General features: G+C 66.5%; 53 protein-coding genes, 1 tRNA gene and 3 pseudogenes (1 of these 57 running past the window's edge). 30 read left to right on the forward strand and 27 right to left on the reverse strand.

All coding sequences use genetic code 11. The features are described 5' to 3' along the window. The first annotated feature begins 242 nt into the window (after positions 1-242). The 5 genes from V5F74_RS15135 (at position 243) to V5F74_RS15155 (ending at position 6849) form a co-directional block, all read left to right on the forward strand. Entirely contained in the window at positions 243-1457 is a 1215-nt protein-coding gene (locus V5F74_RS15135) for an ABC transporter substrate-binding protein (RefSeq protein ID WP_394008948.1), read from the forward strand. A 16-nt stretch (positions 1458-1473) separates the two neighbouring features. Continuing rightward, positions 1474-2349: a branched-chain amino acid ABC transporter permease gene (locus tag V5F74_RS15140; RefSeq protein ID WP_394008950.1), complete on the forward strand. Its 876-nt coding sequence runs from the start codon at positions 1474-1476 to the stop codon at positions 2347-2349. After that, the gene (locus V5F74_RS15145; protein WP_394008952.1) at positions 2346-4154 is read left to right on the forward strand and encodes a branched-chain amino acid ABC transporter ATP-binding protein/permease; all 1809 of its coding nucleotides are present in this window, start codon (positions 2346-2348) and stop codon (positions 4152-4154) included. The genes V5F74_RS15140 and V5F74_RS15145 overlap by 4 nt, the downstream gene beginning before the upstream one ends. 2 nt (positions 4155-4156) lie before the next feature. After that, positions 4157-4861 (forward strand): ABC transporter ATP-binding protein, encoded by a 705-nt coding sequence (locus V5F74_RS15150; protein ID WP_374254533.1) that lies wholly within the window; start codon positions 4157-4159, stop codon positions 4859-4861. 551 nt (positions 4862-5412) lie between these two features. Then, positions 5413-6849: a FadR/GntR family transcriptional regulator gene (locus V5F74_RS15155; RefSeq protein WP_394008954.1), complete on the forward strand. Its 1437-nt coding sequence runs from the start codon at positions 5413-5415 to the stop codon at positions 6847-6849. A 73-nt stretch (positions 6850-6922) separates the two neighbouring features. Here V5F74_RS15155 and V5F74_RS15160 read toward each other — a convergent pair whose 3' ends face one another. The 5 genes from V5F74_RS15160 to V5F74_RS15180 form a co-directional block, all read right to left on the reverse strand. Continuing rightward, the gene (locus tag V5F74_RS15160) at positions 6923-7729 is read right to left on the reverse strand and encodes an enoyl-CoA hydratase/isomerase family protein (RefSeq protein ID WP_374254374.1); all 807 of its coding nucleotides are present in this window, start codon (positions 7727-7729) and stop codon (positions 6923-6925) included. Beyond that, entirely contained in the window at positions 7726-8820 is a 1095-nt protein-coding gene (locus V5F74_RS15165; RefSeq protein WP_374254376.1) for an acyl-CoA dehydrogenase family protein, read from the reverse strand. Before V5F74_RS15165 ends, V5F74_RS15160 begins: the two co-directional genes overlap by 4 nt. Next, positions 8817-9986: an acyl-CoA dehydrogenase family protein gene (locus tag V5F74_RS15170; RefSeq protein WP_374254377.1), complete on the reverse strand. Its 1170-nt coding sequence runs from the start codon at positions 9984-9986 to the stop codon at positions 8817-8819. Before V5F74_RS15170 ends, V5F74_RS15165 begins: the two co-directional genes overlap by 4 nt. Before the next feature lie 74 nt (positions 9987-10060). After that, positions 10061-10531 carry an acyl-CoA thioesterase gene (locus V5F74_RS15175; protein WP_374254379.1) on the reverse strand — a complete coding sequence of 157 codons (471 nt, stop codon included), beginning with the start codon at positions 10529-10531 and terminating at the stop codon, positions 10061-10063. Next, positions 10528-11673: a quinone oxidoreductase family protein gene (locus tag V5F74_RS15180; protein ID WP_374254381.1), complete on the reverse strand. Its 1146-nt coding sequence runs from the start codon at positions 11671-11673 to the stop codon at positions 10528-10530. Before V5F74_RS15180 ends, V5F74_RS15175 begins: the two co-directional genes overlap by 4 nt. A gap of 9 nt (positions 11674-11682) precedes the next feature. Here V5F74_RS15180 and V5F74_RS15185 point away from each other — a divergent pair, with 9 nt between their 5' ends. The 15 genes from V5F74_RS15185 to V5F74_RS15255 all read left to right on the forward strand — a co-directional run bounded on the left by V5F74_RS15185 (position 11683) and on the right by V5F74_RS15255 (position 25508). Further along, positions 11683-13254, forward strand: a complete 1572-nt coding sequence (locus V5F74_RS15185; protein WP_394008958.1) for a class I adenylate-forming enzyme family protein — start codon at positions 11683-11685, stop codon at positions 13252-13254. A gap of 121 nt (positions 13255-13375) precedes the next feature. Next, positions 13376-14632, forward strand: a complete 1257-nt coding sequence (locus tag V5F74_RS15190) for an ABC transporter substrate-binding protein (protein ID WP_394008960.1) — start codon at positions 13376-13378, stop codon at positions 14630-14632. A gap of 148 nt (positions 14633-14780) precedes the next feature. Next, positions 14781-15665, forward strand: coding sequence for a branched-chain amino acid ABC transporter permease (locus V5F74_RS15195; protein ID WP_394008962.1), 885 nt, complete (start codon positions 14781-14783; stop codon positions 15663-15665). Further along, positions 15665-16708 (forward strand): branched-chain amino acid ABC transporter permease, encoded by a 1044-nt coding sequence (locus tag V5F74_RS15200; protein ID WP_394008964.1) that lies wholly within the window; start codon positions 15665-15667, stop codon positions 16706-16708. Before V5F74_RS15195 ends, V5F74_RS15200 begins: the two co-directional genes overlap by 1 nt. Continuing rightward, on the forward strand, positions 16705-17448 hold the full coding sequence (locus V5F74_RS15205) for an ABC transporter ATP-binding protein (protein ID WP_394008966.1): 744 nt from the start codon (positions 16705-16707) through the stop codon (positions 17446-17448). The genes V5F74_RS15200 and V5F74_RS15205 overlap by 4 nt, the downstream gene beginning before the upstream one ends. Continuing rightward, the gene (locus V5F74_RS15210; RefSeq protein WP_394008968.1) at positions 17432-18145 is read left to right on the forward strand and encodes an ABC transporter ATP-binding protein; all 714 of its coding nucleotides are present in this window, start codon (positions 17432-17434) and stop codon (positions 18143-18145) included. Before V5F74_RS15205 ends, V5F74_RS15210 begins: the two co-directional genes overlap by 17 nt. Positions 18146-18268: 123 nt before the next feature. Next, positions 18269-19048 (forward strand): transketolase, encoded by a 780-nt coding sequence (locus V5F74_RS15215; RefSeq protein ID WP_394008970.1) that lies wholly within the window; start codon positions 18269-18271, stop codon positions 19046-19048. Further along, a complete protein-coding gene (locus V5F74_RS15220; protein ID WP_394008972.1) occupies positions 19041-20021 on the forward strand; it encodes a transketolase family protein in 981 nt (326 codons plus the stop codon). Before V5F74_RS15215 ends, V5F74_RS15220 begins: the two co-directional genes overlap by 8 nt. A 6-nt stretch (positions 20022-20027) precedes the next feature. After that, positions 20028-20822: an SDR family NAD(P)-dependent oxidoreductase gene (locus tag V5F74_RS15225; RefSeq protein ID WP_394008974.1), complete on the forward strand. Its 795-nt coding sequence runs from the start codon at positions 20028-20030 to the stop codon at positions 20820-20822. 17 nt (positions 20823-20839) lie between these two features. After that, a complete protein-coding gene (locus V5F74_RS15230) occupies positions 20840-21919 on the forward strand; it encodes a glycerol dehydrogenase (RefSeq protein ID WP_394008976.1) in 1080 nt (359 codons plus the stop codon). 14 nt (positions 21920-21933) lie between these two features. Next, the gene (locus tag V5F74_RS15235; RefSeq protein ID WP_394008978.1) at positions 21934-23085 is read left to right on the forward strand and encodes an epoxide hydrolase family protein; all 1152 of its coding nucleotides are present in this window, start codon (positions 21934-21936) and stop codon (positions 23083-23085) included. Next, positions 23082-24461, forward strand: a complete 1380-nt coding sequence (locus V5F74_RS15240; protein ID WP_051679051.1) for an MmgE/PrpD family protein — start codon at positions 23082-23084, stop codon at positions 24459-24461. Before V5F74_RS15235 ends, V5F74_RS15240 begins: the two co-directional genes overlap by 4 nt. An 89-nt stretch (positions 24462-24550) precedes the next feature. Continuing rightward, positions 24551-24757, forward strand: coding sequence for a tautomerase family protein (locus tag V5F74_RS15245; protein ID WP_029557323.1), 207 nt, complete (start codon positions 24551-24553; stop codon positions 24755-24757). 34 nt (positions 24758-24791) lie between these two features. After that, positions 24792-25028 carry a Clp protease/crotonase-like domain-containing protein gene (locus V5F74_RS15250; RefSeq protein ID WP_029557322.1) on the forward strand — a complete coding sequence of 79 codons (237 nt, stop codon included), beginning with the start codon at positions 24792-24794 and terminating at the stop codon, positions 25026-25028. Between the two features lie 45 nt (positions 25029-25073). Continuing rightward, positions 25074-25508, forward strand: a complete 435-nt coding sequence (locus V5F74_RS15255) for a helix-turn-helix domain-containing protein (protein ID WP_245279338.1) — start codon at positions 25074-25076, stop codon at positions 25506-25508. Between the two features lie 68 nt (positions 25509-25576). Here the strand turns inward: V5F74_RS15255 and V5F74_RS15260 are convergent. Beyond that, a pseudogene (locus V5F74_RS15260) lies at positions 25577-25672 on the reverse strand (hypothetical protein); the annotation flags it as partial. A gap of 413 nt (positions 25673-26085) precedes the next feature. Between V5F74_RS15260 and V5F74_RS15265 the strand changes: the two are divergent. Next, positions 26086-27321: an ABC transporter substrate-binding protein gene (locus V5F74_RS15265; protein ID WP_029557320.1), complete on the forward strand. Its 1236-nt coding sequence runs from the start codon at positions 26086-26088 to the stop codon at positions 27319-27321. Positions 27322-27377: 56 nt separating this feature from the next. Next, entirely contained in the window at positions 27378-28148 is a 771-nt protein-coding gene (locus tag V5F74_RS15270) for an MOSC domain-containing protein (RefSeq protein ID WP_029557319.1), read from the forward strand. A gap of 34 nt (positions 28149-28182) precedes the next feature. On the opposite strand, the gene V5F74_RS15275 is transcribed toward V5F74_RS15270, so the two are convergent. From V5F74_RS15275 to V5F74_RS15325, 11 genes and pseudogenes are all read right to left on the reverse strand, one after another. After that, the gene (locus V5F74_RS15275) at positions 28183-29112 is read right to left on the reverse strand and encodes a LysR substrate-binding domain-containing protein (RefSeq protein ID WP_394008982.1); all 930 of its coding nucleotides are present in this window, start codon (positions 29110-29112) and stop codon (positions 28183-28185) included. Between the two features lie 68 nt (positions 29113-29180). Beyond that, positions 29181-30236: a CobW family GTP-binding protein gene (locus V5F74_RS15280; protein WP_029557317.1), complete on the reverse strand. Its 1056-nt coding sequence runs from the start codon at positions 30234-30236 to the stop codon at positions 29181-29183. Between the two features lie 29 nt (positions 30237-30265). After that, positions 30266-30493 (reverse strand): hypothetical protein, encoded by a 228-nt coding sequence (locus V5F74_RS15285; RefSeq protein ID WP_051679049.1) that lies wholly within the window; start codon positions 30491-30493, stop codon positions 30266-30268. Positions 30494-30599: 106 nt separating this feature from the next. Then, on the reverse strand, positions 30600-31481 hold the full coding sequence (locus V5F74_RS15290) for a polysaccharide deacetylase family protein (protein ID WP_394008984.1): 882 nt from the start codon (positions 31479-31481) through the stop codon (positions 30600-30602). 20 nt (positions 31482-31501) lie between these two features. Then, positions 31502-32470, reverse strand: coding sequence for a PDR/VanB family oxidoreductase (locus V5F74_RS15295; protein WP_197022981.1), 969 nt, complete (start codon positions 32468-32470; stop codon positions 31502-31504). 477 nt (positions 32471-32947) lie between these two features. Beyond that, a pseudogene (locus V5F74_RS15300) lies at positions 32948-33211 on the reverse strand (MFS transporter); the annotation flags it as partial. Further along, complete coding sequence (locus tag V5F74_RS15305) at positions 33208-34617, reverse strand: NAD(P)-binding protein (RefSeq protein WP_394008986.1); 1410 nt, start codon at positions 34615-34617, stop codon at positions 33208-33210. The gene V5F74_RS15305 and the pseudogene V5F74_RS15300, both read right to left, overlap by 4 nt. Positions 34618-34671: 54 nt before the next feature. Continuing rightward, on the reverse strand, positions 34672-34992 hold the full coding sequence (locus V5F74_RS15310) for an ArsR/SmtB family transcription factor (protein WP_394008988.1): 321 nt from the start codon (positions 34990-34992) through the stop codon (positions 34672-34674). A gap of 58 nt (positions 34993-35050) precedes the next feature. Beyond that, the gene (gene arsB, locus V5F74_RS15315) at positions 35051-36103 is read right to left on the reverse strand and encodes an ACR3 family arsenite efflux transporter (RefSeq protein ID WP_394008990.1); all 1053 of its coding nucleotides are present in this window, start codon (positions 36101-36103) and stop codon (positions 35051-35053) included. A gap of 24 nt (positions 36104-36127) precedes the next feature. Next, positions 36128-36667 (reverse strand): arsenate reductase ArsC, encoded by a 540-nt coding sequence (locus V5F74_RS15320; RefSeq protein WP_029557309.1) that lies wholly within the window; start codon positions 36665-36667, stop codon positions 36128-36130. After that, a complete protein-coding gene (locus V5F74_RS15325; RefSeq protein ID WP_029557308.1) occupies positions 36660-37022 on the reverse strand; it encodes an ArsR/SmtB family transcription factor in 363 nt (120 codons plus the stop codon). Before V5F74_RS15325 ends, V5F74_RS15320 begins: the two co-directional genes overlap by 8 nt. Positions 37023-37291: 269 nt before the next feature. On the opposite strand from V5F74_RS15325, the gene V5F74_RS15330 reads away from it, so the two are divergent. From V5F74_RS15330 to V5F74_RS15355, 6 genes are all read left to right on the forward strand, one after another. Continuing rightward, the gene (locus tag V5F74_RS15330; protein WP_029557307.1) at positions 37292-38005 is read left to right on the forward strand and encodes a response regulator; all 714 of its coding nucleotides are present in this window, start codon (positions 37292-37294) and stop codon (positions 38003-38005) included. Further along, positions 38002-39324, forward strand: coding sequence for an ATP-binding protein (locus tag V5F74_RS15335; RefSeq protein WP_394008992.1), 1323 nt, complete (start codon positions 38002-38004; stop codon positions 39322-39324). Before V5F74_RS15330 ends, V5F74_RS15335 begins: the two co-directional genes overlap by 4 nt. 78 nt (positions 39325-39402) lie before the next feature. Then, a complete protein-coding gene (locus V5F74_RS15340) occupies positions 39403-41046 on the forward strand; it encodes an efflux RND transporter periplasmic adaptor subunit (RefSeq protein WP_394008994.1) in 1644 nt (547 codons plus the stop codon). Positions 41047-41055: 9 nt separating this feature from the next. Continuing rightward, positions 41056-44187: an efflux RND transporter permease subunit gene (locus V5F74_RS15345; RefSeq protein ID WP_394008996.1), complete on the forward strand. Its 3132-nt coding sequence runs from the start codon at positions 41056-41058 to the stop codon at positions 44185-44187. 11 nt (positions 44188-44198) lie between these two features. Continuing rightward, positions 44199-44588 (forward strand): hypothetical protein, encoded by a 390-nt coding sequence (locus tag V5F74_RS15350; RefSeq protein WP_394008998.1) that lies wholly within the window; start codon positions 44199-44201, stop codon positions 44586-44588. 70 nt (positions 44589-44658) lie between these two features. After that, positions 44659-46212 carry a multicopper oxidase family protein gene (locus V5F74_RS15355; RefSeq protein ID WP_394009000.1) on the forward strand — a complete coding sequence of 518 codons (1554 nt, stop codon included), beginning with the start codon at positions 44659-44661 and terminating at the stop codon, positions 46210-46212. A 212-nt stretch (positions 46213-46424) separates the two neighbouring features. On the opposite strand, the gene tnpC is transcribed toward V5F74_RS15355, so the two are convergent. From tnpC to tnpA, 3 genes are read right to left on the reverse strand one after another with little or no spacing between them, the layout of a single operon-like run. After that, the gene (gene tnpC, locus V5F74_RS15360) at positions 46425-47957 is read right to left on the reverse strand and encodes an IS66 family transposase (RefSeq protein WP_029557301.1); all 1533 of its coding nucleotides are present in this window, start codon (positions 47955-47957) and stop codon (positions 46425-46427) included. Positions 47958-47999: 42 nt separating this feature from the next. Then, positions 48000-48356: an IS66 family insertion sequence element accessory protein TnpB gene (gene tnpB, locus V5F74_RS15365; RefSeq protein ID WP_029557300.1), complete on the reverse strand. Its 357-nt coding sequence runs from the start codon at positions 48354-48356 to the stop codon at positions 48000-48002. Then, positions 48353-48793, reverse strand: coding sequence for an IS66-like element accessory protein TnpA (gene tnpA / locus V5F74_RS15370; protein ID WP_029557299.1), 441 nt, complete (start codon positions 48791-48793; stop codon positions 48353-48355). The genes tnpB and tnpA overlap by 4 nt, the downstream gene beginning before the upstream one ends. A 54-nt stretch (positions 48794-48847) precedes the next feature. Here tnpA and V5F74_RS15375 point away from each other — a divergent pair. Further along, a pseudogene (locus V5F74_RS15375) lies at positions 48848-49246 on the forward strand (EamA family transporter); the annotation flags it as partial. Positions 49247-49699: 453 nt separating this feature from the next. Here the strand turns inward: V5F74_RS15375 and V5F74_RS15380 are convergent. The 7 genes from V5F74_RS15380 to V5F74_RS15410 all read right to left on the reverse strand — a co-directional run bounded on the left by V5F74_RS15380 (position 49700) and on the right by V5F74_RS15410 (position 55433). After that, a tRNA-Arg gene (locus V5F74_RS15380) sits at positions 49700-49776 on the reverse strand. Positions 49777-49953: 177 nt separating this feature from the next. Further along, positions 49954-51438: an ATP-binding protein gene (locus tag V5F74_RS15385; RefSeq protein WP_081837602.1), complete on the reverse strand. Its 1485-nt coding sequence runs from the start codon at positions 51436-51438 to the stop codon at positions 49954-49956. A gap of 183 nt (positions 51439-51621) precedes the next feature. Next, positions 51622-52005, reverse strand: coding sequence for an HPr family phosphocarrier protein (locus V5F74_RS15390; RefSeq protein ID WP_024277704.1), 384 nt, complete (start codon positions 52003-52005; stop codon positions 51622-51624). Further along, positions 51974-52375: a PTS sugar transporter subunit IIA gene (locus V5F74_RS15395; protein WP_024277703.1), complete on the reverse strand. Its 402-nt coding sequence runs from the start codon at positions 52373-52375 to the stop codon at positions 51974-51976. Before V5F74_RS15395 ends, V5F74_RS15390 begins: the two co-directional genes overlap by 32 nt. Before the next feature lie 109 nt (positions 52376-52484). Next, positions 52485-52940 (reverse strand): HPr kinase/phosphorylase, encoded by a 456-nt coding sequence (locus V5F74_RS15400; protein ID WP_029557295.1) that lies wholly within the window; start codon positions 52938-52940, stop codon positions 52485-52487. 2 nt (positions 52941-52942) lie between these two features. Continuing rightward, positions 52943-54703 (reverse strand): sensor histidine kinase, encoded by a 1761-nt coding sequence (locus tag V5F74_RS15405; RefSeq protein WP_051679044.1) that lies wholly within the window; start codon positions 54701-54703, stop codon positions 52943-52945. A gap of 31 nt (positions 54704-54734) precedes the next feature. After that, positions 54735-55433, reverse strand: a complete 699-nt coding sequence (locus V5F74_RS15410) for a response regulator transcription factor (protein WP_029557293.1) — start codon at positions 55431-55433, stop codon at positions 54735-54737. A 304-nt stretch (positions 55434-55737) separates the two neighbouring features. Between V5F74_RS15410 and V5F74_RS15415 the strand changes: the two genes are divergently transcribed. Beyond that, positions 55738-56375, forward strand: the 5' portion of a protein-coding gene (locus tag V5F74_RS15415) for a HugZ family pyridoxamine 5'-phosphate oxidase (protein WP_394009005.1). It continues 79 nt past the right edge of the window; the window shows 638 of its 717 coding nt (coding positions 1-638); its start codon is at positions 55738-55740; its stop codon lies beyond the right edge, outside the window.

Consider the following 56375-nt stretch of genomic DNA (forward strand, 5'->3'; position numbering starts at 1 on the left):
CGAGATCGCCGGGCGAGAGGCTTGTTCCGTCCGGCGCTCGGCAGGCGCCGAAGGAGCGGGAGGTCAGCCCGCTCTCTCCGGGGACTGGAACACCTCAGGCGCGCGGTCGGCCGCCTCGTCCCTGCTCCACCGCCCCCGCAAGGGAAAATCGCACGCTGGTGTTGATGCCCCCCATCGGCTTGTCCCAGGGCGCATCTCCCGTGAACACTGACACCAACGCCAAACAGAACCAGGGGAAGACGATGAGATTGCGCCATTGCCTCTATGCAGGCCTCGCTCTTGCGGCGTCGACGCTCCTCATCCACGAAACGCAGGCTCAGGAAGCCATCCGCGTGCCGATGATGACGCCGCTCACCGGATCGATCGCGGTGCTGGGACAGGATTCCAAGAAGGCCGCGGAGGTTGCCCAGGAAACCATCAATGCGGCAGGCGGCATCGGCGGCCGGCCTCTCCAGCTCGAAATCGTGGACACGCAGGGCCGGCCCGAGATCGCGCGGCGTGAAATGGAGCGGCTGACGCGCGAGGGGCGGGCACCGGTCGTGCTCGCCTGCGACATCAGTGCCGGCACCTCGGGCGCCGCGCAGTATGCAGAATCCGCGCAGGTTCCCCTGCTCAACGGTTCGGCGGTCTCGGCCGACATCCTGGCCCGCGGCTACAAATGGTATTTCTCCCACCAGATGAGCAGCGACGACGAGGCAGCCACCGCGTTCGCCTACATGAAGACCGCCACCGGCACAAAGCCTCTCGCCGATCGCCGGATCGCCCTGCTCTATGAGGACAGCCCCCGCGGCGCTGGCACCGGCGAGCGCCTTCGCAAGCTCATGGATGCCAATGGCGTGAAGGTCGTCAGCGAGACCACCTACAACCGTGCCGACCGCAACCTGCTGCCTGTGATGCGCAAGGTTCAGGACAGCACGCCCGAGCTCGTCGTCTGGATCGGCTATACCGAGGATGTGGTGGCCGGGATGAAGGCGGCCCGCCAGCTCGACTTCAAACCCTACGTGCTCGGCATCGGCGGCGGCATGGGCGACCCGCGCCTCCCGGAACTCGTTGACCCCGCCATCATCGAGCAGCTTCACGTCGCGAACGTCGACTACTTCAATCCCGACATCAAGCGCGCCGCCGCATTCCGCGAGGCCTATTTGAAGAAGTTCGGTGCCGAGCCGTCGAGCTATGCCGGCACCTGCTACGCCGCCATCTTCACGCTGAAGGCCGCGCTCGAATCCGCTCTCAAGGCCTCCCCGGACCTGACCACTACCTCGATGCGCGACGCTTTCCGCAAGCTCGACATTCCCGGCGACCAAACAGTGACGTCCTTCCGCTCCATCCGCTTCGATCCGGCGAACGGCCGGAACCTCGGCGCCGAGGATCTCGTGGCGGCCTGGGTCGACGGCAAGCGCAAGGTCACCGTCTTCCCTCCGAGCATTGCCGTCGGCAAGCCCGTCATGTTGCCCTGAACGAGCAAGCCAGCGCATGTCTTTCGCAACCCTCCTCCAGGCCGTCGTTTCCGGCCTGCTGCTCGGCGGCATCTATGCACTCGTCGCAATGTCGCTGGCGCTCGTCTTCGGCGTGATGCGAGTGCTGAATTTCGCCCACGGCGACCTCCTGATGGCCGGCATGTACGGCATCGTCGTCCTCAACCAGGCGTTCGGGATCAACCCGTACGCCGCCATCGTCCTCGTGGCCCCCATTCTCGCCCTGATTGGCATCGCCGTTTATTTCGTGCTGATCCGGCGGGTGCTCGGCGCCGGTCCCCTGATGCAGGCGCAGGTGACGCTCGGACTGTCCTTTGCCATCCAGAGCACCGCGCTTCTGGTGTTCGGCGCAGACCTTCTGAATGTGCGCACGTCGCTTGACGGCGCGGCGTTCCGGGTTGCGGGTGTGGTGATCGGGACGCCGGAGCTGATCGGGTTCCTCATCTCGATCGTCGTTTGTGCCGCGCTCACCTGGTTCATCCTCAGCACGGAATTCGGCCGCCGCCTGAGGGCGGTGGCTCAGGACCCAACGATGGCCATTCTCTGCGGCATTCCTGTCCGCTCGGTCCAGATGATGGTGTTCGTCGGGTGCACGGCGCTTCTCGCCGTGCCGGCAGGCTGCCTCATGGCCTTCTCACAGCTCACGCCGACGGCCGGCATCCAGTACAGCCTGCTGTCGCTGATGGTCGTGGTGCTCGGCGGCCTCGGCGACTTGCGGGGGGCGTTCGTCGGCGGCCTCCTGATCGGCATCGTCGAAGCCGTGACCAGCGCGCTCTTCAACAATCCCGCGGCGCCCGGCATCATCTACCTGGTGTTCGGCCTTGCTCTCCTGGCCCGTCCCCGTGGCCTGTTCGGACGCGGGAGCGAAGCATGAACAGTCTCTCCCGCTTCACCCGCAGCCAGACCGCGGCGGCCCTCGTCGCCATGTGGCTCGCCATCGCCGCGGCCGCGCTGTTCCTGGACGGCTACTGGATCGGCATCATGGTCGGCCTGCTCGGCTGGATCCTGCTGGCGGCATCCTGGAACATGGTCGGCGGCCTGCTCGGCCAAGTCTCGTTCGGACATTCGGCCTTCTTCGGGCTGGGCGCCTACACCGCCGTGTATCTCGCAACCGCCCATGGCGTGAGCCCCTGGCTTGGCATGCTGGTCGGGGGCCTGCTCGCGGCCGGGTTTTCGATGATCGTGGGGTATCTGCCATTCCGCCGCGGGCTCAGCCCCCTCGTCTTCTCGCTCTTGACGCTGGCGTCGTCCTACGTCCTGCTCTTCGCCGTCAGCGGCATCCCGGCGCTTGGGGGGACCAACGGCCTGTTTCCCCCGGCGGTGGGGCAGTCCGTGTGGGACATGCGCTTCAACAGCCCGGTGAGCTATCTCCTCCTTGCCGGCGCCCTGACGACCTTCGCCCTGGCCACCATCCAGATCCTCTATTCGGGTCGGCTCGGCTTCTACTGGCGTGCCATCCATGACAGCGAAGCCGCCGCCGGCGCCATCGGCATCAACACGATGGCGGTCAAGCTGTTCACGTTCGCGGTCAGCGCCTTCTTCGCGGCGATGGCCGGCACCTTCAGTGCCCAGCACACTGGGTTCATCGATCCCCAATCGGTCTTTGGCGTCGAGATCACCATCTATCTTCTTCTCTTCGCTGTTGTCGGCGGCGCAGGCAGCTTGCTCGGGCCAGTGCTTGGCCCGCTGGTGCTGGTGCCGGCGGGCGAGTATCTGCGGACGGCTCTTGCAAGTGCAGGGGGATCGAGCGCGCATCATCTCATCTATGGTGTCGCGCTGATGCTCGCCATTCTGAGCTTCCCCGGCGGCCTCGTCTCCGGCCTCAGACGCTTCGGCCTGACGCGTGGCGCGCTCTCGGTACCAGACCTCGCACCTCCGGCGGGTTCCGCTCCGGACGCGAACCGCACCAAGACCGCCGACGGCCGCGTGATCCTGACGGCAAGCAGCGTGTCGAAGAATTTCGGTGGCGTCTTTGCGGTGCGGGACGTGTCCATCGAAGTGCGGTCGGGTGAGATCCTGGGCATCATCGGACCGAACGGCGCGGGCAAGACAACCCTGTTCTCGCTGCTCGCCGGGTCCCTCAAGCCCACGAATGGCAGCATCACCTTCGACGGGCGGGAAATCGCCGGCCTGCCACCACACGAGATCTGCCGCGCCGGCATCGGGCGCACGTTCCAGATCACCCGCGCCTTTCCCACGCTGACCGTTGCCGAAACGGTCTATGCGGCGGCCTTGGTCGGACGGTCGGAGGCGGATGCAGCGGCCATCGCGGGCTCCGTCCTGTCGCTGACGCGCCTCGACCAGTATCGCGACATGGCAAGCGCGGATGTTACGCTCGCGGTACAGCGTCGCCTCGAGATCGCGCGCGCGCTCGCCACCTCCCCCCGCCTCATCCTCCTCGACGAGATCATGGCCGGGCTGACCCCGCGCGAGATCAACGACGCCATCGAGTTGATCCGCAGCATCCGGGACTTGGGCGTGACGGTCATTTTCATCGAACATCACATCCGCGCGGTGATGGCCCTGTCGGACCGGATCATCGTGCTGGATGCGGGAGAGCTCATAGCCGAAGGGGTGCCGAGCGACGTGGCCCGCAATCCCCGCGTCGTGGAAGCCTACCTTGGCAGTCCGGCCGAGGAGCCGGCTTCTCCCCCGCTCGATAAGGTCAAGGCACGATGACGCTGCTCTCCGTCGAAGGTGTTCGCTCCGGCTATGGAACGCTCCAGGTGCTCAGCGACGTCTCCCTTGAGGTCGCTGCCGGCGAGGCGGTCGCGATCCTCGGCCCGAACGGCGCCGGCAAATCAACCCTCCTGCGCACGATTTCCGGCCTGATCGCACCCACGGCGGGGGCGATATCGTTTGATGGCCGGGATCTTGTCGCGATGCCCGCGCACCGCATTCCCCATGCGGGCCTCGTGCAGGTCCCGGAAGCCCGTCACATCTTTCCCTCCCTCACGGTCCGCGAGAACCTGTTGGTCGGAGGCACCCCCCTGCCCGGCAAGGCAGCGCGGGAGGCCGCGCTGGAAGAGATCTGGCAGATCTTTCCCATGCTGGTGACAAAGCGCGATGCCCCGGCCGGAACACTCTCGGGTGGACAGCAGCAGATGGTCGCCATCGGCCGCGCCCTCATGTCGAAGCCGCGACTGGTGATGCTGGACGAACCCTCCCTGGGGTTGGCGCCGATGGTCGTTCGTGAACTCTACGAGGTCCTGCGGGGTCTTGTTCGATCTGGACTGACCTTGCTTCTGGTGGAGCAGGACGTGCCCGTCGCCCTGGGCCTGGTTTCGCGCGCTTATGTTATCGAGAACGGCGCAATCGTATTGTCAGGGACAGCGGACGAGTTGCGAGAGAGCGATCACGTTCGCCATGCCTATCTTGGCATATGAATTCAGCGGCCCAGCTTCAATTTCAGGCCGCCGGGAATGGACGTCTTCCTCTCCCTGCGCACGGCGTCAACGAACGCATGGCCGCGGCCATCATCGGGGCCTCCTTGCCTCACATTCAGGGAAGAAGGCGTCTAGGATTCTAGACTCAGGACCTATTAATTTCGCTGCGGATGTGATTCACAGTCTCCATTCAGGACGCCGTGCCGCCAAAGCAAGAAAAACGCCCCCCAAGGGCGGCCCGTTCTTCTTGCGGCACGTGAGGCGTGTTTCGGGAGCGGACTGAGACCACGCCCCGGTGCCGGCGGGAGCCGCTTCGGGCGCCAGGCGAAAAGCCGCCAGACGTCCGATTGATGTCTTGCAGGCCGGTTCAATCCTCGCAAGTTTGCAAGGCCGCAACTTCATCCCGCATCTTCCATTGAACGCGCAGCCGAAGGCGGTACACTCCCCAACAAGGTCAACGTCCGGAAATAGAGGCGAGACCGGAGGAACGCTGCATGGCCGGTGGACTGGAAATCGGATTGTCCCTCCTGCGGGGGGATACGGCTTGTCCGATGATGATCGACGACTTCGGCAAGCTGTCAGCCATCGATCTTCACATGCAGACCAATCCTGCCCTGTCGGACCGTCTCGCCGTCGCCGTGCTGGGGATGATCGCGTCCGGCAACCTGCCCCCCGGCGCGAGGTTGCCGGCCGAGCGCCGGATCGCAATGGCCGTTCCGGCAAGCAGGGTCTGCGTCCGGACAGCCCTCGCCCGGCTCAAGTCCGAAGGTTACATCGAAGCCGTCCAGGGGTCCGGCACGCGAGTGGTGCCGATGAACCAGAACGCCAAGCTTGACGCGCTGATCAAGGCGAACGCAGAGAACCTCGAGGACCTGCGCGGTCTTATCGGGTTTCTCGACCGCTGCCTCATCGAGCGTCTGCTGACGCGATCAGGACCGGAAACCCTTAACGAGGTGTCGGCCGCCATTATGGCGCTTCCGCCCCCCGCCCATGCGCAAGACGTGGCCGAGCAGGAAACGCAACTGCGCGTCCTCATCGCGAACGCAACCGGCAATCCGGTCTACCGCCTCGTCACGGAACAGCTCCGCCGCGGCATGCACTGCCTGTTCGACCATTCGCACCGGATGGCACGGGGCGGCTTGAGCGATTTCGTGCTGTCGCGCCGGCACGCGCTCTCGGCCGGCATTTGCCATGCCGATATGGAGGTTGCGAAAGCGGCCCTGTCCGCCGCGATCGCAGGCGTCGGTCACGGCTCCGTCGTCGATGCCGACCACCCCACGCACCAGGATACGATCCTGCGCGGCTTCGCAGTAGCCGGCCATGAGGAACTGAAGCGCCGCATCGCGCGCGAGATCGTCGGCATGATCGCGACGGGCCGAGCCAGCGAGGGAGGCCATCTCATCAGCGAGCGGCGGCTCGCCCAGCTCTTCGGCGTAAGCCGCACATCGATCCGAAAGGCTCTCGCCGCGCTAAGGGAAGAAGGTGTTGTCGCTTCAGACGAACGCACGGGCTCACGGGTGATGGACATGAAGTCCGAGCTCGCAACCTATGCGGCAGCCGATCTCGACCACTTGCGGACCATGGCGCGGCTTCGCGGCTACCTCGAAGTCTGGGCGGCCTCCCGGGCGGCGGCGCGCGCCACCGAGGCCGATCTGGAAGATATGCGACGGATACTCTCTGAGATGGGCCGCTCGCATCTGACCCCCAGGCGGCGAATCGACCTTGATATGCGCCTCCATCTCACGATCACACGCGCGGCTGGATCGGCCGTACATCTCTACGTCACGGAGATCTTGCGCGACCTGATGATGGCCTATTTCGACATCTCGCTGGGCGTCGCGGATTTCGGCCCCGCCTGCGATGCCATGTTGCTCAACCATCACACAAAAATCGTCACCGCGATCACCGCGGGCGATGTCGCCGCGGCTGCGCGCGCCATGTCAGAGCATGTCGGCGCTTTCAGCAACCGGTATGAGGAAATCGGCTGACTTCCGACCACGGAGCCGACGCTGGGCGGACTTCCAACGTGCCTCGTCGGCCCCGGTTCGGTGACGCTAGGGTTCAGCCGCCGGTGAAGTTCGGCTTGCGCTTGGCCCTGAAGGCGTTGACCGCCTCCTGGTGGTCCGACGTCAGGTTGGACATGGCCTCATAGGCGACGCTGGTGTCCATGATTGCGTGGAAGATGCGCTTCAGCTCCAGATTGGTTGCAACCTTGCTCCAGCGGATCGCCTTGGTCGCGCCGCCGAGCAGCTTGCCCACATAGGATGCAACCGCCGCGTCGAGTTCCTCGGCCGGTACGGCGTGGTTGATAAGTCCGATTTCCGCGGCCTTCGTCGCCGGCATCAGGTCGCCGCTCAGCAGATATTCCTTGGCGCGCGCATAGCCAATAAGCTGCGGCCAGATGGCCGCGCCGCCGTCGCCTGCGACGAGCCCAATCGAGACGTGCGGATCACCGATCTTCGCATTCTCGGCGGCGAAGATCACGTCGCAGACAAGCGCGAGCGTCGAGCCCAGCCCCGTGGCGTGCCCGTTCACCTTCGCGATCAGCGGCTTTTCGAGATCGAGCATGGAGAAGACGATGCGCTTGGCTTCGCGGATGGTCTTCTCAAAGGTGTGGGGCCGGTCGATCGCCGACTGCATCCAGTCGATGTCGCCGCCGGCCGAGAAGGCACGCCCAGCGCCGGTGAGGACGACAACGTCCGATCCCTCGTCATTCGCCACGTCGTAGAAGACGTCGGCGAGTTCCTCGTGCAGAAGCTCGTCTGCGGCGTTCAGGGCGTCCGGCCGGTTCATCGTGATCGTAAGCAGGCGCCCTTCGCGTGTGATCACAAGATTTTCGTAACGCTCCTCGATCGGCGGACGTTTCATCCCTCGTTCCTCCCTGTCGGCGGCAGCGAAAGCGCCGCCAGCTTGTCGATGTGACTTTCGGTGCCGCCATGCAGGGCGGCTGAAACCTGCAGGCGCTTGTAGATGTGGCCGATCCTGTAGTCCTCGGTCATAGCGATCCCACCGGAGACCTGGATGAGCCGCGAGGCGGCCGCGAGCCCCTCGCGTCCGAGTGCGATCTTCGCGGACGCTGCCGCGCGGGTGCGCTCGGTCGGCTCGCCCGTCAGGGCCGTCGCCGTCCACAGCGCGAGCGAGCGCAGGGTCTCCAGATCGCAGAAGGCATCGGCCATGAGATGCTGCACGGCCTGGAACGAGCCTAGGCTCTGGCCGAACTGCTTGCGCTGGTTGAGATAGTCGACGGTGAGAGCCAGCCCGGCCGCGAGCGCGCCGTAGGCATCAGCCAGAAGGGCCGCGACGGCCCGGTCCTCGATCTCCGCGGCCAGTTCGATCGCCTCGTCGCCAGTCGCCAACACAACGGCGGCTTCGGAGCCCGAGAAACGCGGCAGAGCGCCGCTGCGCCCGTCGAGGAGCCTGACCGGTTCGAACCCCGCTCCGGCGGCCTCGACACAAAGCAAGGCCGCGTCTCCAACGGACCTCATCCCGGCCAGGACGACCCAGTGCGTCGCAGCGGCAGCATCGAGCGAGAGATGTCCCCGCCCCGACAGTTTCCCGCCCATATGGCGCAATCCACCAGAGCGAACGTCTTCGCGGACGATCCCGAACCTTGCGCGGCCCGCCGCCAGCGGTTCAGCCAGCGACGCCAGCGCTTTCGGCAGCCTCCGCATCAGCCAGGGCATGATCAGGATGTCGGTCGCGAGGGGGAGCGGCAGCAGCACGCGTCCGGCCTCCTCGATCAGCGACAGCCCCTGGAACGAGTCCGCCCCGAGACCACCGAGCTCTTCCGGTAGCCCTGCGGCGAACCAGCCGAGCTCGGCGATCTCGCGATGCCAGTCGGCGAACATCGCGGCGCTTCGCGGTTCCGGCATCCAGGCGCAACGGGCCTCGAGGAAATTCCGTGCGCTCTCGCGCAGCATGCGGTCGTCGTCGAGCTGTTCGGCAGATCGGCGCATCATCGCAGCCCCAGTGTTGAACGCGCGACGATCGTTTTCTGGATCTCGTTCGCGCCGGCATAGATCGTCACGACCCGTCGGAAGAGGTGGCGCTCCGTCCATCCGGCCGTTTCTCCGCCGCCGGCCTCGGGGGCGACGACCGCGGCCGCGCCGAACACATCCATGGCGAGTTCGGTGATCGCCTGCTGGAGCTGCGAGCCGATGATCTTGACGATCGAGGCCTCGGGACCGGGTTCCCGCCCCTGGGTCTGATCGATGAGGACGCGCAGCACCGTGACCTCAAGCCCCCCAAGCTTCTGCTCGACGATCGCGAAGCGGCGGCGCAGGCCCGGCTCGTCGAGCGTCGGCCGGCCGCTCTCGCCGATGCAGAGCGCGGCAGCGGCCTTCAGCCGTTCGAATTCCCGCCGAGACCGATGCACCTGCGCGTTGTTGGTGCGTTCGTGGTTCAACAGGAACTTGGCGTAAGTCCAACCCTTGTCGACCTCTCCGATCAGCGCCTCGTCGGGCACGAACACATCGTCGAGAAATACCGAGTTCACGCTGTGCGCGCCGTCGATCGTGATAACGGGGGTGATCGTTACGCCCGGCGCCTGCATGTCGAGCACGAAGAGAGAAAGACCCGCCTGCGACTTCACCGCCGTGTTGGTGCGGGCGAGGCAAATCATCAGGTCGGCGAAATGCGCCTCCGTCGTCCAGGCCTTCTGACCCGCAATGCGCCAGCCGCCCTCGACCTTCCGCGCGGTCGTGCGCACGGCCGCGAGATCGGATCCCGCCTCAGGTTCGGAATAGCCCTGGCACCAGAACTCGGCGCCCGAGCGGATACCGGGCAGATAGCGCCGCTTCTGCTCCTCGGAGCCGAAACTGTAGATGGTCGGGCCGACCAGATAGACTCCGAAGACGCTGGTCGGCGGCGCGTCGGCGGCGGCGCATTCCGCCTCGAAGATGAAGCGCTGCACGGGTGTCCAGCCCGGCCCGCCATAGTCTTGAGGCCAATGGTGGGCACCCCATCCGCGCGCGTCGAGCAACGCATTCCACTGCGACATGTCCTGCCGCGAATGATGGATGCCCTCGCGGGTCTTTTGCGCGAGTTCGGGCGGAAGCATGGCAGCGACGGCGTCGCGGATCTCGCGGCGGAAGCTGCGTTCTTCAGGTGTCAGGAAAGCATCCAAAGTCTTGATCCGTTGCTGGCCCGCCTGTTTTCGTCAGGATGACAGGCGTGCGGCAAGTTCTCCCCCGGCTTCCCTCAAGACCAATCGGCCGCCGCGTTCTCGCGCAGGCCGGCAAACGACATCAGAATGTCCCGTTCTGCCTCGTTCAGCGGGCGTGGCCTGCGACTCACGCCGTCCATCATCACCGTCACGGAACGGCAACTTGCCGCGCAGGCTCCAGCGATGAAGAGCCCTTGCCCCATGATGATCGAACTGCGGCCGACCTCGAGGATCGCAGTTCCAACCTCCGGCAACTCGCCGAAGGCGATCTCTCGCGAGAAGTCGATGGTGACGGACACGAGCGCGAAGACGTCCGATTGAGCGACGATCGGCCGAAGGTACTGCTTCAACAGACCGTAGCGACCGTCGTCGAACCAGGCGCCGAACACCGAATTGGTGACGTGGTCGTTCGGATCGAGATCGCAGTGGCGGACGGTCGTGCCTTGCCAGTGCCTGAAGAAGCGGCGGCTGGCGAGCATGGGCTCTTCCTGCAGGGTCTGCTTCATGCACCGAACTCCGCTGCCGGTACCAATACGATGGCGCCCGTCGTTTCGCCGGCCTCGAGCGCGCGGTGCGCTTCATTCGCATCGTTGAGCGGCAGCTCAAGGCCGATCCGCGGGGTGAGCACTCCGCTTCTTACCAGTGCGAGCATCTCGTCGACCCCCGCCTGCAAGTCGGCAAGCGTGCGCAGATGCGCGAAGACGCCCGGAACGGCAACAGAAAGCGACCTCTGTGGGCCGAGGCTGGCCAGGTTCACGGCGGAGAGCGGCTCGCCGATCTGCCCCAGATTGATGGCAGTGCCGAACGGCTTCAGGCAGTCGAGCGAACGCTCGAGCGTCGCGCCGCCGATCCCCTCGCAAACGATGTCGACGCCCTGGCCGCCGGTCAGGCGGCGGGTCTCCTCGACGAAGTCCTGTCGCTTGTAGAAAATCACCTCATCGCAGCCGGCCGCGCGCGCGATCTCTGCCTTGGCTTCGGTGCTGACCGTGCCGATGACCCGTGCGCCTTTAGCTCTGGCCCACTGGGCGAGAAGGATGCCGAGCCCGCCTGCCGCGGCATGAACGAGGACGCTATCGCCGGACCGCAGCGGGCGGACACGCGTGAAGATCATGTGCGCGGTCATGCCCTTGAGCATCAGCGCCGCGGCGGTGCGATCGTCGATATCGTCGGGCAGCCGCGCGAGGCTGCGGGCCGGGAGGAGGCGCGCGCTGGCATAGGAGCCGATGGGGGGGCCGGCATAGCCGACGCGGTCTCCCACGGAAATGCCCGCGACCTCCGGTCCCGTTGCCACGACGACGCCCACCGCCTCCACGCCGATGGCTCCGGGCAGGGCTGGCAGCGGAAACACGCCGCGCCGATGGTAGCAGTCGATGAAGTTCACGCCGATAGCCGTCTGGCGCACGAGCACTTGCCCCCTCTGCGGATTAGGCAGGCTCACCGCTGCCGGCGCGAGCTGTCGTGGATCGCCATAGGCCTCGATGCGGATTTCCGTGGCTTTCAATTCGGTCGCTCCCGCGGCGGATTTGCTGATGACGCGAAGCTCGCCGCACGGAAGCGCTTCGGCAATCGGGTGATTGGTCCGCGCGCGAGACCAGCCGCCTTTTGACGCGCCCGGTCGAAACGGCAAGCTCGATGGCAACGACGCCACGGTTCTCCCATGCCAGATCTATCCACCGCCCTTGCCCTTACGATCCCCCGGCTGCTCGGCGAGCGGGCGAAAGCGAGGCCGAATGCGCTGTCACTTTCCGCGCGCTCGATCACCGGCTACCGCGACCGGCTGACCTATGCGCAGCTCGTGGCGCGCATGGAGGCGGTGGCGAGCGGCCTGCACGCGTTCGGCCTCGGCCGGAACGACCGGATCGGTGTGTTCCTCGGCAACGAGGCCGGTCGCGAGTGCATGCTCACGGCTCTGGGCGCGCTCCGGCTGGGAGCCGCCGTCGTTCCGCTGAACACGCGCTCCGCCGATGAAGAGCTGACGCACGCCCTGGAACTCGTCGAGCCTGCCGCGATCGTCACGACGGCCCGCAGCGCACACAGAATTTCGGGCCTTTATCCCGCCGCGCGGCTGCTGGTCTGCGGCGATCTGGCGGGTGCTCCGGAGCAGGCGCAGCTCTGGCCCGAGCCAACCACCGGCGCGTGGCCGCCCGCTCCGCCGGAGGACGCAGATCCCGATGACCTCGGCTGCCTGTTGTTCACCTCCGGTACCACCGCGCGCTCCAAGGCGGTGATGCACAGCCAGCGCACGATGATCGGCGCCGGCCTTAGCTGCGGCGCGGCGCTGGAGCTTCGTGCCGATGATCTCTATCAGGGAGGCTGGCCCTTCTTCACCAGCTCGGCGCTCAATCTGGGAGCAATGTCGTGCTGGGTTTACGGCGCCTGCCTGGTCTTCGAGGAACCACTCGACAATGGCGGCCGCCTCAGGCTGATCGCGAGCGAGGGCACGACATTCTATCACGGCGTTCCCTCCGTCGTGCATTTCCTGATGGAGGAGTATGCGCAGCAGCCGAGCGACGTCTCGCGGCTGAGGCGGATCGGGTATGGCGGCTCGGCTATGCCGCCCGACGTGATCCGCCGGATCGATCAGCAATGGCCGCACACCGAGCAGGTTCAGATCTACGGCATGACGGAAAGTGGTCCGGCCGGAACCCGCCTGAGACCCGCCGACCTCTGGCGCAAGCTCGGCTCGATCGGCGAGGCGATGCCCTATTGCGAGATCCAGGTCGTCGATGATCAGGCGAATCCCGTGGCGGCCGGGACGACCGGCGAGATCCTGATCAAGGGACCCGGCGTGGCCCGGGGCTATTTTCGCCTGCCCGGAGCCAGCACCGAAGCTTTCGTCGCCGGTGGCATCCGCACCGGGGACGTCGGCCATCTCGACGAAGACGGCTTCCTCTTCTTCACCGACCGTAGCAAGGACGTGATCAATCGCGGGGGACTCAAGGTCGCCTCCGTCGCGGTCGAAGAGGTGCTCTACCGCCATCCAGCCATCCGCGAAGCGGCGGTGGTGGCGATACCGCATCCCGCGCTTGGGGAGGATGTCGCGGCCTGTGTAGTCGCACGCGAGGGCGCGACGCTCGATGTCGAGGACCTGTCGGCCTTCTGCGCGCGCAGCCTCGCCGACTATGCCCGGCCGCGCCGCTGGCTCGTCATTGATGAACTGCCGAAGAACCCGATGGGCAAGGTCTTGAAGAAGGAGTTGCGCCAGCGTCTCGCCGCGACGGCCCCATAGGCCCGAATGGTCTTCGCAGCGGGCCAGCGTCCCCCTTGCCGCTCATGATGAAGCAGGTGAACCTGAAGCACTCAAAGGGCCGACAGAGCCCTCGGGAAACGCTCACCTCAGGGAGGAGACGATGACACATTCGATCTCGCGGCGCGGCGTGCTCGGCATAGCAGCGACGATGGCGCTCGGTTCGAAGGCTTTCGCGCAGCCGGCTGAGGTCGTGATCGGCTGGATTCTGCCTCTGACGGGCGTTTCGGCCTCGGTCGGCCAGCAGACGCGCGTCGGGGCCCAGATCGCCACGGACCAGATCAATGCCGCAGGCGGCATCAAATCGCTCGGTGGAGCCCGGATCAGGCTGGTCTTCGGCGATTCCCAGTCGAAACCCGATATCGGCGTCTCGGAAACCGAGCGGCTGATTCAGCGCGAGAACGTCGCCGCCGTGGCTGGTGCCTTCAACAGCGCCGTCACTTTCCCGGCCAGCGAAGTGGCGCAGCGCTACAAGACGCCCTGGCTCACCATGGGCGCAGTCAAGGATGAGATCACCGAGCGCGGCTTCGAATACGTGTTCCGCCTCAACAACAAGGCAATCTACGACGCCCGCGAGCAGCTCGACGCCATGGATTTCTTCAAGAAGGAGACGGGCAAGGGGCCGAAGACGCTCGCGATGTTCTACGAAGGCTCCGATTGGGGCCGCTCGCACGCCGCCAATGTCCGAAAGCTCGCCAAGGAGCGGGGCTACGACGTGGTGCTCGACGAGGCCGCCCCGCCAAACCAGGTCGATTTTTCCTCCCAGCTCCTCAAGATTCGCGCCGCCAAGCCCGACGCCCTCATCGTCGCGTTCTACACCCCGGACCAGCTGCTGCTCTCGCGCCAGATGATGGAGCAGCGACTGGATCTGCCCTACGGCGTCCATTCGGTCGGCGGCGGCACCGAAGATCCAGCCTTCTATAAGGCAATCTCACCCAGGGCCGTCGCCTATTATTTCGTGCAGGAGGACCGGCAGGTCGACGCCCTGCAGGGCGTGCGCTACCCTGAATACGACGATCTCGAGAAGAAATTCCGCGAATTGCTCGGATACAACATGAGCGCCTATGGCGCGCAGGGCTTCGCGACGATGTACGTGCTGAAGGATGCGCTGGAGCGTGCCGCGTCGAGCGATCGCGACAAGCTGCGCGACGCACTTGCCAAGACCGACATCACCTCGGGCCCAGCCCTCTATGTCGGCTACCAACGCATCAAGTTCGACGAGCACGGCCAGAACACCTTCGCGCACGGCGCCATCTCACAGAATCTCGATGGCCAGCGCCGCACCGTATGGCCGGCGGAGAGCAGGGCGAAGGACATCAAGCCGATCTGGCCGGTGCCTGCCTTCGGGGCGCGATCCTGAGCGGAGCAGCCGATCCAGGCCCCCACCCGGTCAGCCGCGTCACGCGACGACGGCAGCGCAACTGCGCTCCGTCGTCATCCTCAACCTCCTGCTGGAGCAGGACAGCTTTCCTGCGCTGTCGGGAAAGCGAGAGGCAACCGACGATTTCATGGATCCACTCATTCTTGGCTTCGCCGTGGTCAACGGTTTGCTGATTGGCGGCATCTACGGAGGCGTCGCTCTCGGCCTGAGCCTGATCTTCGGCGTCCTGCGCGTGGTCAACTTCGCGCACGGATCGCTGCTGATGGTCGGCCTCTATACTGCCTACTGGCTGCAAGCACTGGCGTGCATCGACCCCTATGCCAGCGTGATATTCACCGTGCCACTGCTCTTCTGCATGGGCTATTTCATCCAGCGCGTCATCATCGCGCCGCTGATTTGGCGCGAGAGCGCGCTGGTCGTCGAGCCGCTGTCGGCGCTGCTGCTAACCGCCGGCGTCTATCTCGTTATCGATAACCTCGCCCTGATGGCATTCGGGCCCGATGTCCGCTCGGCCTCGACCAGCCTGGACATGCCGCCGATCATGCTGGGGCCGATTCCGGTCAACATGCAGCGTTTCATCGGTTTTTCAGCCGCCATCCTGGCCGCGATCGGATTGGTGGTCTGGCTGCGCCAGACCCGCATGGGCCGCGCCATCCGGGCGACGGCACAGAACCGTGACGCCGCCGCGCTCTCCGGCATCGACGTGCCGATGATCTATGCGGTGACTTTCGGCGTCGGCACGGCACTGCTCGGGCTCTTCGGCTCGCTGCTCGCGACCTTCATCCCGATCACGCCCAATGTCGGCCTGTCCTTCGGCATCCGCTCCTTCATCGTCGTGGTGCTCGGTGGCATCGGCTCGATACCGGGTTCGATCCTGGGCGGTCTCGTCATCGGCGTGTTCGAGGCCATCGCCTCTCAGTTCGTGCCCGCGACCTCGGCCGCGATTCTCTCGCTTGGTCTCTTCATCCTGATCCTGCTGGTGCGTCCCGGTGGCCTCATGGGGAAATTGTGATGGCGCTCAGGACGAATAAAAAAATGGCCGCCCCACAGCTGGCGACGAAGTCGGGATATGGCCGCATGGCAACTCTGCTCGTGGTCGCGGCAGGGGTGGTCGCGCTTGCTCTGCCGATCGCAATGCCCGATCCGTACTTCGTCCATTCCTGCATCGTCGTTCTCCTCTTCGCCTACATGGCGACGTCCTGGAACTTCGTCTGCGGCTATGTCGGGCAGCTTTCGATCGGCCATGCGATGTTCGCCGGCGTTGGCGGCTATGCCACGGTGCTGATCTTCTCCCGCCTGGGCATTTCGCCCTGGCTCGGGATGCTGGCGGGAGGCGTCCTCGCGGCCATGCAGTCGGTCGTTGTGGGCTACCCCACCTTCCGGCTGAAGGGGCCGTACTTCGCCCTCACCACGATCGCCTTCGCCGAAATGATCCGGATCTGGGTCGAGAATACCGACACCTTTCTCGGCATTCCGCTCAACGGCGCGGCCGGCATCACGGTGCCGCTCGTCGGAGAAAGCTGGATGGCCTTCCAGTTCAACGGCAAGACGCCCTATTACTATGTCATCCTTGTCATGTTGGTGTTGGCCCTGCTCGCCACCTGGCGGCTGGAACGGTCCAAGCTCGGCTTCTATCTCAAGGCGATCCGCGGTGATCGCGACGCGGCGGAAGCGCTCGGCATCAGCCCGGCGCGCTATCAGCTCGTCGCGTTGGCCATCAGCGCGTTCATGACCGGAGTGGGCGGCGGCTTCTACGCCCAGTTCTTTCGCTACGTGAACGCGGATCGTCTGATCGGGGTCGAATTCTCCATAGACTTGGCACTGATGAGCATTATCGGCGGCCAAGGCACGGTCTTCGGCCCGCTGCTTGGCGCGGTACTGCTCACGCCGATCGCGGAGATCACGCGCGGTCATCTCGGTGGCGTGCTGCCCGGCCTGCACATCGTGATCTACGGAATCATCCTGATCCTGGCCGTACTCTACTTGCCGAAGGGGCTGATCGACCCTCTCAGAAGCATCCTGTCGCGCCTGTCGAAGAACGGGAGGTCGGCATGAGTGGCGACGGCACGCCCCTGCTCCAGGTGCGCGGCATCTCCAAGCGCTTCGGCGGATTGCAGGCCGTCCATGATCTTTCTTTCGACCTGGGCCAGGGCGAGATCCTGGCGCTGCTCGGCCCCAACGGTGCCGGGAAGACGACCGCCTTCAACATGATCGCCGGCTATTTCCGCACCGATCAGGGCCGCATCCTGTTCGAGGGGCGCGACATTGCCGGGCGCAAGCCCTGGGACATCTGCCGGATCGGCATCGCGCGCACCTTTCAGCTCTCGAAGCCCTTCAGCGACCTGACCGTCGCCGAGAACTTGATGGTCGGCGGTTTCGTCCGCAGAAGCGAGATCGACGAGATCCGGGCAAAAGCGCTGGAGATCGCGGACTTTCTCGGGATGGGGCACCAGGCTGCGACGGAGGTTCAGCACCTGACGGCCTTCGATCGGCGTAAGCTTGAACTCGGCCGAGCCCTCTCAACCGAACCGAAGCTGCTGCTCATGGACGAGGTCGTGGCAGGCGCCACCCCCTCGGAAGCGCAGGAGATGGTCGAGCTGGTCCGCCGGATTCGCGACCGGGGCGTGACGATCCTGATCGTCGAGCACGTGATGAAAGTAATCATGGCGCTCTCGGAACGCGTCATCGTGATGGAGTCGGGCCGGCTCATCGCCAACGGGAAGCCCAAGGACGTCGTCCGTCAGCCCGAGGTCCTCAAAGCCTATTTCGGTGAGGGATATGCAGCCCGCGCTTGAACTCGATGAACTCCGCTCGGGCTATGGCGACGTCCAGGTTCTGGACGGCGTGTCGCTCGCGCTGATGCCCGGCGAGATCGTCGCCCTGATCGGGGCCAACGGCGTCGGCAAGACGACGCTGCTGCGCACGGTATCCGGCCTCGTCCGCGCGACGGCGGGAACGGTTACGCTTTATGGCGAGCGCATCGACAAGCTGCCGGCGCACAGGATCACGGCCGCCGGCTTCGTCCAGTCCCCGGAGGGCAAGCAGCTTTTCACGGGCATGACCATCGAGGAGAACCTGATGGTCGGCGCCCATAATGACCGCGCCTACCCATGCATGAAGACGACGATGGAGGAGGTCTACCAGCTTTTCCCCATCCTGGCGGAACGCCGGCACAAGCTGGCCTCGACGCTGTCGGGCGGCCAGCAGCAGATGCTGGCCGTCGGGCGCGCGCTGATGGCCCGACCGAAGGTGCTGGCGCTCGACGAACCCTCGCTTGGCCTCGCGCCCTTGATGGTGGACCGGCTGTTCGAGGCGATCGGCGAGGTCCGGAAGCTCGACATCTCGATCCTCATCATCGAGCAGAACGTCTTTCAAGTGCTGTCGATGGCGGACCGCGGCTACGTGCTGGAGCGCGGCAAGGTCATGCTCTCCGGCACGGGTCGCGAACTGCTCGAGAACGAGCATCTGCGCTCGACCTATCTGGGCATCTGAGATGGCACGGCCATCAGCACCTCCTCCTTCACCGTCACGATCGCGGACCCTCCTGCCATGACGCACACAAACCATCCTCCGACGGAGCCCGACCTGAAGGCCTTGGCGGAGCGGGCCCACAATATGCGCCGCCTGATGATGCGGATGGCGAGCGGCAAAGGCGAGGGCTACATCGCCCAGGGCCTGGCGATCGCCGACTTTCTCTCGGCGATGTATTTCCACGAGCTTCGCTACGACCCCGCCGATCCTCACTGGCCGGGTCGCGACCGGTTCGTGCTCTCCACGGGTCACTACTCGATCGCCTTCTACGCCTGCCTCGCCGAGGCGGGCATGTTGCAGGTCGAGGAACTGCCGACCTACGGCTTGAACGGCTCGCGCCTGCCGATGAGCACCTTCGAGAACGTGCCGGGCATCGAGGTTTGCGGCGGCTCGCTGGGGCAGGGACTGGGGCAATCGGTCGGCATGGCTCTGGCGGCCCGGCTGGACCGCAACGGCGCCCGCGTCTTCAGCGAACTCTCGGACGGCGAGCTCCAGGAAGGTTCGACGTGGGAGGCGGCCATGTCGGCGACGACCTTCAAGCTCGACAATCTCGTCGCGCTCATCGACTGCAACGGCATCCAGGCCGACGGCGCGGTCCACGTCGCGATCGAGCCGGTCGCGGAGAAATGGCGCAGCTTCGGCTGGGACACGCGCGAGGTTGACGGCAACGATCTGGCCGCATTGACGGAGGCGCTCGCCGCCTCCCGAGAGCCGGACGGCGCTCCCAAGGCGATCGTCATGCGGACCGTTCCGGGCAAGGGCATTCCGACACTGGAGAAGCGCGAGCGGGCGCATTTCGTCCGCGTCGGCAACGACGAATGGGATGACCTCACCGCCGAGATGGAGGCTCACTATCATGGCTGAGCAAGTTTCCGGGCGCACGCTCGGCATGGGCGAGATCGTCGACACCGGTGCGAAGCCCTTCGAGCTCGCCCCCTTCGGCACGGAGCTCGCGCAGCTCGGGAAGGAACGCACCGAAATCGTCGGATTGACCGCCGACATGGGACGCTACAGCGACATCCTGCCGTTCCGCGACGCGCATCCCGAGCGCTTCTTCAACGTCGGCGTCGCCGAGCAGTCCCTGATCATGACCGCAGCCGGCCTCGCGAAGGCGGGCAAGATCTCATACTGCACCAGCTATTCGGCCTTCATCACGCGGCGCGCCTATGACTTCGTGGCCATCGCTTGTGCGCACGCCCTGGCGGAGGTCAAGATCTTCGCCGGCATGCCTGGCTTCATGAACGGCTACGGCGCCACCCATCAGGCGACCGAGGACATCTCGATGATGCGGGGCATCGCGGACCTGACCGTGATCGACCCGTGCGACGCGACCGAACTCAAGCAGGTCGTCCGGGCCGTCGCCGACATTCCCGGCACCGTGTATGTCCGCAACCTGCGCGGCAAGGTGCCGGTGGAACTCGGCGCGGATTATCGCTTCATTCCCGGCAAGGCGCAGGTGATCCACGAGGGCCAGAGTGTCGGCGTGATCGGGACGGGCTTCATGTCGGCCCGGGCGCGCGACGCGGCCAAGGTCGCGGCCGAACACGGCGTGAGTGCCGCCGTCCTCCATGTCTCCACCCTCAAGCCCTTCGACAAGGACGGTGTCATCGCTTTCGCCAAGCGCTTTGACAGGCTGGTCGTCACCGAGAACCACAAGATCTCGGGCGGTCTCTGCACGCTGGTGGTGGAGGCGCTCTACGAGGCCGGCCTGATGAAACCAATGGTCAAGGTCGCGCTTGCTGACAGCTTCTTCGAATGCGGTGCTCAAGCCTGGCTTGAGCACAAATACGGCATCGACCTGCCGCGCTTGGTCCAGGCGATTGTCGAGGGGAGGTAGGTGCCGATGCAACTCGAGAACAAGGTCGCTCTGATCACCGGTGCCGGCTCGGGGCTCGGTCTCGCGACAGCGCAGGCCTTCGCGCGAGAGGGCGCGCGCATCATGATCAACGACCTCCGCGAGGAGGTTGCTTGCCACGCCGCGTCCGCGCTGGGAGGGGAACACGCCTCCATCGGCGGCGATGTCTCGCGGGAAGCCGATGTCGACGCCATGGTCCGGGCGACTCTTGATCGCTATGGCCGGATCGACATCCTCATCAACAACGCCGGCGTGCCCGACAGCTTCGTGCCGACGGTCGACCAGCCACTGGAGCACTGGCAGCGGCTGATCGACATCCATCTCACCGGGACCTACCTGGTTTCCAAGAAGGTCGCGCCGCACATGATCGCGCAGGGCAGCGGCTCAATCGTCAACCTGTCGTCGATCGCCGGCGTGCTCGGCCTGCCGGTGCGCACGGCCTACAGTGCCGCGAAGGCCGGCATCAGCATGCTGACGCGCGTGCTCGGCTGCGAATGGGGCCCCCACAACGTCCGCGTCAATGCGATTGCGCCGGGCTACATCCTGACGCCGATGACGGAGGAGCTGATCCGCGAGGGCAAGATCGACTCCGATCGCGTCCGGCGGCGCACGCCGATGGGCAAGCTCGGGCGGCCCGAAGACATCGCCGAGGCGATGATCTTCCTCTGCTCCGATCGCGCCCGCTTCATCACCACCGTCATCATCCCTGTCGACGGCGGCTACTGCGCCTGGGGTGCCCCGAGCGACGCCTATACAGGCGAGCTGACCGGCGCCATCGGCTGAACCACGGAACGCACATCATGAGGATATTCGGATCGCCGGGGCGCTATATCCAGGGACCGGGCGTGCTCGCGGACATCGGCCGGATCGCCAAGACAATCGGCGCAAGCGCCTGCGTGATCGTCGACGACGGCGTAAGGGATCTGGTCGGCGCGCCGATCGAGTGTAGCCTGAGGGAGGCGGGTGTCGCGGCCCTCGTCCTGCCCTTCTCCGGCGAGATCACCTATGCCCGGATCGAGGCTTTGACGGAGCGCGCGCGTCCCGTCTCGCCCGCCCTCGTCATCGCCGCCGGCGGTGGCAAGGGGCTGGACGTCGGCAAGGGCGTCGGCGAGCGCCTTGGCGTGCCGACCGTGACCGTGCCGACCATCGCCTCCAACGACGCGCCGACCAGCGCGACCTATGCCGTCTACGACGACAGCCATACAATGATCGCGACCGATCGCATGATCGGCAACCCGCACACGGTCCTGGTCGACACCCGACTGATTGCCAACGCGCCCGCGAAATTCCTGCGCTGGGGCATCGGCGACGCGCTGACCAAGAAGTTCGAGGCGGACGGCTGCTGGGCGGGGCGGGGCAAGACGCCCTTCGGCACCCGTCCGCTGCGGACCGGCATGGTGATCGCGGATGCTGGCTATCGAACCCTGCGTGCCCATGCGGCCGCAGCGCTCGCCGCGGTCGAGCGCCGGGAGGTGACCGACGATGTCGAGGCGACCGTGGAGGCCTGCATCCTGATGAGCGGGCTCGGTTTCGAGAACGGCGGGCTGTCGCTCGCCCATTCGATGACGCGCGGCCTGGTCAAGGCGCGCGACGCCATGAAGGCTCCCCACGGAGAGCAGGTCGCCTACGGCACCCTCGTGCAACTCGCCGCGGAAAACCGCCCCGATGCTGAGGTCCTCGATCTCATGGGCTTCAATCGCGAGATCGGCCTGCCGGTGCGGCTGGCCGATCTCGGCATGAAGAACGTCACGAACGAGGAGATCGACGAGATCGCGCACCGCACCATGACCGCCCCGCACATTCCCAATTTGGCCATCGAGCTCGACCAAGCCGGGATCGCTGCCGCCATGCGGCGGATCGAGCGGCTGGCGGCGGGCTGAGCCGCGTCGGCGCCATGACGGAACCCCGCCCCTTCACCTATCACGTCCCGGACGTGGCCATCGCCGATCTGCGCGAGCGGCTTGCCCGCACGCGGCTGCCGGATCGCCCCCCCTGCGCCGCGTGGGAGCTTGGAACCGACAACGATTATCTGGCCGACCTTCTTGCCTATTGGCGGGACCAATTCGACTGGCGCGCGCAGGAAAGCCTGCTGAACGGCTTCCCGCAATTCCGGCTGCGTCTCCCGGACGTCGATCTGCATTGCCTGCGTGTCGAGGGGCGTGGCCCCGATCCCGTTCCACTGCTGCTCTGCCATGGCTGGCCGGGATCGGTCTTCGAATTCCTGGAGCTGATCCCGCGCCTGACCGATCCGGAGCGCTTTGGGCTCGACCCACGGCTCTCCTTCACGGTCGTTGCCCCCTCGCTGCCGGGCTACGGCCTTTCCTTCGAACCCGGTCAGGCGCGTTTCGGCGTCGAGGAAATGGCCCACAGGCTCGTCGATCTCATGGGCGCCTTCGGTCACGAGCGCTTCCTGGTCCAAGGCGGGGACTGGGGCGCCTTCGTCGCTGCCCGAATGGCCCACGCCCATCCCGACCGGATCGTCGGCCTGCACCTCAACCTGCTGCCGCTGCCACGCGATGGCGGCCCATCCCCAGACGCTTCGCCGGAGGAAATTGCCCATTTTGACCGGCTGCGCGTCTGGCTGCGGGAAGAGACCGGCTATCAGTGGATCCAGGGCACGAAGCCGCAGACCCTCGCCTTCGCCATGACGGATTCTCCGGCCGGCCTCGCCGCCTGGCAGGTCGAAAAATTCCGCTCCTGGTCGGATTGCCACGGGACGATCGAGAACGCCATCCCGCGCGACAGACTGTTGGCGAACATTGCCTTCTACTGGTTCACCGGCGCGATCGGCTCCTCCTTCCATCCTTACTACGCGCGCATGCACCGGGACTGGCCGATACCGCGCGGTACCCGCATCGCCGTACCCATGGGCTATGCGCAATTTCCCCACGAGATGGTACGGCCGCCCCGCACGCTCGCCAGCGCGATGTTCGCCGACATCCGTCAGTGGAACTCAATGCCCCGGGGTGGGCATTTCGCGGCGCTCGAGCAACCCGAACTGCTGGCGCACGAGATCCGCTCCTTCGCCGAGGCCCTGCAATCATGAATGGGGGCAAGGCCGGAGTGATCCTGTCTGCCGGCGCCATGCCCAACGGAGCGATGGACACAATGCCCAAGCCTATCCCGCGCCTCGTCTGGGCGGACCTGCCACCTGCGGTCCAGCGCCGTGCCGTCTGGCTCGTTCGGGATCTCGTCGCCGCCTCTCTGCCGGGTGCAGGCGTGGCTTCGGCAGCGATCACCGCGGCACATGTGGAGCGCAATTTCAGATCGGGTGGCGCGACCATCCTCGCCTCGGGCGCGCGCTCGACGGTGTCAGGCGCGGCGCTGGCCAACGGCATGCTCTCGGATGCGCTGAGCCTCAATGACGGCCATGTCCTCGCCAAGGGCCATCCGGGCGCGAACATTATTCCCGCGGTGCTCGCTGCGGCGGAGGAGGCCGACGCAACGCTCAGCGAGTTCCTGGCTTCAGTCGTTTTCGGCTATGAGCTCGCGGTGCGCGCGGCGATGGATTTGCACGCCCGCAGCCCAGTTTATCGCGCAGCGGGCGCCTGGGGCCCGATGGCATCCGCCGCCGCCATCTGCCATCTGCGGCGCCTGTCGGACAATATCATCCGGCACGCGATCGGCTTCGCCGAGTTCCACGCGCCGCATGCGCCGCTTCTGCCCTCGCTCTCGCAGCCGGCGATGACGAAGGACGCCATCGGCTGGGGCGCGTTCCTTGGCGCGACGGCGGCAGAACTCGCCGAGGCGGGCTTCACCGCGCATGATTCCGAGTTCTTCGATGCGGACCCTTTCGAAGATATCGGCCGGACCTGGCGATGCCTCGACGGCTACGTCAAGCCATTCCCCGTGATCCGGCTCTCGCAGCCGGCGATCAAGGCGGCACTCGACCTGCGCGACCGGCACGCGCTCGATCACCACCGCATCGCGCGCGTTGCCATCCGTACCTTCGCCAACTCAGCAAATCTGCCGCGCCTCATCCCCACCGTGACGGAGGAGGCGCAGTACGGCCTGCCATGGCCCGTGGCCTACGCCCTCGTGCATGGTCGCTTCGACGTACAGGACGTCATCGACGGCCTCTCCGATCCTGACGCGGCGACACTCATGGCCAGGATCGAGGTCTCCATCCTGGCCGAATACGACGCTCTCTATCCGGCGAAGCGCGTGTCCGATGTCTCCATCGAAACCGATAGCGGCGAACTCTTCAACTCCGACCCGGTCACCGCCGACGGCGACGCCGGCGATCCAGGCTGGGAGGACATCGTCGCGGCGAAGTTCCGCGCGCATGTCGGGCTAGAACCGGACGATCTCGACGCGCCTCTCTGCGATCGTCCCCTCGGCCGTTTGCCTCGAGACGAGCTCATCGCCGCGATCTGCCGAGCCTCAGGCCCGATACGGTACGGGACGCGCTCCGGGCCCTGACCCATGACTGGTCTGGCGCCCGGACCAGGTCTCACCTTGCCACCCCGCGCCCGCGGCGGTGAGCTGTATCGCCAGCGAATGGAAAGATCATGCCGATCGTTACTGTGGCTCTCATGGAAGGGCGTACGCAGGAGCAGAAGGACGCAATGTTCGCACGCGTGACAGAAGCGCTGTGCGCGACACTGGACTGCCAGCCGGAGCAGGTCCGCATCAGGGTTGAGGACATGTCCGACGGCGACTTCGCAGTCGCCGGCAAGTCCGTTGCCAGGAGCAACGCGGAACGGGAATCGCCATGAAACATCGCATGCACGCCGACCAGAAAACGACCGCATGAAGGACGAGAGTGGCGAAGGTACGATCAGAACCGAAAGGCGCGGCGCGCTGATGCTGATCGGGATCGACCGGCGGCGGAAGCTGAACGGCTTCTCAGGCAGGATGGTGACTGCCCTCGCCGACGCCTACCAGGTCATGGAGGATGAGCCGGATGTCCGTGTCGGCGTGCTGCAGGCCTTCAGCCCGCATTTCACCGCGGGGTCCAGCTTGACCTGGAGTGGGCCCTTCCGGTAGACGGATTGAACTTTAGGAATTGACCGTGGGCCGGGCTTTCAGAGGATGAGAGCCCATGACACGCATCGATCTCACAGCATCGCGTTCAAACGTCAGGTCGCGCAGGAGTTCATCTCCGGCGAGACGCTGCATGGCCTTGCTAAGCGGCACGACCTGTCGTGCAACCTGATCCGTTTGTGGGTGCAGAAACACGAGACCGGCGCCTTCGATGAGGACGCCGAGGCTGCGGACCGGATGCAGGAATACCAGATGGCCTACGAGACATTCGCCGACGTCGCCGAGAGCCTTCCGACATTCATCGACGACGTCTACAACACCAAGAGGCGTCACTCGGCGCTCGGCTATCTCAGCCCGCCAGTTCGAGGATCATCACGCCCGGCAGACGGTCCAAACCGAAGCTTGACCACTGTCCAGCTCAAAGGGCCCACTCCAATAGGGGCAGGTTCCACGCCGATTGAAAGCCCATGCATCGGAAAGTGACCTGAGACGGCGCCTCGCTCACTCACCTCGGCCAGCACATTGAGCAGATCGCGCGTGGAGCGCGCAAGGCGGTCGAGCCGCACGACAATGAGCACATATCCGGCCTTCAGCGAGGTGATGCAACGTCGCAACTTTGGCGCCGCTTGCCGCCTCAGAAAAGACATTCTGGCAGCCAGATGCCCTGAGGTGCTCGATCTGTCTATCCACCATCTTCCTCCAGTAGATAGAGCGCACAGACACCGATCACGAATGCATTATTAACTACAATTCTATGCACCAAACATATTAAATTTTGATATTTCGTCTCGCGCATAGAATATTTTGTGATTATATACATATCATCAATTGCACAATTATCGCCTCGCGTTATCGGAAAGCCAATCCGATAATCGGGCACCCAACCTCGATGTGAAAACAGAGTTCACCTCCGCAGCAAAAGCAGGCCGTCGAAGCGACCGATGAGCTTAGCTCATTCATTGGCGCCAAAAAATGGCTTGTAACCTGCAAGCATCCGGTGGGATTCAGTCATCAACGAGAAGGAAAAATCCCCCAGAGACCGTGGAACGGGGAATCGCAGATGACTAAATCGAGGTCGATTACCTATACAGCAGCCGTATTCGTTAGCTTGGCGTCCTTTCTGCAGGCAAATGCGCAGAGTGGCGGCAATCCGGCGTTCTCCGACGGGGTGATCAAGCTCGGGGTCCTCACCGATATGTCAGGGCCCTATGCCGATTACGCTGGTAACGGCTCCTTCACGGCTGTGAAGATGGCGGTGGAAGATTTTGGCGGAAAGCTCGGCGGAAAGCCCATCGAAGTGATCGTCGCGGACCATCAGAACAAGAGCGACGTCGGGGTCTCCATCGCGCGGGCCTGGTACGACGTGGACAAGGTGGACGCCATCTTCGACATCTCGAACTCCGCGGTCGCCCTCGCCGTTACAGGGGTGACGAAGGAAAAGAACAAGGTGGTCATTCTGGGCGGCGTCAGCACCCCAAAAATCACCACCGACACCTGCACGCCCAATAGCGTCCAGTACATTTACGACGCGAACGCGCTCTCCAACGTCGTCGGAAAGGCGATCGTGCGCGACGGCGGCGACACCTGGTTCTTTCTCACGGTGGACTTCGCCTTCGGGCACGGGCTTGAGAAAACCACTGCCGACGTGGTCAAGGCGAGCGGCGGCAAGGTGCTTGGCAGTGTTCGTTTCCCCCTGAATACGGCGGATTTCTCCTCCTTCCTGCTTCAGGCGCAGGCCTCCAACGCGAAGGTCATCGCCCTCGCCAGCGCCGGCTCTGACACGACCAACGCGATCAAGGGAGCAAACGAGTTCGGCATCTCCAACGCCGGCCGCCAGCGGGTGGCGACGCTGCTCACCTTCATCACTGACGTGCACAGCATGGGGCTGACCCAGGCGCAGAATCTGCTGCTTGCCACCGCCTTCTACTGGGACCGGGATGAAGAGGCGCGCAAGTTTGCAAAGCGCTTTCAGGAGCGCATGGGAAAAATGCCAACCATGGTGCAGGCAGGCATGTATTCGGCTGCCATGCACTATCTCAGGAGTGCCGAAAAGGCGGGGACCGATGCCGGTACGGAAGTCGTCGCCCGGATGAAAGCCGAGCCTATCAACGATTTCTTCTCAAGGGGCGGCCACATCCGGCCAGATGGCCTTCATGAGCACGAGATGCAGCTGATGCGGGTGAAGATTCCTGCGGAATCCAAGGGGCCGTGGGATTACTACGCTCCGCTGTTCACCGTTACTGCTGCGGATGCCTTCTCGCCGATGGTTCCGGGCGCCTGCGCCGCCATCAAGTGACGTATGGGTGCGGCGGCCAACCCTGCCGCCGCGCCCATTTTCTAATCGAGGTCAGAATGCGCATCGTCAATCTGTTCCGCTATCCGGTGAAGGGCCTGTCTGCCGAAGCCATGGGCGAGGTGGTGCTGGAGGCCGGTTTCGGCTTTCCCCTGGATCGCAAGTATGCGGTAACGGACGGGTCATTGCAGTTCGACCCTGCCGCGCCGAAGCCGGCACCCAAGACGCAATTCCTCATGCTGGCCAAGCATGAGAACCTCGCCCGGCTGAAGTCACGTCTCATTGAGGCCGATAACCGGCTGGAGCTCCGCAACGGGGCTGACGTGCGCACCTTCGCGCTTGACGATGCCGCGGAGCGGAGCGCCCTGGCACGCTTACTCGCCGGCGTGGTGGATGTGCCACTGCCTGGCGAGCCGGAGGTCGTCCATGCCCCCGGCCATCAGTTCACCGATGTCAGCGTCCACTCGGTCGCGCTTATGCGCTCCATTTCCCTGATCAACCTGACCACTGTAGGGGACCTGTCGGCCCATCTCGCCTTGCCACTCGACCCCATCCGTTTCCGCGCCAACCTCTATTTCGAAGGTCCGGCCGCCTGGAGCGAACTGGATTGGGTGGGGCGGCGCCTCGGCATTGGCGAAGTGGCGCTGAAGGTCGTCCGGCGCACCAAAAGATGCGCCGCGACCAGCGTCGATCCAGATCGGGCGGTGCGCGACATCAACCTGCCCATCGCCATCCGCGAGTATCAGGGCCATGGCGACCTCGGGATCTACGCAGAGGTCGAGGCCGGAGGCAGGATCGCGGCCGGCGATCGTATCGAGCTGCTCGACTGAGGCGCGAGCGCGCGGCTCCGGGGGCCGCACGCACTCAGCACTGGCCCACCAGCCAGCCTGAAAAGAGCTTCACCTCGCTCGTCAGGGCCTTGTCCCTCGGGCAGAGCAGGTAGTATCCGCCAGCGCTGCGGACGCTGAGTTCGAACGGCTTAACCAGCTCATCGCGCCAGTCCACATTGTCGATCTCGATGGTGGGCACACAGGCGACGCCCTCCCCGTCGCGCGCCGCCATAACCGCCATGAAGGAATGGCCGACATCCACGCGCCCTGCGCCTTGCGTGGGAGCGGCACCGGCAGCGTGGAGCCAGGCAGCCCAGCAGTCAGGCCGCTTCTGGTTGTGGATCAGGCGGAACCGCCCGAGGTCGTCCAGCGAGGTGAGCGGGCCGTGCCGCTCGAACAGACGGCGGCTCATCACCGGCGTGATGCGATCCTCCCAAAGGGGCGTGACCGATACATCGTCCCACGTGTCCGTCATCCGGAAATCGATCTGCGGGGCGTTGGGATCGAAGGTTGCGCCCGGAAGCTTGCCGACGCGTAGGGCCACATCGACGCCTTCCCTCTTGAAATTCACGGGCTCCAGTGAGGACGAGACCTGCAGGCGGATCTCAGGATAGGTCATCATGAAGGTAGTCAGCCGCTGCATCAGCCACAGGACGCCGATGGTGGGCAGGACGCTGACCGAAAGAGAGCGCGCTTCCTGCAGACTCTGCACGGTGGCGCGCTCAATCTCATCGAGCGCCGAGATGGCGGCTGCGAGATAGCTCTGGCCGAAGGGGGTCAGTTCCACCTGCCGAGTGAGGCGCCGGAAGAGCGGCGCGTGGAGGAAGTCCTCGAGCAGCTTGATCTGACGGCTGATGGCGCCCTGGGTTACGTTGAGTTCGTCGGCAGCCTTGGAGAAGCTCAGATGGCGACCGGCGGCCTCGAATGCGCGCAGAGCCAGCAGCGGCGGCAGACGGCGCTTCATCGGCGGCCCGCGTCGGCGTCACGTCCTGAAATGCCACGTCGAATATGAAGCGTCAGCATGGCGGAACTCTAACCCTCCGGATCAGCGGATTTCAACGTGTCCTCTGGCTGATGGGGCATCGTTTCCCATGCAGCAACCCCCTCGCCGACGCAGGCTGCGAACGAACGGACGATCCGCTCCTTAGGCAGGCCGTCCACGATGAACACGAGGAAGGATGGCATGCCCGCATCGCCCTCCCGCTCCATGTGCTCGGGGAAATAGGCGATGTGCCGGACGCAATTAATGAGCACCGGCGCATCCGCTCCCTTTAGGGTCAGGAAGCCCTTGATGCGCAAGATGCGGTCGCCATGACGGTGCAGCAGCAGCGATAGCCACAGGGCGAGGCGGCTCCAGTCCAGCGGCTGCCCCACACGGAGGCAGAAGGTCTCGGGTCCCGCCGGCAGACATGCGAAGGCGCCGGCAGGCGGCCGCAGGGCCGGCCGGAGGCTTTCCCGCCGCCAGCGTCCTGCGACGGCACTGCGGGCGATGCGGTCGGCCCTTAAGTCCGTGGCCTGCTCGACCAGCCAGCCGAACTGTGTCTCGACGGCCGGACGGCGGGGCGCGAGCGGCTGCACGCGGACCACATGGGCATCCACCGCCGCCAAGGAGTCGGGGGCGGCCATATCGGTCTTGGTGATCAGGACAACGTCGGAGGCCTCGATCTGGCGCCGGTGCTCTGCGGCATCGAGACTCTCCAGAGCGTGGACCCCATCGACGAGCGTGACGACGAGGGCGATCCGCAGCTGGCCATTGAGATAGGGATCCGACGTGATGGTCGCAATCACCGCGAGCGAATCCGCGAGCCCGCTCAACTCGAGGATCACACGATCGAAGTCCTTCCGCGTACGATGCAGGGCAAGCACCCCATGCAACTCTTCCTTGACCCCGCGGTCGATACGGCAGCACAGGCACCCATTGGCGAGGAGCGCGACCGCGCCGGTATCATTGCGCAGCAGATGGTCGTCAACGCCGAGAGCCGCTGCCTCGTTCACGAGCAGCAACGTACGCGTGAAGGCAGCCTCATCGAGCGCCCTACGCAGGAAGGTTGTCTTGCCGCTGCCGAGGTAGCCGGTGACGATGAACACGGGAAGGCGGAGATCGCCCGTCGGTCCTTTCACCGTGCGCCGGCGGTGCCGGCCTCCATGCGGGCGATGAAGGCGTCGTCCAGCGGGTCGACGGGACGACCCGACAGGCGCGCGACGCCCTCCCAAACCTCAGGCAATGTCTCGACGATCAATGTGCCGCCGGCCCTGTCCTCAAGGATCCACGAGGTGAGCATCCAGTCCCGCACCGCGATGCCGGCGTGGGCGCAGATCATCGCAAGCGCGCGCGCCTGGGCCATGCGCGCGGCGGCCGGAAGCGGATCGCGCCCTTCGCCTGCGGGGTACCGACCGGGGCTCGACCAGTGGCCCATGCCACTCCAAATGCCGCACATGCCGCACACGGGTTCAGCCCGCGAATGGGTGGGCGCGGTCGAATTCGCGGGCAATGGTCTCCAGCGTCTTGAATTCGACGCCCGGAAGCCGTGCCATGTGCTCGACTAGTCGTGAGAGCATCCGCAACACCTGCGGCCGGCCGGCCACGTCCGGGTGCAGGCAGAAGCAGAAAACCGCCTCGTCCAACTCCTCGTAGACCCAGTCGAACTGCTCGCGCCACAGCTCCTCGATGTCCTTCGGGTTCATGAAGCCGTGGCTGTTCGGCGACTTCTTGATGAACATCATGGGCGGCAGGTCGTCGAGATACCAGCTCACCGGAATCTCGATCAGCGGCGTCTCCTTGCCCCGTGACAGGGGCTTCATCCAGCCCGATGCCGGCTGGCCATAGTCGATGGCAGTCCAGCTGTCCCCCACGCGCAGGCGATAGCAGGAGAAGTCGCGATGCATCATGGAGTGGTCGTAGAGAATGCCACGTTCCATCAGAAGGCCGGGGGTGTTGGGGCTCAGCTCCCACCATGGCGCGGCATAGCCCACGGGCCGCCGCCCCGCGAGGCCGGTCAAAAGCTCGATGCAACGATCCAGGACGTCTGCCTCCTGAGCCGGCGACATGGCGAGCGGGTTCTCATGGGTGTAGCCATGCAGCGCGATCTCGTGTCCGCGTGCCGCGACCCGCGCCATCTCGGCCGGAAACGTCTCGACCGAATGGCCGGGGATGAACCAGGTGGTCTTCAGGCCGTAGCGATCGAACAGGTCGAGAAGCCGGAGGCTTCCCACCTCGCCCGCAAAGAGGCCGCGAGAAATGTCGTGCGGGGAATCCGCACCGCCGAACGTGCCTATCCACGCGGCAACCGCATCTACATCGACGCCGAATGCACAGGTGATTTTCTTCGTCATGTCATGTCGCCCGGAAGGTTTCAGATATCGAGAACGAGAACCGATCCGGCCTCGGCGCGGGCCGTGCACACTGCCACGTAGCGGCTGCGCTCCACCTCTCCAAGGCAGGTGTCGCGGTGGATCGGTTCGCCGGAAAGCCAGCGCGTCAAGCAGGTGCCGCAATAGCCCTCCCGGCAGGAGTGGTCGACGTCGAGGCCCGCCACCAGGAGCCCGTCGAGGATCGTATCGCCCGGCGGGATTTCGAGGGTGACCCCGCTTTGCGCGCACGAGACGCTGAACGGCGCATCCTGCGCTTCGGATGCAGCAAGCGGCGCCGCACCGAATGCCTCGAAGTGAAGGCTCAACCCTCCGATCTCCGTGCCGACCCGGCTCACGGCCGTCATCAGGCCGGCTGGCCCGCAACAATAGACGCGAGTCCCCGCGGGTTGCGCACGTAGCAGAGACGCGACGTCGAGACCGCGGGAGGGATCTCCGTCATCCAGCACAAACTTCACTTGGCCATGGCGGCGTGGCGCCAGGAGCTCCTCAAAATAGACAACGTTCTCCTCGCGCCGGCTGCACACGATCAGATCATAGGAGCGCCCTTCGCGCTCGCAGGTATCTGCCATGCAGATGAGCGGGGTCAGGCCGATCCCGCCGGCAATGAGCAAGGTCCGCTCCGCCGGGCGAAGCGGGAAATGATTGCGGGGGCCACCGATCTCGACCGTGGCGCCGACATGAAGATGCTGGTGGACCCAGCTCGACCCTCCGCGCCCGTCCAGTGCAGCCTGCACCGCCACAACATAGGGCTCCCCCGGACTATACGGCCGGACGAGCGAGTATTGCCGCACGCCAACTTCGGGAATGTGAATGTCTATATGCGCGCCAGCTTCATATGGAGCGAGAAAACCCGCATCATCTACGTCGATTTCCAGTTCAACAACAGCTGAATTCAATGCCCTTCTGGCTAATATGTGACCTATTGTTTTTCCTCGACCAACCGTCTTCATCCCGAAAAATCTCATTTTATTCTCTAAATTATGGTTTCATGCACGCTATTGCATGACAAACGATTTGTGATTTTGTATGGATTAGTTTCCCTCATGCTTGCCCCCTTGGCGGAGGAGAGCAAGGAGAGGGAGGCTCCGGCCCAGCTTGCAGGGCTCATCTGCTGAGGGCGAGACGCCTGAGAGCACGCGCCCGTTGGCGCAGTCGCCTTCGGGCGACCTCAAAGATGAATGGCGCGATTGTCGCCCGCCCGGGTATCGATGACCAACGGCAATCGCGTCGCTCTCCCGAAGGACACTTACCGTCATCGCCTCACTGAAAGAGAATACACAGCATGCCCAACGCCGGTCGCTGCTCACTTCAGTTCGGCTTTGCGCGTTGATGAGTGACTGCAAGCATCTCTTTTGCTCCCTCGCGACCAACTCCGCCCGGCGAGATCGTTAGGCAATGCCGCCGGGACCGACGTTCACCGTCCTTGCCAGACCGCAAGCCAGCAGCGCGCATCCACCCGCCAGCACCGGCCGCCCGCCGCGGGCATCGATCAGCGCGCCCACCTTCGGCGAGACCAGCCCGGCCACCAGAAGCCCCACCGACAGGCCGCCGACGATCCATTGCAGCGGCCAGCCCGTATCCCTAGAAGTCGGCCCAGCCAGCACCGTGAGCAGATAGAAGGACGAGCCCCAGGTGAGGATCTGCACGACGCCCAGCGCGGCGATGACCACCGGAGACGCCTGATCCTTCACGTCGCGCTTGCGCAGCAAGTGCGCGCAGGTGCCGGCATTGGCTCCGCTGCGGAGGCTCGGCAGCACCCGCTCTTTTGGTCAGGTACTGCTCCGACTTCGCTGACGGCGGGAGGCGGGAGCGAAGAGGCGCTGTCGCAACAGGCGGCTGGAGAAGAAGGGTTGGCCCGACATACGCCGGTTTCCGGCAGGATGAGCCGAACGTCGTTCGCGGCCCCCATGTCTCCGGCGATGGCGGCCACGACCGAGCGCACCTGCTCATAGCCCGTCAGCATGAGGAAGGTGGGGGCACGGCCATAGCTTTTGATCCCGACGGTGTAAAAGCCGGGCTCCGGATGAGACACCTCGCGGTGCCCATGAGGGGGCACGGACCCGCATGAATGGAGGTTCGGGTCGATCATCGGGCCCAGTGCCCGCACGCTTTCCAGCCTAGGGTCGAGATCAACGCGAATCTCGCGGGTGAGAGCAAGGTCTGGCCGCTGGCCGGTGCAGACGACGATGCGGTCGGCCGGGCCAATCGTCCGCCGGCCATACGTCGTCGTGCCCTCCACATGCAGCCGGCCGTCTTCCTCCCGGATGGTCTCGGCAGCAAAGCCCGTGATGAGCGGAATCTGGCCGCCTTCAACCTGCTCCTTCAGGCACTGCCCGAGATCCGCCCGGCCGGAGAGCTGATCGTTTGAACCGCCTCCGTAGACACGAGAGAGGTCCGACCCGCGCGTGACCCAGATGGCCTGGGTGCCCGTCGCTTCCAGAGACAATGCTTGGAGATCCAGGAGAACATTGGCGGCCGAATGGCCGGCGCCGAAGACCAGTGTCGTGCGGCCCGCATAGGCGGCGCGGTCGCGCCCCAGCACATCCGGTATCCCGTAGGCAATCCGCTTGGCGTGCGTGGCCTCTCCGTCCGCAGGCAGCCCACTTCCGCCGAGAGGGTTGGGCGACGTCCAGGTCCCCGAGGCATCAATGATGGCGCGCGCGAGATCACGCCGAACCACACCCGCACGGCTGGCGACACTGAGCAGGAAAGGGTGCCCGCTGCGGTCTCGGCTGGAAATCTTGTCGATGCCGCTCCGACCGATGGCAGTCACCCGGGCGCCGAACTCGATGGCGGACGCCATGGCGGGCACCTGCGACAGGGGCTCCAGATAGTCCGCCACGAGGTCGGCGCCCGTCGGGCACATATCCGCGTTCGGTTCGCGCCAGCCTGTGCCCGCCAGGAGCATCCGGCTCACCGGATCGATATTGTAGCGCCACGGCGAGAACAGATGCACATGGCCCCAATCGCGGATGTTTGTCGCAACCGCATCGCCGGCCTCGTAGACCCTGACCGCGATGCCTCGGTCGATGAGATGGGCCGCTGCAGCGAGCCCAATGGGGCCTCCGCCAATGACGGCAACTGGCATGTTCTCCATTTCATTCCTCCGATTATTCTGGAATTTTCGAATAATTGGGCAAGAAAAGGCCGTTCAGACGGCCCTTTCGGATGCTTCGGCGGCGCAGCCTTCATCAGCGCAGCACTCGTCTGCGAGGAAGCCGATCAAGGCATTCATGGCGGGGTAGACGGCCCGGCAGATCAGAGTCGTCCCGTGCCGCTCCTGTGACACCAGACCATTCTGAACCAGCCGTTGCAGGTGGTGCGAGAGGGTCGATGCGGGAATGCCAAGGCGCTCCTGCACCTGATTGACCGGGAGGCCGCCACGCCCTGCGCGGACGACCGTCCGATAGACCCTGAGCCTCGTCGGATTTCCAAGCACCTCAAGCTGCTTGGCGGCTAATTCGATATTCATGGAATTAACCTATGGCCCGCCCCACTGCGGGTCAAGGGTTATTTCGGCAATTATCGAATTAGTCGGCGGGCTGGATTTTCCCGGCCTCGGCCGTTCGCTCGTACCAGCCCTTGGAGCGGTTCACGATCCACACCACCGAGAGCATCACGGGCACCTCGATCAGCACGCCCACCACTGTCGCGAGCGCCGCTCCGGAGGTGAAGCCGAACAGCGAGATGGCCGCGGCCACCGCCAGCTCGAAGAAGTTCGACGCACCGATCAGAGCCGAGGGCCCGGCGACGCAGTGCGCCTCCCCGGTTGCGCGGTTCAGCAGATAGGCGAGGCCGGCGTTGAAATAGACCTGGATCAGGATCGGCACCGCAAGCAGCGCGATGACGAGCGGCTGCGCGATGATCGCCTCGCCTTGGAAGCCGAAGAGCAGCACCAGCGTCGCCAGCAGCGCCACGAGGGAGAGCGGTCCGAGACGGGCCAGCAGGCCGTCCAGCGCCGCCTGCCCGCCGTGCGCCAGCAGCCGGCCGCGCAGCAGTTGGGCGACGATGACCGGAATGACGATGTAGAGCACCACGGACAGCACCAGCGTGCCCCACGGCACCGTGATGGCGGACAGGCCCAGCAGCAAGGCGACGATGGGCGCGAAGGCGACCACCATGATGGCGTCGTTCAGCGCCACCTGCGACAGGGTGAAATGGGGCTCGCCCTTGGTGAGGTTCGACCACACGAAAACCATCGCGGTGCAGGGCGCCGCGGCGAGGATGATCAGGCCGGCGATGTAGCTGTCGATCTGGTCCGCCGGCAGCAGGGGCCGGAACAGCCAGCCGATGAATAGCCAGCCCAGCAGCGCCATGGAGAAGGGCTTCACCGCCCAGTTGACGAACAGCGTCACGCCGATGCCGCGCCAGTGCCGGCCCACCTCGCCGAGGGCGGCAAAATCGATCTTGAGCAGCATAGGAACGATCATCAGCCAGATCAGCACGGCCACCGGCAGGTTCACCTGCGCGATCTCCACGGCGCCGATGGCGTGGAAGACCGACGGCGCCAGATGGCCGAGAAGCACGCCAGCGACGATGCACAATCCGACCCACACGGTGAGATACCGTTCAAACAGGGACATTTCCGATCTCCGTACTCAGCCGCCTCAGGCCACGTCAGAACGCGGATCGGTGCCACCTTCGAGGCGGCCGATCTCGCGCAGCCGGGTGCCGAGGGCGAGGCGGTCGAGCTTGGTGATCGGCAACGCTGTGAACACCGAGATGCGGTTCTTGAGATAGCGGAAGGCGGCGTTGAAGGCCGCTTCCCTAGCGATGTCGCTGCCCTCCACCGCGGCGGGGTCCTCGATGCCCCAATGGGCCGTCATCGGTTGCCCCGGCCAGATGGGGCAGGCTTCGCCGGCCGCGTTGTCACAGACGGTGAAGACGAAATCCATCACCGGCGCGTTCGGCTCGGCGAATTCGAGCCAGCTCTTGGAGCGAAAGCCATAGGTCGGGTAGCCGAAAGCATTCAGCGTGCGGATGGCGAGCGGGTTCACCTCGCCCTTGGGGGCGCTCCCGGCCGAGAAGGCGCGGAACCGACCGGCCCCGTCCTTCGACAGGATGCTTTCCGCGAGGATCGAGCGGGCGGAATTGCCGGTGCACAGGAACAGCACGTTGAACACGTGATCGGAGCTCGTGTCAGGCATGGGTGTCCTCGGTCTTGGGTTCGCAGGCGCAGGACAAGGCAGCAACGGCGGGGGCGCAGACCTCAGGATGCCCGTTGCAGCAATCGCGCATCAGGAAGGCCACGAGGTCGGAGAGGGCGGGGTAGACGGCGCTGTAGATGATGGACCGCCCGTCCCGCCGCGAGCGCACCAGCCCGGCCTGCTCCAGATGGTTCAGGTGGAAGGACATGCGGGAGGAGGAAGCGCCGCCCATGGCCTCGCCGATGGCGCCCGCAGGCAGCCCCTCCGGACCGGCCTGCACGAGAAGGCGCACCACGCGGAGACGGGTTTCCTGAGAAAGCGCGGCGAAGGCGGAGAGGGCATCGGATTCATCCATGAGTCAATATCTCAAGATTTATTGAGATATTGACTAGCCTAGTTCGCGGGAGCCGACAACTGGATTGTGACTGGAAACGGCCTGAGCCCTGGATGCCCGTCTAGCCTGTCCACGCACGATGGGGGGCAGACAGGAGCCGGGCGGCGTGCCCCCAAAGGTCGCCCGGCTCACCCGTCATACCCGCGGACGCCCTCGCTGATCGCCGGCCTGATGGCGGTTGCGCGGCATCGTCGAAGCTATAGAAATGCGGCTCCGAGGAGCGAGCGACCGTGTCTCCTGAAGGCCACATCCTGATTGTCGATGACGACGCCGAGATCCGCCGGCTCGCCGGCAAGTTCCTGCGCGAGCACGGGCACAAGGTGACGTCGGCGCAGGATGCCCGCGAGATGCGGGAGGCCATGGCTGCCGGCCCCGTGGACCTCATCATCCTCGACATCATGCTGCCGGGCGTCAGCGGCCTCGATCTGTGCCGCGACCTGCGCCGTAGCTCCAACGTCCCCATCATCATGCTCACCGCGCGCGGGAGCGACGTGGACCGGATCGTCGGGCTGGAGCTGGGCGCCGACGACTATCTCGCGAAGCCCTTCAATCCACGTGAGCTGCTCGCCCGCATCCACGCCGTCCTGCGGCGGACGCGGCCCTCGGACGCCGTCCCGACAGTGGGCGGTTCGAGCCTGAAGTTCTCCGGCTGGACGCTCGACACCCGGCGGCGGGAACTGACCAATCCAGAAGGCGCGGTGGTGGACCTTTCCACCGGGGAATACGATTTGCTGCTGACCTTCCTCGAGCACCCCCAGCGCGTGCTGAACCGCGACCAGCTGATGGACGCCGCCAAGAACCGAACCGCCACGGGCTTCGACCGCGCCATCGACATCCAGGTGAGCCGGCTGCGCAAGAAGCTCGAGTCCCACGGCGGTCTGGAGATGGTGAAGACGGTCCGCGGCGCGGGCTATTTCTTCGCCCCGGAGGTGGAGCGCTCGTGATCCGCGCCCTCGACAGCCTCGCCATGCGCACCGCCGTGGTGGCGGTGGTGGGCATCGTCGTGGTGCATGTGCTCAGCCTGTGGACCTACGAGCACGCCATGGAGCGCCAGCGCCACGCCGCCCATGCGGTGCGCCTCGCCGACCAGTTGATCTCTCTGCGCCGGTCGCTCGCTGCCGTGGCACCGGAAAGCCGCGAGGATGTGGCCCACGATCTGTCGGGCGGCGCCATCGACGCGCATTGGAGCCGGGAAGCGATGGCTGCGGCCGGCGCCCGCGCGACCGAAGCGGCCCAGCGCCTCGCCGAGGAGGTTCGCACCCTGGCGCCCGAGCTTCAGGCCGGCGATGTGCTGGTGAGCGCCGGGGCCGATCCGCATCTCAGTCTCGTGGCGGTGCGCCTGCCGGACGGCAGCTGGCTCAACGCCCGCCTGTTCGCCTCCGCCCCGCAGGCGCCGGGGGCGCATGGATCCCTGCTCTCCACCACGCTCATGGCAGCGGGCGTGCTGCTGCTCTCGCTCGCCATCGCCGCGTGGCTCACCCGCCCGCTCCGGGCCATGGCGCGTACGGTTGCGGCCTTGCCGCCCGCCGCCCCCCTCGTGCGGCTGCCCGAGACCGGCCCCAATGAGGTTCGCGAGCTGGCCCATGCGTTCAACGGCATGCAGGCACGCATCGCCGGACTGGTGGAGCGGCGCACGCAGGCCCTGGCCGCCGTCTCCCACGATTTGCGCACGCCCATGACGCGGCTGCGCTTCCGACTGGAGGATGTGAGCGATCCGGCGCTGCGCCACGCCATGGCCGAGGACATCGCGGAGATGGAGCAGATGGTGGATGCCACCCTCTCCTACCTGCGCGGCGAGGCCAGCGACGAGCCGGTACGGCCGCTCGATCTGGTGGCGCTGGTGGAGACCATTGTGGACGGAGCGCGGGACCGGGGCCTTTGCGCCGATCTATCCGCCCCGCCGCGCTTGGTGATCGCCGGGCGCCTCGTCAGCCTGAAGCGGATGGTGTCCAACCTCGTCGAGAATGCGCTCACCTATGGCGGCTCCGCCCATGTGACGCTCACGGACGAGGGCGCCGCCGCCGTGCTGGGGGTCCGCGACCACGGCCCCGGCATTCCCGAAGACCAACTGGCCGCCGTGCTTGAGCCGTTCGTCCGGCTCGAGGCCTCGCGCAGCCGCGCGACCGGCGGCGTCGGGCTGGGCCTCACCATCGCGTGTACGGTGGCCGAGGCGCACGGCGGCACTCTGACGCTCGCCAACGCTCCCGATGGCGGCCTGATCGCGACGGTGCGCCTGCCCAAGGTCCAGGCTGAAACAAACTGATACAGAAGCGATACGCGGCGTGACGCGCCGCCCGCTATCGCTCACCCGTACCGGCATCACGAGCGGACGGGTTGAGGCATGGGGTCCCATTTCTTGCGGAACGTCGTGTCTGGCCTGCGCGGGCTTCTCGCCTGCGCGGCGCTGTCCGGCTCCGCTGCGGCCCATGAAGGCCACGACCATGGGACGCCACCGCCCCCTCAGGTGACGACGCTCGCTCCCCGCGTCGAGGCCGCCTCCGCCGATTTCGAGCTGGTGGCGGTGCTGCGCGATGGCGTCCTGACGATCTATCTCGACCGCTTCGCCGACAATGCTCCGGTGGAGGGCGCCGCCGTCGAAGTGGACACGCCGGAGGGCTCGCAGCCCGCAAAACCCGCAGGACCGGGCACCTATGTGTTGCCCGCGCCATTCGCGGCAACGCCGGGCGCGCACGATATCGCCTTCACCGTCACGGCTGGCGACTCGGTGGACGTGCTTGCCGGCACCCTGACCATTGGGCCGGCCGCACCTTCATCCGATGCGAGGCCGCCCGCGCCGGCGACGCTGGCGCTGATTGGCGGGGCACCGTCCGGCGCGCTCGCGGGCGTTGCCGTGGGCCTCCTCATCGGTTTTCTCGCCGGGGCGCTTGTCGTATCGCGGCGGCGGGCGGGGGTGCTCCTCCTCCTTGGGGCGGTCGGCCTCGCGCTTGCCGGACCACGCGACGCCCGGGCGGACGCGCCGAAGCCCGCTCCGCGCGACATGGCACAGCGCCTCCCCGACGGTTCGGTGATCGTGCCCAAGCCGACCCAGCGCATCCTCGGTGTGCGCACGCTCGTCACGGCGTCGGGCGCCTTCGCCGGCACGGTCGAGTTGCCCGGCCGCGTGGTGCCGGACGCCAATGCGAGCGGCCTGGTGCAAAGCGCAGTGGGCGGCCGCCTCGCGCCGCCCGAGGGCGGCTTCAAGCCGCTCGGAACGAAGGTCGCGGCAGGCGAAATCCTCGCCTACGTGCATCCGCCCATCGGCGCCTCCGACCTCAAGGACCTGGAGCAGCAGGGTTACGAGCTGGACCAGCAGATCGCCCTTGTGAAGCGCCGCTACGAGCGGCTCTCGGCCATTCCCAATGCCGTGACCCGCCGCGAGGTGGAGGAGGCCGAGATCGAGCTGAACGGCCTCAAGACCCGTCGGACCAAGCTGGAGCGGGTGCAGCGTGAGCCGGAGGCCCTCCGCGCGCCGGTCGCCGGGATCATCGCTACCGCCGACGCCGTCGCGGGGCAGATGGCGGACCCGAACACGGTGGTGTTCCGCATCGTCGACCCCGCCCGGCTGTGGGTGGAGGCGCTCGGCTTTTCGCCGGACGCGGGACGATCGGGCGCCACCGGCCGGCTGCCGAACGGACGCACGCTGGACCTCAGTTTTCTGGGGGCGGGCATATCCGACCGCGCCCAGGCGCTCCCTCTCCTGTTCTCGGTCGCCTCGGATACCGGGGAGCTGCGCCCAGGCCAGTTCCTGACGGTATTCGCCGAGGCCGGCGCCCCGCGCATTGGCATCGCGATCCCCCGCTCTGCGGTGGTGCGCGGGGCGAACGGCCAATCGATCGTCTATGCGCACATCAGTGCCGAGCGCTTCGCCTCGCTCGAGGTGAAGACCCTGCCCCTCGACGCCTCCCGCGTGCTGGTGGTGGCGGGTCTCTCCCCCGGCCAGCGCGTCGTCACCGACGGCGCCGAACTCATCGACCAGATCCGCTGAGGCCGGCCGATGTTCACCGTCCTCGTCACCCAGTCCCTGCGCCACCGCCTGCTGGTGCTGGCGCTCGCGGCCGTGCTGGTGGTCTACGGCGCCTATGCAGTGACGCGCTTGCCGGTGGACGTGCTGCCGGACCTCAATCGTCCCACAGTGACCATCATGACCGAGGCGGAGGGGCTCGCCCCGGCCGAAGTCGAGCAACTCGTCACCTTCCCGCTTGAGACGGCGATGAATGGGCTGCCGGGCCTGATCCGCCTGCGGTCGGTGTCGGGCGTCGGCCTCTCCGTCCTCTATGTGGAATTCGACTTCGGCACCGACATCTTCCGCGACCGCCAGCAGATCGCCGAACGCCTTGCGCTGGTGCGGGACCGCTTGCCGGCGAACGTCTCGCCGCAGATGGGGCCGATCAGCTCCATCATGGGGCAGATCCTGATGTTCGCCGTGACCAGCGACACGGCGCCCCCCATGGCAGTGCGCGAGGCGGCTGATTTTGTCATCAGGCCCCGGCTCCTCGCCATTTCGGGTATCGCCCAGGTCATTCCCATGGGCGGCGACGTGCGGCAGTTCCGCGTCTCTCCGGACCTCGCCGCCATGCGCGCCAACGGCATCACGCTCGATGCGCTGGAAAAGGCACTCGCCCAGTTTGGCACCAATTCGGGCGGCGGCTTCGCCGACCAGAGCGGACGTGAGTTCCTGATCCGGAACATCGCCCGCACGCTCAGCCTCGACGACCTGACGACCCTCGTGCTGCCCCGCCCCTCGGGAGGCAACGTCTTCCTCCACCAGATCGCGCAGGTGGACTACGCCGCGCGGCTGAAACGCGGCGATGCCGGCTACATGGGGCGGCCGGCCGTGATCCTTTCGGTGGAGAAGCAGCCGGAGGCGGACACCCTCGCCTTGACCCGTGCGGTGGAGGAGGCGGTAGCCGATCTCAACCGGACGCTGCCCGACGGCATCCGCATCTCCCCGCCGGTGTTCCGGCAGGCGGACTTCATCGCAGCCTCCATCGGCAATGTGGAGAAGGTGCTGATGGAAGCCATGGCGGTGGTCGCCGTGGTGCTGTTCGCGTTCCTGCTGAACTGGCGCACCACGCTCATCTCGCTCACCGCCATCCCGGTGTCGATCCTCACCACCGCCATCGTGTTTCACGCCTTCGGCCTCTCGATCAACACGATGACGCTGGGCGGCCTCGCCATCGCCATCGGCGAGCTGGTGGACGATGCCGTGGTGGACGTGGAGAACATCTTCCGGCGTTTGCGCGAGAATGCCGCCGCGGTCGCGCCCCGCCCCGTCTTCGATGTGGTGGTGGCGGCGAGCCGGGAGGTGCGCTCGGGCATCGTCTACGCCACGCTCATCATCGTGCTGGTGTTCGTGCCCCTGTTTGCGCTGCCCGGCATCGAGGGACGGCTGTTCGCCCCGCTGGGGCAGGCCTACATCGTCTCCATCCTCGCGAGCCTCGCCACCTCCATCACGCTGACGCCGGTGCTCGCCTTCTACCTGCTCCCGGCGATCAGTCGGCAGGCCGAGCGGGACGGCGCGCTGGTGCGCATGCTGAAGGGTGGGTACGCGGCGGTGCTCGCAAGCGCTTTCCGCCACCAACGCCTCGTGATGGGAGCGACGACCCTGCTCTTCGTCGCAGCTCTAGCCGCTGCCGCTGGCCTGCCGCGTGCCTTCCTGCCGCCCTTCAACGAAGGCTCGCTCACCATCTCCATGTCGTTCCGTCCGGGGCTCTCGCTCGCCGAGAGCCACCGCATGGGGCTCATCGCCGAGGGCCTCATCCTGGAGGTTCCGGAGGTGAAGGCGGTCGGCCGGCGCACCGGGCGGGCGGAGCTCGACGAGCACGCCGAGGGCGTTCATGCCTCCGAGATCGAGGTGGACCTTTCCCCCTCCGCCCGCAGCCGCGCCCAGATCACCGCCGACATCCGCGACCGGCTCGCGGTCCTGCCAGCATCCTTCAACATCGGCCAACCCATTTCGCACCGGCTCGACCACATGCTCTCCGGCGTGCGGGCCGAGATCGCCCTGAAGCTGTTCGGCGAAGACCTCGACACCCTGCGCGCCACTGCGGACACCCTGCGCCAGCGCCTCGCCGCCATTCCCGGCCTCGTCGACCTGCAGGTGGAACGGCAAGTGCGCGTGCCGGAGGTGACGGTGCGCGTGGATTATGGCCGCGCCGCCCTCTACGGCCTCCAGCCCGCCCAGGTGACGGACGCGCTGGCGCGGCTCTCCAACGGTCGCGTGGTCTCGACCCTCGTGGACGGCAACCGGCGCTTCGACCTGATTGTCCGCTTGCCCGACGCGACACGCAGCGCCGACGGACTGGCCGGCCTCCTCATCGAGACGCCTTCCGGCTGGATCCCCCTCTCGCAGGTCGCCGAAGTGAAGGAGACGGACGGGCCGAACCAGATCCTGCGTGAAGGCGGTCGGCGGCGCATCGTGGTGCTGGCCAACACCTCCGGCGCACGGGACACGGCTGCCATCATCGCCGACATGCGCCGCGTCATCGGGGAGACGGCCCTTCCGACCGGAACTTCGACCAGCCTTGAAGGCACCTTCGCCGCGCAGGAGGAATCCATGCGCACGATCGGCGGCCTTGCCGCGGTATCTCTGCTTGTGGTCTTCGCGATCCTTTATAGCCGCTATCGCTCGGCGCTGTTCGCGCTGGTCATCATGGGCAGCGTGCCGCTGGCGCTCATCGGCGCGGTCCTCGCCCTGTGGCTGGCGGGTCAGCCGCTCTCGGTGGCGAGCATGATCGGCTTCGTCACGCTCACCGGCATCGCTGCGCGCAACGGCATCCTGAAGATCAGCCACGTCATCAATCTGGCCATTGCGGAGCGCCAGCCCTTCGGCCCGGCGCTCGTCATGCGCGGGAGCCTCGAGCGGCTGACCCCGGTGCTGATGACCGCGGCGTCCGCCGGCATCGCTTTGCTGCCGCTCATGAGCGGGGCCGAGGTGCCGGGCAAGGAAATCCTCCACCCCGTCGCCATCACGATCTTCGGCGGCCTCGTCAGCGCCACGCTGCTCGATGCGGTGCTCACCCCCGTGCTCGTCCTGCGATACGGCAGCCGTCCGCTCGAACGGCTGGTGACGGGCGCAGGCGAGACTTCCCCCATCCCCGACGCCGCCCGCGCGGACGCCTTCTGACGGAGCCTGCCATGATTTTCCGCCGCCTCGTTCCCGCAGCCCTCGCCCTTCCTCTTCTCGCCCTTCCCTTGCTTGCCACCCCTGTGTTCGCGCACGAGCCCGGCGTCGGAGCCAATGGCGGGGTGCGGGTGGATGCCGGGCGCTATCACGCCGAACTGGTGTCAGACGGTACCGCCACCGTCGCGCTCTATCTCAGCGACGGGTCCGACAAGCCCGTCGCGGCCGACGGCTTCAAGGCGAACGCGATCCTCGTGGTGGAGGGCAAGGCCCAGCGCTTTCCCCTGTCTCCGACCGGAGGCAACCGGCTTGCCGGCACCGCCGCCGTGGCCATTCCCAAGGGCGTGAAGGGCGCCGTCCAGATCACGGCTCCGGATGGCTCCTCTGCCCAGGCCAAATACTGAAGACACCGTATCTCCCGGCCCGCCTTGTCTGCCCGGCGACGCGCCCAGGAAGCTGATCCAGAGGCTGACCATGACCCGACCGATTGCCTCCTCTCTCACTCGCCGCTCCTTCCTTACGGGCGGCGCGGCAATGGGTGCGCTCGCCGTTTCCGGCGGGTGGAACCGCGCTCTCGCGGCGCCCCTTCTCAGCGTCGAGAGCGTGACGCTCGACGTGAACGGCAAGGCCGCCAAGGTTTTCGCGGTGAAGGGTCTGGCCGGTGAGGGCATCTTCGCCAAGGAGGGCGACCGCCTCTCCGGCGCAGTGCTCAACGCATCCGACACCCCCGCAGTGATGCATTGGCACGGCCAGCTCTTCGCTCCGGCGGACCAGGATCGCGCTCGTCCCGGCGGCGGCGAACTGGCGCCCGGCGGGACGGATCAGGTGGATTTCCTGCTCACGCCCGGCACCCACTGGATGCATTCCCACACCCTGAGCGAACAGCAACTGCTCGCCGCTCCCCTCGTCACCCGCGAGGCGGATGCCGGGGATGTGCAGGATGTGGTGGTGATGCTGCACGATTTCTCCTTCCGGAGCCCGGAGGAGATCCTCGCCCGGCTCGGCGGGAGCAGCGCCCATGGCGGTCACGGCATGGGCGGGTCCATGCAGGGAATGGCCGTGCCCGGAATGGGCCATGCCGGCCATGGGAGCAGTGGAATGGGCGGCATGGGAGCTATGGGCGGGGGAGCTATGGGCGGCGGGATATCCGCGTCACCGCCCGCCGGCCAGATGAGCCACGGCATGGGTGGCGGGATGCCCGGAGGAATGGCCGGCGGCATGATGGCCCACGCCAACGATGTCGATTACGACGCCTTCCTCGCCAACCGGCGCACCCTCGCCGATCCGGAGGTTGCGCAGGTGGAGAAGGGCAGCCGGGTGCGCCTGCGCATCATCAACGGCGGCACGGCCACCGCCTTCTTCATCAGCGTGCCCGGCCTCAAGCCCAGATGCATCGCCGTTGATGGCTCGCCATGCGTCCCCGTCGAGGCGGATGCCTTTCCTCTGGCCCAGGGCCAGCGGGTCGATCTCATCGTGAATATTCCCGCGGGTGGCGGCGCCTTTCCCGTGCTGGCCCAGGTGGAGGCCTCGCCGCGCCGCACCGGCCTCGTCCTGGCAACCGCCGGGGCTTCCGTGGCCCGTATCGCCGAGGGCGCGGACCGTCCCCAGGGCCTTGTCGATCTCACGTTCGAGGCGCGCCTCGCGGCGACGAAGCCGCTGGCGCCGCGCAAGGCTGACCGGGTCTTTCCCATCATGCTCGGCGAGGAGGCGGGCTACCGCTGGACCATCAACGGGCGGATCCATACCGAGGCGGAGCCCTTGGTGGTGAGCCCTGGAGAGCGGGTGGAGATGACTTTCATGAACCCCACCACCATGAGCCATCCCATGCACCTGCACGGCCATCATTTCCAGGTGGTCGGCATTGGTGGGAAGCGCTTCCCCGGGGCGGTCCGCGACACAGTGATGGTGCCCCCGCAAATGTCCGTCACGATCACCTTCGACGCCGGGCCGAAGGGCGAATGGTTCCTCCATTGCCACCACCTCTACCACATGGCCACCGGAATGATGGCGGTAGTGAAGGTGGCCTGATCCCGCAGAGGAGAGACCGTCATGCACTACGATCAGATGATGAGCGGCGGCATGTGGGGGATGTGGCTCTTCGGCCTTCTCGTTCTGGCGCTTGTCGTGCTCGGCATCGCCGCGCTCATCAAGTATCTCGGGCGCTGAACGCGAAGCGCTGCCCGGAAAGGGCAGGGTCGAATTGTGAAGCTCGGAATTGTCTTCGCACGTAACCGTCGTTTTCAGGCCACGTTGCTGAGGGCGGGCTGTGCTGGGTAGGCCCATGGCATGAGGTCGTCGATGCGGCTGTTGGGGTGGCCGTTGAGGATGCGGGTGATAACGTCCGCGAGGTAGGCTTGGGGGTCGATTCCGTTGAGCTTGCAGGTCTCGACGAGCGAGGCGATGACGGCCCAGTGTTCGGCGCCGCCGTCGGAGCCGGCGAAGAGCGCATTCTTCCGGGTCAGAGCCAGAGGGCGGATGGAGCGCTCGACGATGTTGTTGTCCAGTTCGACGCGGCCGTCGTCGAGGAACAAGGTGAGGCCCTCCCAGCGCGAGAGCGCGTAGCGGATCGCCTCCGCGAGCTTGGTCTTCTGGCTGATCAGCGCCAGCTTCGCCCGCAGCCACGGCTCGAGAGCCTCGATGATCGGCTTGCTCTTCTCCTGGCGCGTGGCCCGGCGCTCATCCGAGGTTCGGCCACTGATCCCGACCTCGACGTGGTAGAGTTCCGCAATGCGCTGCAGGGCCTCGCTGGCGATCGGCGCGGGACCGCTCTGGGCGAGCTCGTAGAAGCGGCGCCGAACATGCGCCCAGCAGAACGCCAGGCTCACGGCGTTGCGTCCGGCCAGCGCCTTGTACCCGCCATAGCCATCGACCTGGAGGATGCCGCTGAAGCCGTCGAGGTGGGCGACGGGCCGCTCGCCCTTGCGGTCAGGGGCATAGACATAGGCGACGGCGGGCGGATCGGTGCCGCCCCAGGGCCGGTCGTCGCGGGCATAGGCGAAGAGCTGCCCGGTCTTGGTCCGGCCGCGTCCGGGATCGAGCACCGGCGCCGTGGTCTCGTCGGCGAACAGCTTGGGCGAGGTCTTGAGCACCGCCAGCAGCCGGTCATGCACGGGCCGCAGCAGGAAGGCCGCGCGCCCGACCCAGTCCGCCAGCGTCGAGCGGTCGAGCGCGATGCCCTGGCGCCCGTAGATCTGGGCCTGGCGGTACAGGGGCAGATGGTCGGCATATTTGGAGACGAGCACATGGGCAACGGTTGCCTCGGTCGGCAGTCCGCCCTCGATCAGCCGTGCCGGCGCCGGGGCCTGCACCACCACATCCGCGCAGGACCGGCAGGCATATTTCGGCCGGCGCACCACCAGGACGCGGAACTGGGCCGGCACCATGTCGAGCCGCTCGGCCACATCCTCGCCGATGCGGTGCAGCTTGCCGGAACAGCACGGGCAGAGGTCGCTCTCGATATCGACCACGGTCTCGATCCGCGGCAGATGGGCGGGCAGCGCTCCGCGGTTCGCACGGCGTTTGGCGACCCGCTCGGCCTTCTCGGCCGGCACCTGCGCCTCGGACGCAGCGAAGCCGGCGGCCTCGATCTGTTCGGCCTCTTCCAACGCCAGCAGCAGCTGGTCCTCAGGGAGGCTCTCCGCCCGCCGTCCGAAGCGGTGCCTCTGCAGCTCCTTGATGATCTGGCGCAGGCGCTCGATCTCCGCATCCCGCGCGATCAGCATCGCCTGGAGCGTCTCGGGATCACGGGGAAGCTCGGTGGAGAGCGAAGCCATGACCCGCAATGAATCATATTCGCCAGGCCCCTGCGAGCCTCTTCAACTGGCGGCGACCGGTGTCGTCGTACGCTGTGCCTCATGCACCCGCCGCCAGTCGAGGCCCTCGAGCAAAGCCTGGAGCTGGGCCGATGTCAGCTGCAGGATGCCGTCCTCTACCTTGGGCCAGCGGAACTCACCGTCCTCCAGCCGCTTCGCCACCAGCACGACACCGGTGCCGTCCCAGAACACCAGCTTCACCCTGTCGGCGCGCTTGGCCCGGAAGACGTACACCGTGCCGGAGAACGGATCGGCGCCCATGGTCTCACGCACCAAGGCCGCGAGCCCCTCCGCCCCTTTGCGGAAGTCCACCGGCCGCGTCGCCACCATGACGCGGACCGCGCCGCTCGAGCCGATCACGACCCGGCCTTCTGCGTGCCGATCACCGCCGCTATGGTGGCCGGCGAGGCCCCGTTCTCGATCATCACCCGGACCCCGGCGACGCCGACCTCGATCGTCGCCGCGCGACGTTGCCGGCCTCGCCGCTTCGGCCGTGACGGTGGGGCGGACGGCTCAGATGCGGGAGCCGGTTCCGGCGTGACAACGGCCGGCACGAACGCCGGGATCCTCTCGCTCGCCTTGCGCACCTCACGACGCCAGGTGAACAGCTGCTGTGGCGACAAGGCATGGCGCCGCGCCACGTCACTCACCGTCGCTCCAGCCTCGAAGCTCTCGGCGACAATCCGCGCCTTCTCCTCGAGAGCCCACTCCCGGCGACGCCCCGCTCCGGTGAAAACCTCGAATCGCCGCACCGGCTCCTCGGCACTCGATTTAAGCGTAAGCTCTGAAATCGTCATATGTCCAAGCCCTCCAGGCTCGGAACATCGCCCCCTCAGCCTCGACGGCGAAAGGTGGGCTCAGGGCTCCGCTTACCTTCGCACTCGTCTCGGCCGGGTCATTTTGACGCCAGCACGCAGCTCGCCATGCTGCTCCTTGGCGCCATCGATCCGTGGATGATGGCCGGCCTGCTCTACCTCGGGGCAGGTGCTGGCCTCGCCGCCGTGCATCTGTCCCGGACCGCGCTCCGGCTGCCGGCGGTGGAAGCGCCGCTGCGGCGGACCGACGTGCCGTGGCTCGCGCTGGTGATCCTCACCGGCGGCGTCCTCGGCCCGCTGCTGCTCATGTTCGGCCTCGCCCGGACCGACGGCGCGAGCGCATCCCTTCTCCTCAAACTGGAAGGTGTGGCGACCATGGCCATCGCCTGGCTCGCCTTCCGCGAGAATGTGGACAGGCGCCTCCTTCTGGGCGCGTGATCCATGTCGCCTTTCGGCAGGTGGTGAGCCTGGACTGGGCACGGCATCGGGCCGGACCTGCCTCTGCTCTCCTCCACCGACTGGCGTGCGGCCGCGCTCTCGGCGATGACGCGGCTGGCCATGTTCAGGCTCGGGCTCGGGATGCTCACCACGCTCGCGGCCTTTGGCTTGCGGGCCGGCGGAGGTGGTGCTTTCGATATTGGGCTGAGGCCGCGCCCGATTGGCACGGCGGCGGCGTCCGCAGGAGAGGTCACGCTCGCCCCGCCCTGCCTCCCGATCGAGCGCGGGAGGAGAAGCGAGAATCTGTTGGCGTCTGCACGCCCAGTGTCATCCAGGAGAAGCCGACAGCCCGCCCGCGCGCACGCTGGTTCTGGTGATGACCCGACATCACGAATATGCTTTCCGCGACTCGACGGACGGCCGATTATCGTGTGTTTTCTTGGATTTAGGTGGCGCGCCGGGGAAGATTCGAACTCCCGACCCCCAGATTCGTAGTCTGGTGCTCTATCCAGCTGAGCTACCGGCGCCTGTGCCCGTGACCGGCGGACCGGTCGGGAAAGCGAGGAGCTTTCCGGGGCGTTCGCGGCTTGGAATTCCGCGAGGCCCGTCTGCTACCCCTTTTTATGGGAGGGTGCAAGGCCCCCGGCCCGCATCGCTCATGAGACCGGCCGGAAAGAGCGCGCCTTGTGGAAAACTCGGCCCGCTCACGCCCGGATGCGTTCCCGTCGGTGATGCCGGCTCTCCGGCTGGTCGGGGATGGTGATGCGGAAGGCGGTGCCGATCTTGGTGTCGAGCAGGCGGATGTGGCCGCCGTGGGCCCGCACCAGTTCGTCGGCGATGGGCAGGCCGAGCCCCGTGCCGCCGCGCCGGGCAGAGGAGACGAAGGCCTCGAACAGATGCTCTCGCCGCGCCGCGGGAATGCCCGGCCCGGTGTCGCTGAGCTCGATCTCCACCACCGGCCCCTTGCGGCGGGCGCGGACGCGGATCTGGTCGCGCTCGGGATCGAGCGGGGCGCGCGCCTCGAGCGCCTGGAGGGCGTTGCGGGTGATGTTGAGGATGACCCGGAACAGTTGATCAGGATCGGCATCGGCGGTGAGTCCGCGCTCCACGTCTGCCACCCAGCCGACCCCCGCGCTGCCACCGGGCGAGAGGCCGAGGGTTTCGCGCACCTCCTCGAACAGATGGGCGAGTTCCACGTCGCGCCGCTCCGGCAGGGGCTCCTTGGCGCGACCGTAGGACAGGGTCTGCTCGCAATAATGGATGGCGCGGTCGAGGGCAGCGAGCAGCTTCGGCGCGAAGCGCTGCACGGTCGGATCCGGCACCGATGCAAGGCGGTCCGAGAGCAGCTGCGCCGAGGACAGCAGATTGCGCAGATCGTGGTTGATCTTGGACACGGCAAGGCCCAGCGCCGCGAGGTGGCTCTTCTGGTGCAGGGTGTGGGAGAGCTCGCGCTGCAATTCCTCGAGCGCCTCCTCGGCGGTGCCGATCTCGTCGGAGCGGCCGGAGGGCACGATGATGCGCGAGGCGTCCTCCGGATCCTCGCGGAAGGCGGACATGCGCTCGGTGAGGCGGCGCATGGGCCGCACGAACAGCCAGTTGAGGCTCACATAGACCAGCACGCCCGCCACGACAGCCACGGCGAGCGAGATGAGCAGTACGGTCGCTGCGAAGCGCAGCAGCGCCACGCGCAGCGGGGTCTCGCTGAGCACGATCTCGATGAAGTCGGCCCCCCGCGGCGGTTCGCCGACGATGCGCAGGATGCGGCCGTTGTCGGCGACGAGCGTGTCGAAGGCATCATGCACCGCGCCCCAGAGCGTGGTCTCGCGCATGTCGATGTGCACGTCCGCCTCGGGCGGCATGTCGGAGGCAGCAAGGAGGCGCCGGGTGCCCTCCCGCTTCACCACGATCACCTTGGCGCCCACGCTGTCGAGAAGCTCGCGGGTCATGTCCACCGTCACGCCGTCCTGTGGCGCGGCGTCGAGCACGAGGGCGGCGGTGCGGGCGGCGGCGAGGCGGTCGGACAGCCAGGCGATGCGGTAATTGGCGATGGTGGGCACCAGCACGGCGATTTCCGCCGTGGCCACCACGGCCACCGTCAAGGCGAGCAGTTTTGCCGACAAGCCGAGGCTCCACCGGCGGCGCTTGGGCGCCGGTGCCTCCTCGGGCTTATGGCTCCTCGGCTCGAACATCGTATCTGATACGGGGGGAAGGCCCGTCCCGGATCCCTCGGGCCCATTGCACGAAGGGATCAGCGTTAAGACATAGGCAACCATCGGGGAACGGGCCAGAGCAACCTCAATTTGAGGTAAACGGCCGAAACGGCAGCGCTTTCGCTTGCCAGCCCGTCAGCATACGGGCGCGAGGCTTTCGCCCTACTCTTCCTCGCCGAACCGGTCGCCGACGAGGGTGCCGAGGGCGTCGAGCACGTCGGACGCCTCCCGGCCGGTGGCGGTGACGGTGACGCAGGTGCCGGGCCCGGCGGCCAGCATCATCAGGCCCATGATGGAATTGCCGCCCACCGCCTCGCCGCTGCGGCACACCGTGACCATGGCGTCGAAGCGCTCCACGGTCTGTACGAACTTGGCGGAGGCGCGGGCGTGGAGGCCGCGTTTGTTGATGATGGGAAGCACGCGCACCAGCGCCTCGGGCGCGATAGGCCGGCCGCAGGCGATGGCCGGATCGTCGGAACAGCCGCCCGCCGCGCAACCGGCGTCGGCGAAAAGCTCAGTTACCGGAGAGGACGCGGCTTGCGACATTGATGTATTTCCTACCGGCTTCCTGGGCGACGTCCACGGCCTGGGCCAGCGGCATCTCCCCACGCACCTTGGCGAGCTTGACCAGCATGGGCAGGTTGATGCCCGCGACCACCTCGACATCCGGCGTGTTCATCACCGAAATCGCGAGGTTCGAAGGGGTTCCGCCGAACATGTCGGTGAGGATCACCACCCCGTCGCCGGTGCGCACGCGATCCACCGCCTCGATGATGTCCTGGCGCCGCCGCTCCATGTCGTCTTCGGGACCAATGGTGACAGCGGCGATCTGGGCCTGCGGGCCCATCACGTGCTCCAGAGCGGAGCAGAATTCGTCTGCCAGACGGCCGTGTGTGACGAGGACGAGACCGATCATGCTTCCTCCGCCCTCATCTTCCCCCTGATGAAGGCCTCCCGCGCTGCGGGACGGCCATATTCAGAGCGGCTCAAAAATTACGCAAGGGGTGCAACGCACAAAAGCACATTTAGTTTTCGTAAGCTCGCGTCTTGAGAATGCAAGCGATTACGACAGGCGCCAGGTCCAGGCTGAAGATCGGAGTTCTAGGGATTTCAATGCCTTGAATCTGTTCCCGAAGCTCGGCCGGGTCGGGCATGCGGACCATTTCCGATGCCGCCAGATCGACCACATGCCGCACTGCGACGGAGGGACGGTGTTCCATCCGCCTCACACCAATACCGCGCAACTCGATCAGGCCTGCAAGTAAAGGAGGCGGTCGGGCGATCAGCATACCATCCTCCACCGCAAGCACCACCCGGTCGTCCGCCACCAGCTCGGCCGGCGGCAGGGCGCGGGGGGCATCGAGGATGAGCCTCAGCGCCAGCATGGACTTGCCGGAGCCCGAGGGGCCGCGGATGAGAAGCCCCACGTCCCCCACGGCGACGCAGCTTGCGTGGATGGTGGGTGGCGCGGCCCCGGTCACGGTCAGCTGGTGGGCAGGCGCACGACGAAGCGCGCGCCGGTGACGTGGGGGGTGCCATCGGGATCGGTGGCGGTGCGGTTCTCGGCCCAGATGCGCCCGCCGTGGGCTTCCACGATCTGCCGCGAGATGGAGAGGCCGAGGCCGGAATTCTGGCCGAAGCCCTGGTGCGGGCGATCCGTGTAGAAGCGCTCGAAGATGCGCGAGAGCGCATCTGGGCGAATGCCCGGCCCGTCGTCGTCCACGGTGATCTCCGCCCCGTCCTTGAGGCGGCGGCAGGTGACGCGCACCGAACCGCCCTGCGGCGAGAAGGAGCGGGCGTTGGAGACGAGATTGTCCACCACCTGGCCGAGGCGCGAGGAGTGGCCGGCGATGTTGTAGTCCTGCGGCGCCCCCGCCGCGCGATCGAAGGCGAGGGAAACGCTGACCCCGTCATCCTTGCGCACGTCCTGGGCGAGGCCCACCACCATCTCCAGAAGCTGCTTCAGGTCCACCGTAACCGCTTCCTGCCGTTGCAGCTCCGCGTCCAGGCGGCTGGCGTCGGAGATGTCGGAGATGAGGCGGTCGAGACGCTTCACGTCATGCTGGATCACCTCCAGCAGGCGCGAGCGGGAGGAATCGGTCTTCGCGAGGGGCAACGTCTCCACCGCGCTGCGCAGGGAGGTGAGCGGATTCTTCAATTCGTGCGCCACATCCGCCGCGAAGCTCTCGATGGCCTCGATGCGGTTGTAGAGCGCGCTCGTCATGTCGCGCAGGGCGCCGGAGAGGTGGCCGATCTCGTCGGCGCGGGCGGTGAAATCGGGAATTTCCACCCGGGTCTTGATGCGCCGGCGCACCCGCTCCGCCGCGGCGGCGAGCTTGCGCACGGGATCAGCGATGGTGCCGGCCAGCAGCACGGAGAGCAGCACCATCACCGCCGCCGCCACCAGGAACACGCGGACGATGACGAAGCGTTCGGCCTTCACCGCCGCATCGATCTCGCCGCTCTGGGTGGAGAGCAGCAGCACGCCGAGGATGGCGCGGAAGCGCTGGATGGGCACGGCGACCGAGACCACCACCTGCCCGCGCTCATCCACCCGCACCTCGCTGGCCTTGGTCCCGAGCGCGGCGGAGGCGACTTCCGGATAGTTCTTGCCGGCCTGCGGCCCCATCTCGCGGTAAAGCGGCAGGTCGCCACGGCCGAGCCAGAGCTGGATGCCGAGCCACGCGCGCTCCAGGAACCCGGGCTTGGGCTCATTGGGCGAAGGCAGGTCGAAGCGCAGGATCTCGCCGCGGGAATAGAGCGAGCGAGAGTCCAGCAGCAGCTGGCCTTCCCGGTCATAGATGCGGGCGCGGGTGCGGGTCGGGCCGACGAGGCGGCGCAGCACCGGGGCCACGCGCTCGGGATTGATGGGGAATTCCAGCGGCGCGAAGCCGTCCTCGGGGCCATAGCTCTCGCCCGCCTGCAATTCCAGCAGGCGGTCGGGGTCGAGCGTGATGGCGTTGGTCTCGACCTGCGCCGAGGAGGCGATGGCGGCGGCGATGATCTCGCCCTGCACCAGAAGGCTCTGGATGCGCGCGTCGATGAGGCCGGAGCGGAACTCCGAGAGATAGAGGATGCCGGAGACCAGCGCGCACAGGCCCGCGAGGTTCAGGAGCACGATGCGCCGCGTGAGCGACGAGAAGCCCTTGAACGCCACGAAGCGGCGCACGCGCCGAACGGTGGCGAGAATGCCCGCCGGCTCGCTCGGACGCTCCAGCGGCGCCTCGTTGGTCTCGACCGTCATGTGGTGCCGAACCTGCCGCGCGCGGCCCGGATCACTCCTTGAACCGGTAGCCGACGCCGTACAGGGTCTCGATCATCTCGAACGAATCGTCCACCGACTTGAACTTCTTGCGCAGCCGCTTGATGTGGCTGTCGATGGTGCGGTCGTCCACATAGACCTGATCGTCATAGGCTGCGTCCATGAGGGCGTTGCGGCTCTTGACCACGCCCGGGCGCTGGGCGAGCGCCTGGAGGATGAGGAACTCGGTGACGGTGAGCGTCACCGGCTCGGCCTTCCAGGTGCAGGTGTGGCGCTCCGGGTCCATGCGCAGATTGCCGCGCTCCAGCACCTTGGCGCTGTCCACCTCGCGCGGGGCGGCACCGTCCTTGGCGCCGGCGCGGCGCAGCACCGCCTTCACCCGCTCCACCAGCAGGCGCTGGGAGAAGGGCTTCTTGATGAAATCGTCGGCGCCCATCTTGAGGCCGAACAGCTCGTCGATCTCCTCGTCCTTGGAGGTGAGGAAGATCACCGGCATGTCGGTCTTCTGGCGCAGGCGGCGGAGCAGCTCCATGCCGTCCATGCGGGGCATCTTGATGTCGAGGATGGCGAGGTCCGGCGGGTTGGTCTTGAACCCGTCCAGGGCCGAGGCGCCGTCCGTGTAGGTGTCGATGCGATAGCCCTCCGCCTCCAGAGCGATGGAGACCGAGGTCAGGATGTTGCGGTCGTCGTCGACGAGGGCGATCGTGGGCATGACACCTCTTTAAAGCCGTCCGGAAAGCGGACCGTTGAACACGGGCCTTCAAGCCAGCCATCTGTTGCGGCCTCTCACTGCGGTGAACCGCGTTCGCGTGGCCGAAATGTGACACACAAGACTCGATCGACGCAAAATAGCGGGATTCTCCACCGACACCAAATGGCGGCCGCCGAATACCCTTAATCAAGCTTTCCCTTTCCGTGCGTCCCTTACGGAAGGTTCGGGCGTCCGGTTGCGCTCCTCCCCTTGCGCCCGGCCGCCGCGCCGGAGCATCGTGGCACCGCCCCGCAGGAGGAGCCCCATGACCAAGCCGTCCGCGACCGCCGTCCGCCACCTCGTGCGCGAGGCCCGCTTCGGCGCCCTTGCAACGCTGGAGGGAGACGGCGCGCCCTACGCCTCTCTGGTGGCAATCTCCACGGACCCGGAGGGCCGCCCGACGCTGCTCATCTCCCGCCTCGCCCGGCACACCCGCAACATCGCGGGCGATGCGCGCGTCTCCCTCCTTGTTTCGGCGGCCGGCGCCGAAGACCCGCTGAACGCGCCCCGCGCCAGCCTCATCGGCCGCATCGTCCCCGCCCCTGCCCCGGAGGTCCGCGCGCGCTATCTCGCCCGGCACGAAGCGGCGGCGGGATATGCGGATTTCACGGATTTCGCCTTTTACGCCATCGACATCACCGAGGCGCACCTGGTCGAGGGCTTCGGCCGCATCGTGGACGTGCCGGGGGAAAAGCTGCTCACCCGCTGGCAGGGGGCGGAGGCGCTGGCCGAAGGGGTGGACGGCGTGATCGCGCACATGAATGCGGACCATGCCGATGCCGTGCGCCTCTACGCCACCGTGCTCCTCGGCGCGCCGGAGGGCGACTGGCGCCTGCTCTCCCTCGATCCCGAGGGGTGCGAGCTGATCTGCGGCGACCTCGTGCGCCGGCTCGACTTTACCAG

The organism is Xanthobacter aminoxidans, from assembly GCF_043193615.1.
Classification (GTDB): Bacteria; Pseudomonadota; Alphaproteobacteria; order Rhizobiales; family Xanthobacteraceae; genus Xanthobacter; species Xanthobacter aminoxidans.

Bases quoted from the DNA above. Each gene is read 5' to 3' on its own strand.
- V5F74_RS15135 (WP_394008948.1), top strand. From the start codon at position 243: ATGAGATTGCGCCATTGCCTCTATGCAGGCCTCGCTCTTGCGGCGTCG.
- V5F74_RS15140 (WP_394008950.1), top strand. From the start codon at position 1,474: ATGTCTTTCGCAACCCTCCTCCAGGCCGTCGTTTCCGGCCTGCTGCTC.
- V5F74_RS15145 (WP_394008952.1), top strand. From the start codon at position 2,346: ATGAACAGTCTCTCCCGCTTCACCCGCAGCCAGACCGCGGCGGCCCTC.
- V5F74_RS15155 (WP_394008954.1), top strand. From the start codon at position 5,413: ATGATGATCGACGACTTCGGCAAGCTGTCAGCCATCGATCTTCACATG.
- V5F74_RS15160 (WP_374254374.1), bottom strand. From the start codon at position 7,729: ATGAAACGTCCGCCGATCGAGGAGCGTTACGAAAATCTTGTGATCACA.
- V5F74_RS15165 (WP_374254376.1), bottom strand. From the start codon at position 8,820: ATGATGCGCCGATCTGCCGAACAGCTCGACGACGACCGCATGCTGCGC.
- V5F74_RS15175 (WP_374254379.1), bottom strand. From the start codon at position 10,531: ATGAAGCAGACCCTGCAGGAAGAGCCCATGCTCGCCAGCCGCCGCTTC.
- V5F74_RS15185 (WP_394008958.1), top strand. From the start codon at position 11,683: ATGCCAGATCTATCCACCGCCCTTGCCCTTACGATCCCCCGGCTGCTC.
- V5F74_RS15190 (WP_394008960.1), top strand. From the start codon at position 13,376: ATGACACATTCGATCTCGCGGCGCGGCGTGCTCGGCATAGCAGCGACG.
- V5F74_RS15195 (WP_394008962.1), top strand. From the start codon at position 14,781: ATGGATCCACTCATTCTTGGCTTCGCCGTGGTCAACGGTTTGCTGATT.
- V5F74_RS15200 (WP_394008964.1), top strand. From the start codon at position 15,665: ATGGCGCTCAGGACGAATAAAAAAATGGCCGCCCCACAGCTGGCGACG.
- V5F74_RS15205 (WP_394008966.1), top strand. From the start codon at position 16,705: ATGAGTGGCGACGGCACGCCCCTGCTCCAGGTGCGCGGCATCTCCAAG.
- V5F74_RS15210 (WP_394008968.1), top strand. From the start codon at position 17,432: ATGCAGCCCGCGCTTGAACTCGATGAACTCCGCTCGGGCTATGGCGAC.
- V5F74_RS15215 (WP_394008970.1), top strand. From the start codon at position 18,269: ATGCGCCGCCTGATGATGCGGATGGCGAGCGGCAAAGGCGAGGGCTAC.
- V5F74_RS15220 (WP_394008972.1), top strand. From the start codon at position 19,041: ATGGCTGAGCAAGTTTCCGGGCGCACGCTCGGCATGGGCGAGATCGTC.
- V5F74_RS15225 (WP_394008974.1), top strand. From the start codon at position 20,028: ATGCAACTCGAGAACAAGGTCGCTCTGATCACCGGTGCCGGCTCGGGG.
- V5F74_RS15230 (WP_394008976.1), top strand. From the start codon at position 20,840: ATGAGGATATTCGGATCGCCGGGGCGCTATATCCAGGGACCGGGCGTG.
- V5F74_RS15235 (WP_394008978.1), top strand. From the start codon at position 21,934: ATGACGGAACCCCGCCCCTTCACCTATCACGTCCCGGACGTGGCCATC.
- V5F74_RS15240 (WP_051679051.1), top strand. From the start codon at position 23,082: ATGAATGGGGGCAAGGCCGGAGTGATCCTGTCTGCCGGCGCCATGCCC.
- V5F74_RS15245 (WP_029557323.1), top strand. From the start codon at position 24,551: ATGCCGATCGTTACTGTGGCTCTCATGGAAGGGCGTACGCAGGAGCAG.
- V5F74_RS15250 (WP_029557322.1), top strand. From the start codon at position 24,792: ATGAAGGACGAGAGTGGCGAAGGTACGATCAGAACCGAAAGGCGCGGC.
- V5F74_RS15255 (WP_245279338.1), top strand. From the start codon at position 25,074: ATGAGAGCCCATGACACGCATCGATCTCACAGCATCGCGTTCAAACGT.
- V5F74_RS15265 (WP_029557320.1), top strand. From the start codon at position 26,086: ATGACTAAATCGAGGTCGATTACCTATACAGCAGCCGTATTCGTTAGC.
- V5F74_RS15270 (WP_029557319.1), top strand. From the start codon at position 27,378: ATGCGCATCGTCAATCTGTTCCGCTATCCGGTGAAGGGCCTGTCTGCC.
- V5F74_RS15275 (WP_394008982.1), bottom strand. From the start codon at position 29,112: ATGAAGCGCCGTCTGCCGCCGCTGCTGGCTCTGCGCGCATTCGAGGCC.
- V5F74_RS15285 (WP_051679049.1), bottom strand. From the start codon at position 30,493: ATGGCCCAGGCGCGCGCGCTTGCGATGATCTGCGCCCACGCCGGCATC.
- V5F74_RS15290 (WP_394008984.1), bottom strand. From the start codon at position 31,481: ATGACGAAGAAAATCACCTGTGCATTCGGCGTCGATGTAGATGCGGTT.
- V5F74_RS15295 (WP_197022981.1), bottom strand. From the start codon at position 32,470: ATGAAGACGGTTGGTCGAGGAAAAACAATAGGTCACATATTAGCCAGA.
- V5F74_RS15305 (WP_394008986.1), bottom strand. From the start codon at position 34,617: ATGGAGAACATGCCAGTTGCCGTCATTGGCGGAGGCCCCATTGGGCTC.
- V5F74_RS15310 (WP_394008988.1), bottom strand. From the start codon at position 34,992: ATGAATATCGAATTAGCCGCCAAGCAGCTTGAGGTGCTTGGAAATCCG.
- arsB (WP_394008990.1), bottom strand. From the start codon at position 36,103: ATGTCCCTGTTTGAACGGTATCTCACCGTGTGGGTCGGATTGTGCATC.
- V5F74_RS15320 (WP_029557309.1), bottom strand. From the start codon at position 36,667: ATGCCTGACACGAGCTCCGATCACGTGTTCAACGTGCTGTTCCTGTGC.
- V5F74_RS15325 (WP_029557308.1), bottom strand. From the start codon at position 37,022: ATGGATGAATCCGATGCCCTCTCCGCCTTCGCCGCGCTTTCTCAGGAA.
- V5F74_RS15340 (WP_394008994.1), top strand. From the start codon at position 39,403: ATGGGGTCCCATTTCTTGCGGAACGTCGTGTCTGGCCTGCGCGGGCTT.
- V5F74_RS15345 (WP_394008996.1), top strand. From the start codon at position 41,056: ATGTTCACCGTCCTCGTCACCCAGTCCCTGCGCCACCGCCTGCTGGTG.
- V5F74_RS15350 (WP_394008998.1), top strand. From the start codon at position 44,199: ATGATTTTCCGCCGCCTCGTTCCCGCAGCCCTCGCCCTTCCTCTTCTC.
- V5F74_RS15355 (WP_394009000.1), top strand. From the start codon at position 44,659: ATGACCCGACCGATTGCCTCCTCTCTCACTCGCCGCTCCTTCCTTACG.
- tnpC (WP_029557301.1), bottom strand. From the start codon at position 47,957: ATGGCTTCGCTCTCCACCGAGCTTCCCCGTGATCCCGAGACGCTCCAG.
- tnpA (WP_029557299.1), bottom strand. From the start codon at position 48,793: ATGACGATTTCAGAGCTTACGCTTAAATCGAGTGCCGAGGAGCCGGTG.
- V5F74_RS15385 (WP_081837602.1), bottom strand. From the start codon at position 51,438: ATGTTCGAGCCGAGGAGCCATAAGCCCGAGGAGGCACCGGCGCCCAAG.
- V5F74_RS15390 (WP_024277704.1), bottom strand. From the start codon at position 52,005: ATGTCGCAAGCCGCGTCCTCTCCGGTAACTGAGCTTTTCGCCGACGCC.
- V5F74_RS15395 (WP_024277703.1), bottom strand. From the start codon at position 52,375: ATGATCGGTCTCGTCCTCGTCACACACGGCCGTCTGGCAGACGAATTC.
- V5F74_RS15405 (WP_051679044.1), bottom strand. From the start codon at position 54,703: ATGACGGTCGAGACCAACGAGGCGCCGCTGGAGCGTCCGAGCGAGCCG.
- V5F74_RS15410 (WP_029557293.1), bottom strand. From the start codon at position 55,433: ATGCCCACGATCGCCCTCGTCGACGACGACCGCAACATCCTGACCTCG.